Source organism: Hyphomicrobiales bacterium, assembly GCA_030688605.1.
Classification (GTDB): Bacteria; Pseudomonadota; Alphaproteobacteria; order Rhizobiales; family NORP267; genus JAUYJB01.
This window is the reverse complement of the sequence record JAUYJB010000016.1, coordinates 1-49,944: the sequence shown is the minus strand read 5'-3', so window position 1 is coordinate 49,944 and position 49,944 is coordinate 1. Positions and strand designations below refer to the sequence as shown.

Here is a 49,944-nt window from a genome sequence, read left to right as displayed (position 1 = left end):
CTGATCGAAAACTTCTTCTGCAAACTCAAGGAGTTCAAGCGCATCGCCATGCGCGCCGACAAAACCGACGAGAGCTTCAAAGCCATCATCCATCTCGCCGCCGCCGTCATCAACTCACGATGAATCTCAACAGGCCTTAGTCGGGCACCCGCGTCTGCAAGGCGAGCGCGTGCAGGGCGCCGCCCATACTGCCCTTCAAGGCGTCATAGACCATCTTGTGCTGCTGCACCCGGGTCTTGCCGCGGAAGGATTCCGAGATGACGGACGCCGCGTAATGATCGCCGTCGCCGGCAAGATCGCGGATCTCGACCTCGGCATCGGGAAGAGCCTTTTTGATCAGCCGCTTGATCTCGCCCGGGTCCATCGCCATTCGCCAAGCCCCTTCCCCAGTTTCCCGCCGCCTATAGGACCTCGGCGCCTCAGGCGCCCGCCATGAAGGCCGGAAGCCAATTTTCGTGCGCCTCGCGCAATTTTGCAATCGGCACGGCAAGGACGTCCACGACCGCGACCGTGTTGCCCCCGACACGACCGATTTCAGCAGCCGGCACGCCGGCCGCGCGCGCACGTTCCTGCACCTTAGATAGGTCGCCTGACCGCAATGTCACGAGGTAGCGGGCTTGATCCTCGCCGAAGAGGAACGCGTGCGGGCGGTCCGCGGCGCCGGTGGGCAGGTCGATCCGCGCGCCCTTGTCGCCGGCAAGCGCCATTTCGGCAAGCGCCAGCAAAAGCCCGCCATCGGAGATGTCGTGGACCGCATTCACCAGCCCCTCGCGGACGCAGGCGCGGACGAAATCGCCGTTGCGCCTTTCTTCGCCGAGATTGACGGGTGGGGGCGGGCCTTCCTCGCGGCCGAGAATCTCGCGTAAATAGATCGATTGGCCGAGATGCGCGCCGGGGCCGCCGACAAGAAGAAGGATATCGCCCTTGGACTTCAGCGCGATCGTCGCCGTGGCGCGCAGGTCGGGCACGACGCCGACACCGCCGATCGCCGGCGTCGGCAGGATCGCCTTGCCCTCGGTCTCGTTGTAGAGCGAGACATTGCCGGAGACGATGGGGAAATCGAGCGCCCGGCAGGCTTCGCCGACGCCTTTCACGCAAGCGACGAACTGGCCCATGATCTCGGCCCGCTCCGGGTTGCCGAAATTGAGACAGTCGGTGACCGCCACCGGATCGGCGCCGACGGCGGTCAGGTTGCGCCAGGCTTCCGCCACCGCCTGCTTGCCGCCCTCATAGGGGTCCGCCTCGCAATAGCGCGGGGTCACGTCGATGGTGGCGGCGATCGCCTTCATCGAGCCGTCAAGGCGCGTGACCGCCGCGTCGCCGCCCGGCCGCTGCACGGTGCCGGCGAGGATCAGATGGTCGTATTGCTCCCAGACCCAGCGCCGCGAGCACAGATCCGGCGCGCCGACAAGCTTTAGGAGCGCCTCGCCATAATCGTTGGGCTCGGAAACGTCCTCTGAGCTGAGCGGGGCAGGGGTCTTCGCCTTCTTCCAAGCGCGGTCATATTCCGGCGCCTCGTCGCCGAGCTCCTTGATCGGCAGGTCGGCGACGATCTCGCCCCGGTGCTTGACCAGGAAGCGCAGCGTGTCGGTGGTCCGGCCGATGACCGCGAAGTCGAGGCCCCATTTGCGAAAGATCGCCTCGGCGTCAGCCGCCTTTTCGGGGCGCAGCACCATCAGCATGCGCTCCTGGCTTTCGGACAGCATCATCTCATAGGCCGACATCTGCGCCTCGCGGCAGGGCACATGGTCGAGGTCAAGCTCGATGCCGAGATCGCCCTTGGCGCCCATCTCCACCGCCGAGCAGGTGAGCCCGGCCGCGCCCATGTCCTGGATGGCGATGACGGCGCCGGAGGCCATCAGCTCGAGGCAGGCTTCCAGCAGGCATTTCTCGGTGAACGGATCGCCGACCTGAACGGTCGGCCGCTTTTCCTCCGAATCGCCGGCAAACTCGGCCGACGCCATCGACGAGCCGTGGATGCCGTCGCGGCCGGTCTTGGCGCCGAGATAGACCACCGGCCGGCCAACTCCTTCGGCCTTGGAGTAGAAGATCTTGTTGGCGTCGGCGAGACCGATGGCGAAGGCGTTGACCAGGATGTTGCCATTGTAGCGGCGATGGAAATTGACCTCGCCGCCGACCGTCGGCACGCCGAAGGAATTGCCGTAACCGCCGATACCGGCGACGACGCCGGAGACGAGATGGCGGGTCTTGGGATGGTCGGGGGCGCCGAATCTGAGCGCGTTCAGGCAAGCGATCGGCCTCGCGCCCATGGTGAACACGTCGCGCAATATGCCGCCGACGCCGGTCGCCGCCCCCTGGTAGGGCTCGATGAAGGAGGGGTGGTTGTGGCTTTCCATCTTGAAGACGATCGCCTGGTTGTCGCCGATGTCGACGACGCCGGCATTCTCGCCTGGCCCCTGGATGACGCGGGGACCGGATGTCGGCAGGGTGCGCAGCCACTTCTTCGAGGACTTGTAGGAGCAGTGCTCGTTCCACATCGCCGAGAATATGCCGAGCTCGGTCAGGCTCGGCTCGCGGCCGATGAGGGCTACGATCTTTTCATACTCCTCGGGTTTGAGGCCGTGCTCGGCGACGAGCTCGGGGGTGATCTGCACTTCGTTCGGGATCACGCCGCGCTCTCCAGAACGCTTTCGAAAAAGGCGCGGCCGTCGGTGCCGCCGAGGAGCGGGTCGATCAGGTCTTCGGGATGCGGCATCATGCCGAGCACGTTGCCCGCCCCGTTGACGACACCGGCGATGTGGTCGATGGAGCCGTTGGGGTTCGCGGCGTCGGACAGGCCGCCGTCATCGGCGCAATATCGGAACAGGACCCGGCCTTCGCCCTCAAGCCGCTTGAGCGTCTCTTCATCGGCGAAATAGTTGCCGTCGCCGTGCGCGACTGGCACGCGGATCACCTGACCCGTGCGATAGCGGCGGGTGAAGCGGGTATCCGTACGCTCGACGCGCAGATGCACGTCCTTGCAGACGAATTTGAGGCCCGCATTGCGCATCAGGGCGCCGGGCAGAAGCCCCGCCTCGGTCAGCACCTGAAAGCCGTTGCAGATGCCGAGCACGGTCGCGCCGGCTTCGGCCTTCCTGGCCAGGTCCGCCATCACCGGCGCCCGCGCGGCGATGGCGCCCGAGCGCAGATAGTCGCCATAGGAAAATCCGCCGGCGATGATAAAGACGTCGGCGGCCGGCAGTTCGGTCTCCATGTACCAGACGATCCGCGGATCGCGGCCGGAGACCGCCTTCACCGCCAGCCCCATGTCGCGCTCGCGGTTGATGCCCGGAAACAGGATGATCGCGGCCTGAAGGCTCATTTTCGCAGAACCGCCCTTCACTCAAGCTCGATCGCGTAATTTTCGATCACCGCGTTGGCGAGCAGCTTCTCGCACATCTTCTCGGCCTCGGCCTCGGCCTTGGCCTTGTCGGTCTCGTCGAGCTTGACCTCGATATATTTGCCCTGGCGGACCTCTTTGACGCCGGAAAAACCAAGGGCTGCGAGCGCGTTCTGGATCGCCTTGCCCTGCGGGTCGAACACGCCCGGCTTGAGAGTGACGATGATGCGGGCCTTCAAGGCAGACCCCGCGGCGCTCAGTGCTTGACCAGGACCGGGCCGCTCGGACGCTCCTGGTCCTGCTCGACCAGGATGCCGAGCCGGCGCGCAACCTCCGTATAGGCCTCGATCAGCCCGCCCATGTCGCGGCGAAAGCGGTCCTTGTCCAGCTTGTCGGCGGTCTGCACGTCCCACAGCCGGCAGGAATCCGGGCTGATCTCGTCGGCGAGCACGATCCGCACCAGGTCGTTCTCGTAATGGCGGCCGAACTCCATCTTGAAGTCGATGAGGCGGATGCCGACGCCGAGAAGCAGGCCGGACAGAAAGTCGTTGACCCTCAGCGCCAGCGACATGATGTCGTCGATCTCCTGCGGGTTGGCCCAGCCGAAGGCGGTGATGTGCTCCTCGGCGACCATCGGGTCGTTGAGCTCGTCGTTCTTGTAATAGAACTCGACGATGGAGCGCGGCAGCGGCGTCCCCTCCGCGATCCCGAGCCGCTCGGAAATCGAGCCGGCGGCAATGTTGCGCACAACCACTTCGAGCGGGATAATCTCCACCTCGCGAATAAGTTGCTCGCGCATATTGAGCCGGCGGATGAAATGGGTCGGAACGCCGATCTCGTTTAGCCGTTGGAAGATATATTCCGAGATGCGGTTGTTGAGGACGCCCTTTCCGTCGACGATCGCATGCTTCTTCCTGTTGAAGGCGGTGGCGTCGTCCTTGAAATGCTGGACCAGGGTTCCCGGCTCCGGGCCTTCATAAAGGATCTTCGCCTTGCCCTCGTAAACTCGACGACGGCGGTTCATGGCCTAATCTCCTGGTGGGTTGAAAAGACGCCCCATCGTCCGAGGCCGCGCGGCATGTTGGCCTTGGGAATCGGGACGCTGCCGGCGCCGGAATCGGCGGCGGCCGGGCTGCAAGCTATCCGATTGCGGGCGGCTGCACAATGCATCGGACGCGCACTCGGTCCACAGTTGATTTAAGGCAGACTGCAGGCTATGCAAGGTCTGAGCACGGGCGACGGAACGCCGTGTTCCGCGGCCGGCGAGAGCTCTCAGGGACACGACAGGACTGCCAGATGACCACCTTCGACAAGCGCCAGGAAGGGTTTGAGGCCAAATTCGCTCACGACGAGGAGCTGAAATTCAGGGCTACGGCCCGGCGCAACAAGCTGCTCGGCCTGTGGGCGGCAGAAAAGCTCGGGCTTTCCGGCGAGCAAGCGGAGGCCTATGCGAAGAGCGTCGTCAAGGCCGATTTCGAGGAGCCGGGTGAGGAGGACGTGTTCCGCAAGTTGCGCAGCGACTTCGACGCCAGAGGTGTGGAACAGTCCGACCATCAGATCCGACGTACCATGGAAGAGCTGATGGCCAAGGCCGTGACCGAACTCGGCGGCAAGTGACCGGCCGCGCGAACCCGCCCCGATGGCGGCCATCGCCCTGAAATCCCGCTTCGCGAACGGCGACACGCTGTATGCGGCGTGGCACGCCTTCGCAGCGCCCGAGGTCGCGGTCGCGCTCGCCCGCGACGGCTGGGACGCCGTCGTCATCGACATGCAGCACGGCCAATCCCCCTATACCGACATGGCCGAGGCGGTGGCCGGCGTCGCCGCGGCGGGGGCAGCACCTGTGGTGCGGGTCGGCATCGGCGATGAGGCGCTCATCGGCCGGGCGCCAGACGCGGGTGCGGCGGGGGTCATCTGCCCGATGATCAATTCCGGCCAGGAGGCGGCCGCCTTCGCGCGCGCCTGCAAATATCCACCGCTCGGTCAGCGCAGCTTCGCCACCGTGCGTGCCATGGACGTCCACGGCATGACCGGGCCGGAGTATCTGAAGGCCGCAAACGACCTCGTCCTCACCTTTGCCATGGTCGAGACCGCGCAGGCGCTCAAGCATATCGATTCGATCGCGTCGACACCGGGCATCGACGCCATCTTCGTCGGCCCGAACGACCTGTCGGTGTCCCTCAGCGACGGCACTGCGGTCGATCCGACGCTGCCCAAGGTCGAGCAGGCGCTGAGGCTCATCGCGCGCAAGTGCGAAGCCCACCAGGTCGTTGCCGGCGCATTCGCCAATACGCCGGAGATCGCCCGCACCTATCGCGAGATGGGCTTCAGCTTCATTGCGGTGGCCAGCGACGCGGCCTATCTCAGTGCCGGGTCTCGGGCTATTCTTAAGGCGGCCAAGGACTTGGACTGAACGGAAGCGGACATGGATCAAATCGCAAGTCGCGAGGCGCGGCGCCAAGAGGCGCTCGACAAAATGGTCGAGCTGATGCTGGCGGCAGGGCCGGTCGACCAACTGACCGACAAATATTTCTCCCATACCCGGCGTATCGTCGAAGCCCATGGCGACCAGGAGGTGGTCTATGCGGTATTCATGCGCCGGCGGGTGATCGCGGCGCTGGAGCCGGCGGTGCGGCTGGTCTCCCGGCTGGTGCCGGAAGCCAAGATCAAGCGTTTTTTCAAGGACGGCGAGGTGGTGCCGTCGGAGCGCAAGCTCATGGAGGTGCGCGGTCCCTATTCCAAGCTCTCCGAGATCGAGACGCTGCTCTTGCAGAAGGTCGGCCTGCCCTGCGTCTGCGCCAACAACGCCTATGAGATCTGCCGGGCGATCCCCTATGCCGGCTTCATCGACATGCATGCGCGCCACGGCAGCGGGCCGGAGATGAACCTGCTCGTCTCCTATGGCGCCGCGGTCGGCTCCGACACCGCGCGCGGCGGCGACGGCAACGTCAAGGGTTTCATCGGCTCGTCCCAGGACCTGACCGCGCCCCTATACGGCGCCGAGCAGGGCACCGGCACAATGCCGCACGCGCTGGTCGGCTACACCAAGGGCGACGTGGTCGAGGCGCTGAAACTGTTCGCCAAGACGGTTCCGGAAAGCGACATATTGGTGGGCCTCGTCGACTATGCCGGGCTGGAGGTCACCGATTCGCTCAAATCCGCGCGTTGGTTCTACGAGGAGGCCAAGCTCGACCATGACGGCAAGGCCTTCGGGATCCGCGTCGACACCCATGGCGGACGCTTCGCCGAGGGGCTCGACTACGAGAAGTCGGTGGAGACGGTGGCCCAATGGCTCGGCGTCGAGGGCGAGTACAACATCGTCGAGCGGGTCATCGGCCTGCGCGCATTCCAGCTCGACCCGAGCAACATCTTGGTCGACAAGGTGCGCCGTTTCCTGTTCGGCAAGGGCGTATCGGTGGCCGCCATCATCCATGTGCGCCGGGCGCTGGATGCCGCAGGCTACAAGAATGTGCGCATGGTCGTCTCGTCCGGCTTCGACGTGCAGAAGTGCCAGGTTGCGGGCGGCACAGCAGCCCCCATCAACGTGGTCGGCACCGGCAGCTTCCTGCCGGCGACCTTTTCCGAAACCTACGCCACCGCCGACATCATCTCCTATGACGGCGTCAAGCGGGTGAAGATCGGCCGCGAGGAACTGTTCGACTGACGAGATTATTCGCCGAATACGCGGGCGAAGATCGTATCCACATGCTTCAGGTGATAGCCGAGGTCGAACAGGGACTTAAGCTCGGCTTCCGGAATCAGTTTCCGAACCTCCGGATCGTCCTTCAGAAATTGCAGGAACTTGCCCTCGCCGCGCCACACCTTCATGGCGTTGCGCTGGACGATGGCATAGGCGTCCTCGCGGCTCGCGCCCTTCTGCGTCAGCGCCAGCAGGACGCGCTGGGAATGAATGAGCCCGCCGAGAAGGTCGAGGTTCCTCAGCATGTTCTTCGGGTAGACGACGAGCTTGTCGATGACGCCGGCAAGGCGGGAAAGCGCAAAATCGAGCGTCACCGTTGCGTCGGGGCCGATCATCCGCTCGACGGAGGAATGCGAGATGTCGCGCTCGTGCCACAGCGCCACGTCCTCCATCGCTGGCAGCGCATAGGAACGGACCATGCGGGAAAGCCCGGTGAGGTTCTCGCTCAGGACGGGATTGCGCTTGTGCGGCATGGAAGACGAGCCCTTCTGGCCCTCGGAGAAGAATTCCTCCACCTCCAGCACCTCGGTGCGCTGCAAATGGCGGATCTCGGTGGCCAGCCGCTCGATCGACGAGGCGATGACGGCGAGCGTGGCGAAATACATGGCGTGGCGGTCGCGCGGCACGATCTGGGTCGAGATAGGCTCGATGGCGAGGCCCATCTTCTCGGCCACATGCGCCTCGACGCGCGGGTCGACATTGGCGAAGGTGCCGACGGCGCCCGAGATTTTGCAGGTCGCGACCTCGCCGCGCGCCGCTTCGAGCCGCGCGCGGGCGCGCGAAAACTCGGCATAGGTCTGCGCCAGCTTCAGCCCGAACGTGGTCGGTTCGGCGTGGATGCCGTGGCTGCGGCCGACGCAGACCGTTTCCTTATGCTCGTAGGCGCGGCGCTTGAGCGCGGCCAGCAACTCGTCGAAGTCGGCGAGCAATAGGCTGGCGGCGCGGGTAAGCTGGACGTTGAAACAGGTGTCGAGCACGTCCGACGAGGTGAGGCCGAGATGCACGAAGCGCGCCTCCGGCCCGACGATCTCGGCGAGATGGGTCAGAAAGGCGATGACGTCGTGCTTGACCTCGCGCTCGATCTCGTCGATGCGGGCAACGTCGAAGGTGGCCTTTTCGCCGCGTTCGCGGATCGCCTTGGCGGCCTCCTTCGGCACCAGGCCGAGCCCGGCCATGGCGTCGGCGGCGTGGGCCTCGATCTCGAACCAGATGCGGAACCTCGTTTTCGGTTCCCAGATGGCGGCCATCTCGGGGCGAGTGTAGCGCGGGATCATGTGCGTGAACCGAATCCGCGTGAAGAAAGGTGATCTCGTCTAGCAGACGGCGGGGGCCGGCTCAATGGAAGCTGTGGGGGGAAACTGTGGGGAGGCGGTGGGGCAGGCCGCAGACCTATGCCGCCAGCGCACCGGCGGCGGCTCGGCGGATCGCCGCGATATTGGAGGCGTAAGCCGATTTACCGCCGGAGAACACCGCCGAGCCCGCGACCAGCACGTTGGCGCCGGCGGCGGCGACCTGGGCGGCGGTCTCAGGGTTGATGCCGCCATCGACCTCGATGTCGATGTCACGGCCGGCGACCATCTTCTTGATGCGCGCAATCTTGTCGACGGCGGCCGGAATGAAACTCTGGCCGCCGAAGCCGGGATTGACCGACATGACCAGGATCAGGTCGAGCTTGTCGAGAACATAGTCGAGGACGCTCTCGGGCGTTGCCGGATTGAGCGAAACGCCGGCCTTTTTGCCGAGCGCGCGGATCGCCTGCAGGGAGCGGTCGAGATGGGGGCCCGCCTCCGCGTGCACGGTGATGATGTCGGCACCGGCCTCGGCGAAGGCTTCCAGATACGGATCGCAGGGGGCGATCATCAGATGCACGTCGAGCACTTTTTGGGTGACCGGCCTCAGCGCCTGCACCACCAGCGGGCCGATGGTGATGTTGGGCACGAAATGACCGTCCATGACATCGACGTGGATCCAGTCGCAGCCGGCCTTCTCGACCGCACGAACCTCACCGCCAAGCCGCGCGAAATCCGCGGACAGGATCGAAGGGGCGATGCGCAGGGCGCGCGACATGGACGAATCTCCCGGCTGTAGGCGGTTTTCCGCCTAGCACTTAGCGCAAGCAAGCGCAATCGGCGCTAAAGCTTCGCGAACCTGTCGCGCCAGGCGGGGTTGTCGCCGCTCTTGAGCGAGGTTGCCTCGTAGATGCCGCGGGCGACGGCGCGGGAAAGGCAGTTGGCGGCCACCGCGCCGATCTGGGCAAGGTCGCGGGGTACATCGGAAAGCCGCCTGTCGCCGGTGGCGAGGGCAAAGACCACATCGCCGTCAAACGGCGTGTGCACCGGATAAAGCGCGCGGGCAAGCCCATCATGGGCGGCAATCGCAAGTCGTTTCGCCATGGCGCAGGTCAGGCGCGCGTCGGTTGCGACAACGGCAAGCGTGGTGTTCTCGCGCAGGCTCGCCTTGTGGCGGATTTCGCGGGCTTCCGCCGGCCAGGGACGGGGCAGGCCGAGGCCGCCGAACTCATCGCCGAGCTCGAATGGGGCGGCGCGGAAATGCGGGCCATCGCCGATGGTGGCGCTGCCCACGGCGTTGACCGCGGCGAGGGCCGCGACCGTGAAACCGGAGGGCGCGATCTCGGACGCGCTGCCGAGCCCGCCCTTGAGATTGCAAGTGGTGGCGCCGGCGCCGGCGCCGGCGCTGCCGAGCGCGAAGTCGGCGGAGGCATCGGCCGTGGCGCGGTAACCGAGGGCGGGGTAGGGCGGCTCGCCTTCCCAGCCGATCCCGCCGCGCAGGTCGAACAGGATGGCGGCAGGCACGATCGGCACCCTGACGCCGGCGATGGCAAAGCCGCGGCCTTGTTCCCTGAGCCAGCGTTGCACGCCTGTGGCCGCGCTGAGGCCGAAGGCCGAGCCGCCGGAAAACGCCAGCGCGTCGATATGCTCGACCAGATTCTCCGGCGCCAACAGGTCGGTCTCGCGCGTGCCCGGCCCGCCGCCGCGCACGTCGACCGCGGCAACGACCGGCCGTTCGGCGCGCACGACAGTGACCCCGGTGCCGAGGCCGAGATCCTCCGCGTTGCCGACCAATAGGCCGGTAACATCGGTGATCAGATTGCGCGGACCGGTGCTGGACATGGGCACCCCTTTGTTTGGTGGCGCCATCATAGCGCGGCGGCGGGCAAAGATGACAGGCGATCACAATCGGGCGAGGCGAGGCAAGTGCTCCCTTGCGGTCATGGCGAATTAAGCTAAATCAGGGACTTGGCCGCGCGAGGCGGGTTGCTATGCCCGGCGCCGGCAACGAGAAAGAAGGCCTAATGGCTGCAGACGTAACCCTGCCGGCGGTGTTCTTGGGCGGCCTGATCAGCTTCGTCTCTCCCTGCGTGTTGCCGCTGGTGCCGCCCTATCTCACCTATCTGGCCGGCACCTCGCTCGACCAGTTGACCGGCGAGAGGGAGATGCCGCGCGGGCTCTATCTGCGCGTCGTCGCCGCTTCCATTGCCTTCGTTCTCGGCTTCACCACCATTTTCGTCCTGCTCGGCGCCTCGGCGTCGGCCATCGGCCGGCTCTTGGTGGGCAACCTTGACATGCTGGCCAAGATCGCCGGCATCGTGATCATTGCCATGGGGCTACACTTCATCGGCCTCATCCGCTTGCCCCTCCTCAACCGGGAGGCGCGCTATCAGGGCGAAATCCCGGCCGGCGGGATTGTCGGTGCCTATGTCATGGGCACCGCCTTTGCCTTCGGCTGGACGCCGTGCATCGGCCCGGTGCTGGCGGTGGTGCTGGCCGTCGCGGCAAGCCGGGAGACGGTGCTTCAGGGCATGGGCCTGCTCGCGGTCTATTCGCTCGGCCTCGGCGTGCCGTTCATCCTCGCCGCATTGGGGGCGAAGCCCTTCATGAGCTTCATGGCGCGCTTTCGCCGCCATCTCGGCACGGTTGAAAAGGTCATGGGCGGCCTCCTGGTGCTCGCGGGCGTGATGTTCATCACCGGCTCGGTGAGCCAATTTTCTTACTGGCTGCTGGAGACCTTTCCGGCGCTCGGCCTGATCGGCTGAGCCGGTCCCGCCAAAAGAGAAAGGGCCCGGCTGAGCGGGCCCTTACCAGTATGCGCCGTGGTCGCGGGCGGCTTACATGTTGTCTACATAGTCGTATTTGCCGTCCTTCCACTCGTAGAAGACGTAGCCGGGCAGGTCGACGTCGCCCGTGTCGTTGAAGGACAAATCGCCGATCACGGTCTTGAACGTGCCTTCGTTCAACGCCTTGACGACGGCGTCGAACTCGGTCGAACCGGCGGTCTCGACGGCCTGCGCCCAAGCCTGCATGGTGGCGTAGGTATAGAGCACATAGCCTTCCGGCTCGATGCCCTTGGCGCGGAACTTCTCGACCACGGGCGCCGCTTCCGGGTTCCTGCGCGGATCCGGCGAGAAGGTCATCAGCGTGCCTTCGCCGGCCGGGCCGGTGATCGACCAATATTCGTCGGTGACCAGCGCGTCGCCGGAGACCAGGATCGTGTTCATGCCCTGGTCGCGCATCTGGCGGGCCATGAGGCCGGCCTCGGTGTGGTAGCCGCCGACATAGAGGATGTCGATGCCTTCCTGCTTCAGCTTGGAGACCAGCGCGGTGTAGTCCTTCTCGCCCGCCGTATAGGCCTCGTACATGGCTTCCTTCTTGCCGGCCGCGTTCATGAACTTGCGGGTCTCGTCGGCGAGGCCTTTCCCGTAGGCGGTCTTGTCGTGAATGATGGCGATGTTCTTGTCGGCGAAATTCTTGGCGAGATATTCGCCGGCCACCTGGCCTTGCTGGTCGTCGCGGCCGCAGGTGCGGAAGACGCCGGGTCCGGGACGCTCGTCGGTGAACTTCGGGTTTGTCGAAGCCGGCGAGATCTGAATGACGCTTTCCTCCGCATAGACGGCGGACGCCGGAATCGATGAGCCGGAGCAGAAATGCCCGGCCACGAGGGCGATACCCTTGCCGGCCATCTGGTTGGCGACCGCAACGGCCTGCTTCGGGTCGCAGGCATCGTCGCCAATGCTCAGTGACAGCTTTTCGCCGAGAACGCCGCCGGCGGCGTTGATATCTTCAACCGCCTGCTCGGCGCCAGCCTTCATCTGCGCACCAAACGAGGCGTATTGGCCGGTCATCGGGCCGGCCGTGGCAACCTCAATGTCGGCCAGCGCCGGGCTCGCGGCAAAGCCGAGGGCGGCGGCGGCCACACCAGTCAAAATGAACTTTCTCATCGCTTACTCCTTTGCTCCTCAACCTCCCACTGGGGTGCTGCGTTGCCCGCGAGGGCAAAGCGGCTATGTGATTGTCCCGGCAAGCAGGCTTGCCGGATAGTTGCACGAAACCAGCCGAAATTCATCATTGTTCCGAAACCGGGTTGGATTGCGCGCGCCGGCGCCAGAAAAACAGTCCTTGACGCTCGTAGAGCCAGCCATATTGGCTGGTCATCTGCGTTGCGCGCATGATCCGGTAGCCGAGCGAGGCGCTGATAATCAGCACGGCGGCATCGACCAGATAATAGTGCAGCGACAGCAGAGTCCCGCCGAACAGCGCATAGTGGAAGAACCGCACAGCGCCCGCGAACAGCAGCATATAGCCCACCGCGTACCAGTAGGGCCGCCATTTGAGCGCCAGCGCCCGACCGGCCAGCCACGCCGCGCCGCCGCCGAGCGCCATCGTGACCAGCAGGAAGGCGCCGAGCGAAATTTCCCAGATCACACCCATGATCGACCTGCCTGGAGCGTTTTCCATTTCAGCAGAAACGGACGAACGCTCCATCCCGTTATTCTAGCGCATTTTCCACGGAAAACCGGTTCCCACTTTTCCTGAAAAATGCTTAGTGGCGCCCGCCTTCCAGATAGGCGGCGCGTACCTCCTCCTTAGCCAACAGCTCGCGGCCCGTCCCGGTCATGGTGATGCGGCCATTGACCATGACATAGCCGCGATGGGCGAGCCTGAGCGCGTGAAACGCATTCTGCTCGACCAGGAAAACGGTGAGCTTCTCCTCCTCATTGAGGTTGCGAATGACGCGGAAGATCTGCCGCACGATCATCGGCGCCAGGCCCAGCGACGGCTCGTCGAGCAGCAATAGCCGCGGCCGGCTCATCAGGGCGCGGGCGATGGCCAGCATCTGCTGCTCGCCGCCGGAAAGCGTCCCGCCGCGGGCCGAGCTGCGCTCGGCGAGCAGCGGAAACAGCTCGAAGATCCGTTTCAGGTCCTCTTCGAAATGCGCCATATGGTCGACGGCGGCGCCCATCTGCAGATTTTCCACCACCGTCATGCGCGGAAAGATGCGCCGGCCCTCGGGCGCCTGGGCGATCGCCATGCGCATGATCTGGTGGGTCGGGGTGCCGGTAATGTCGTGGCCGTCGAAGATGATGCGGCCGCTGCGCGCCTGCGGCGTGCCGCAGATGGTCATCATCAGCGTCGACTTGCCGGCGCCATTGGCGCCGATCAGGGTGACGATCTCGCCCGGATAGACCTCCAAGTCGACGCCCCTGAGGGCCTGGATGTTGCCGTAATAGGTCTCCACGCCCTGGACCGACAGCAACGGCGCGGCGCTCATCCCAACGCCTCGTTCTCGGCGATCTCGACCTCGTCGTCCTCGACACCGAGATAGGCGGCGATGACGCGCGGGTCGTTGCGCACGAAGTAGGGCGTGCCGTCGGAGATCTTGACGCCGTAGTCGAGCACGACGATGTGGTCGGAAATCCCCATGACCACGCTCATATCGTGCTCGATCAGGAGGATCGAGGTACCGTGGGTCTCGCCGATATATTCGAGCAACTGGTTCAGCGTCTCGGTCTCGCGCGGGTTGAGGCCGGCGGCCGGCTCGTCGAGGCACAGAAGGTGCGGGTCGGTGCACATGGCCCGGGCGATCTCGAGCCGCCGCTGCGCGCCATAGGGCAGGTCGGCGGCGGGATCGTCGGCGCGCTCGATCAGCATCACCTTGTCGAGCCAGTAGCGGGCCTTCTCCACCGCGTCCGCCTCCGCCAGGCGGTAGCCCGCCAAGCCGAAAATGCCGCCGACGGTGAAACCGGAGGCCAGCATGAGCCTGTTGTGCTGCGCCACCAACAGATTCTCGAGCACGGTCATGCCGGGGAACAGGCGGATGTTCTGGAAGGTGCGCGCAACCTTGGCCCGCCAGGTGATGCGGAAATCGTCGAGACGCTCCAACAGGAAGCTGTCGCCATTCTCGTGGCGCATGGTGATCATGCCCTCGGTGGGCTTGTAGAAGCCGGTGAGGCAGTTGAACACCGTTGTCTTTCCAGCACCGTTTGGTCCGATGACCGCGGTGATGTCGCCGCGTCCGGCGACGAACGACAGGTCGTCGACGGCGACCAGGCCGCCGAAGCGCATGGTCACGTGCTCGACCTCGAGGATCGGGTCGTCGTTCCAGGACCGGGCGGCCGCCGCGGGCGCATCGGAGGGCTGCGGGGCGGGCTTCGCCTCGACCTTGATCGCGGCCGCGGCCTTGGGCGTGCGCTTTGCCTTGGCCCCCTTGCCGCGCGCCGGCTCCTTGCCCTTGCCGCCGGGACTCATCCGCTGCCCTCCGAAACGGGTTCGCCGGAAATTGCTCGTCGCTTGGCCAGGAAGATCGAGGGAATGCGCCGCGAGATCAGCCCGCGCGGCCGCCAGATCATGATCAGCACCATCGCCATGCCGACAATCAGCATCCGGTATTCCTGCAGCTCGCGCAAAAGCTCGAAGGCGGAGTTGAGGAAGATGACGGCGATGACGATGCCGAGCTGACTGCCGAGCCCGCCGAGGACGACGACCGCGAGGATGATGAAGGACTCGATAGCGGTAAAGGATTCCGGGCTGACAAAGCCCTGGCGAGTGGCAAAGAAGGAACCGGCAAAGCCGCCGAACATGGCGCCGCAGGCAAAGGCGGTAAGCTTGGTATTGGTGGTGTTGATGCCGAGCGAGCGGCAGGCGATCTCGTCCTCGCGCAGCGCTTCCCAGGCGCGCCCCACCGGCAGGCGACGCAGGCGCAGGGTGACGAAGTTGGTGATCAGCGCCAGCAGCAGGATGATGTAGTAGAGATAGACGATGCGGTGGACCGATGAATATTCGAGCCCGAAGAAATCGGCGAAACCACCCTCCTCGCGGGTGAATTCGAGCCCGAACAGGGTCGGCCGGGGAATCTGCGAGATGCCGTCGGGCCCGTTTGTGAAGGTATACCAGTTGAGCAGGATGATGCGGATGATCTCGCCGAAGGCGAGGGTGACGATGGCCAGATAGTCGCCGCGCAGCCGCAGCACCGGAAAGCCCAGAATGAGCCCCCAGCAGGCCGCCAGAATGCCCGCGAGCGGCAGGCAGATCCAGAAGCCTAGATCGAAATTCGTGGCCAGCAGCGCGAAGGAATAGGCGCCGATGGCATAGAAGGCGACATAGCCGAGGTCCAAGAGCCCGGCCAGCCCGACGACGATGTTCAGCCCCCAGCCGAGCATGACATAGGTCAGGATCACGATCGACTGGTCCATCCAGTAACGCGTGACGAACGGCATGAACGGCATGACGATGGCAAAGGCCATCGCCGCCACGCCGAGATGGATCTTCCACTGGTCGAAATGATCGGCGAGCGGGCGTCCGCCGGGGCGCAGATACCATTTCACGCCGATCGGCGTGACCGAGGGATGGCGCTGCCAGAAAATCAGATTCAGCGCCAGCCGGCCGCAAAACACCACCAGGACGGCGATCGCCACCGGCATCGCACGCGGCGTCAGCTCGAGGCCGCCGACGCTGGTCGTCGTTTTCAGCCCGATGATCGGCGCGGCCAGCGCCAACGTAATCAGCGCAGCGATGAAGGCGTCCTTCAGAGCCGCGGCATAGCGCTCGCTGCTGGCCGCCGCCGGAGCCCCCCGAACCGCCTCGACGCTCATCGTTACACCTTTTCCACCTCGGGCCGGCCGAGCAGCCCCGAGGGCAGGAAGATGAGCGTTATGGCGAGGATCGAGAAGGCGGCCACGTCCTTGTATTCAATGGTGAAATAAGCCGACCAGAAGGTCTCGATCAGACCGATCACCATGCCGCCCAGCATGGCGCCCGGCAGCGAGCCGATGCCACCGAGAACGGCGGCGGTGAACGCCTTGATGCCGGCGACGAAGCCGATATAGAAGTCGATCACCCCATAATAGAGGACAAACATGAGGCCGGCGACCGCCGCCAGCGCCGCGCCCGTGACGAAGGTCAGGGAGATGGTCCGGTCGACGTCGACGCCGAGCAGAGCAGCCATGCGGCGGTCCTGCTCGCAGGCGCGCTGGGCGCGACCGAGCGGGGTTCTGGCGATGAGCAGCGAGAATGCGGTCATCAGGAGGATTGTGGTCGCCACGATGATGATCTGGATGTTGGAGAGCTGAACCACGAACTCTCCGGCTTCGATGGACACGCGCATGACTTCGTAGCCGCCGGTGATGATCGGCTGCAGCGGCTTGACGCGCGCCCCCTGGCTGACCTGTACATAGTTCTGCAACACAATCGACATGCCGATGGCGGTGATCAGCGGCGCCAGGCGGAACGAGGTCCTCAGCGGTCTGTAGGCGAGGCGCTCGACCGTCCAGCCATAGATCGAGGTCAGCGCCATGGCGACCAAGAGCACCAGAAACAGCGCCAGGATGATCACCAGGAAGCTGCTGCCGGCGACGAAACCGAGCGCGATGATGGCAATCAGCGCGATAAACGCGCCGACCATGAAGATATCGCCGTGGGCGAAATTGATCATGCCGATGATCCCGTAGACCATCGTGTAGCCGATGGCGATCAAGCCGTAGATGGAGCCCAATGTGACTCCATTGATGAGCTGCTGCACGAAATATTCCATCTGGAAGCGATCCCCCCTGCCGACACGCAGCCCTGCACGCGGGCGTGCGACACCCCGTAGCGAAGCCGCACCGGCTCTCTTAGCAATCTTTGCGAGTGCGGGCAATTACGCCCGTTTGCGGGCCTCGCGGCGCGCAGTTTACCCGTGAGCCGTGTCGGCATATTCTCAGCGCCTATGGATGTCATGCAGACCATTCCGCAGTTTCACCTCTATGGCGAGGCGACGGATGACCAGGTATTCGACTTTATTCATGCCGAGCCGATCCCCGCGCGTTCGGCCGCCCACGATTGGGTAATCGCGCCGCATTCGCACCGCTATCTGCATCAGATCATGTATGTCTCGACTGGCGGAGGCGCCTTCACCGTCGAAACAAAGACAATCAGCTTCGCCAGCGAAACGCTGATCGTCCTCGCTCCGAATGTGGTGCACAGCTTTTGTTTCGAGCCACACCCCGAGGGGATGGTGATCTCGTTCACCGAAGATGTCATCCGCGACATAACCGATCATCAGGGAGGGCTAAGCCAGCGGCTGGCGGAGGCCGAGCGCGCCATCGTCATCCCGCTCGAGAAGCGCAAGCGGATCGCACGGATTTCGGAACTTGCCCGCGATATCCTCGACGAACTCAAGCTCGGCCGCAGCGGCGCCCAAATCGCCATGCGCTGCTATCTGGCGCTGCTCATCGTCGAGATCGCGCGGCTCGGTTTTGCAGCAAGAGGCTGGCAGGGAGCCAAGCCCGGCGCGCTCGACGACACGGTGGCGCGGCTGCGAGAGCTGGTGGAGGACAATTTCCGCACCACGCGAAACCTGAGCGCCTATGCCGACTGGCTGGCGATGACGCCGGACCGGCTCAACGACCACTGCAAGAAGGTGACCGGGGTTACGGCCGGACATCTGGTGCGCCAGCGGCTGCTGGTCGAGGCCAAGCGGCAGCTCATCTTCACTAGCCTGTCGGTGAGCGAGATCGCCTATTCGCTCAATTTCTCCGATCCCAGCTATTTCTCCCGCTTCTTCCGCAAATATGCCGGCCAGACGCCGCAACAATTCCGCAACGGGCTGCGCTGAGACCTCGGCAGGACGGGCCGCAAGAGCCGGTTAACCACACCCTCAATCGCTGCCGGCACGAGCGGAATTTTAAGCGCCGTCGGCTAGGCTCGTGCCCATGGGACAGGTGCTGGACCTTCTGCCGCAGCCGCTCAAATCCGCGCTGAGAGCGCTTCTCTTCGACGGCGGCGAGGAGGCGCGGTCGCGTCGCGGCGCGCTGATGGCCTTTTCCATCCGCGTTGCCTCCGCGGCGATCGCCTTCGTCTCGCAGGTGCTGTTGGCGCGCTGGATCGGCGGCTACGATTTCGGCATCTTCACTTATGTCTGGGTGTGGTTGAACATCCTCGGCACCCTGTGCACGCTCGGTTTTGCCATCTCCGCGGTGCGCTTCCTGCCCGAATACCGGGCGACGGCGGCCGATGACCTTGCCCGCGGCTTCCTGCATGCCGGAAGGCGGGTCAGCTTCGGTGCCGGCCTCGTCTGCACGCTTGCGGGCCTGGCGGTCCTGTATCTGCTGGATGAGGCGGTTGCCGACTATTACCGGGTGCCGATGGCGCTCGCTCTCGTCTGCCTGCCGGCCTATGCGTTGATGGATTTCCAGGACGGGGTGGGTCGCGCGCATTCCTGGATCGATCTCGGATTGGCGCCGCCCTATATTGCGCGGCCGCTGTTGCTGCTGGCTTTCCTTGCCCTGGCAATCTCGCTCGGCTGGTCGCGCAGCGCCGAGACGGCGGTCATCGCCGGCATTGCCGCAAACTGGGTCGCCGTAGCGGGCCAATATGCGCTGCAGGAGCGCCGTCTTGACGCAGTGCTGCCGCGGGGCGCGCGTGGCTACCGGCTCGACCAGTGGCTGAAGGTGTCGATGCCGGCCCTGCTCCTCGAGGGCTTCGCGCTGTTGATGATCAATCTCGACATCCTGCTGCTCGACATCTTTGTCGCGCCGGGCGAGATCGCCACCTACTACGCCGCCGCGCGGACGATCTCGCTGGTCGGCTTCGTCCATTTCGCCGTCACCGCCGCCTGGATGCCGCGCTTTTCGGCCGCCCACGCCCGCGGCGAGGGCGCGGCGGTCGAAGCACTCTTTGCGGCCGCGCGCAAATGGACGTTCGTGCCGTCGCTCGCCGGCGGCGTGGCGCTGCTTGCCCTCGGCCGGCCGATCCTGTGGCTGTTCGGCCCGGAATTCACAGTCGGCTACCCGGTCATGTTCGTGCTTGTCCTCGGTCTTCTGGCGCGCGCCGCCGCAGGGCCGGCTCAGGGCCTTCTGGTGGTGACAGGCAAGCACAATATGACGGCCATCGTCATGGCCGTGACGGTCTGCCTCAACGCGGCGCTCAATCTCTACCTGATCCCGCGCTTTGGCCTGATCGGCGCCGCGGCGGCGACGTCGGCCGCCTTCGGCTATGAATCCCTGACGCTTTACGCGGTTGCCCGCCGCACGATCCGCGAGGCCCCGGCCGCGCTGCCGGCGGGCTGACCGGGAGTCGGTTTAGCTGCCCGCCAACGCCAGCACCAGCGGCATGGTGACGGCGGCCGCGACCGTCTGCACGGTGGCGATTGCCGCCAGCAGCGGCGCGTCGCCGCCCATCTGGCGGGCCAGCACATAGCCGCTCATGGCGGTGGGAACCGCGGCGCAGACAAGCGCGGTCGAAAGCGCCGTCCCGCTCAAGCCGAAGGCAAGCGCATAGACGGCGACGATCAGCGGCATGACGATGAGCTTGAGCGCCGCACTCGCCAGCACCGCCGGCGACGGCTTGAGAGCGTCGCGCAGGATGAGCCCGCCGCCGACCAGGAGCAGGCCGCCGGCGAGCGCCGCCCGGCCCAGCATGTCGGCGGCGGTCAGAATAGGACCGTAGATGGGCACGCCGGCAAGATTGATGGCGATACCGATCAGGCAGGACCAGACGAACGGGTTCCTGGCCACCGCCCAGAGCAGGGCGCGCGGCGGCATCCGCTCCTCGGTAGCGTAGGTCGCGACGACCGTGACATTGACGACGTTGAGGAACGGCATCATGACGGCCATGGCGACGGCGACGAGCGTCAGCCCCTCCTCGCCGAACAGCCGAGCGACGACGGCAAGCGCGATGAAGGCGTTCCAGCGCGTCGAGGCCTGGAACACCGAGGTGTAGCTGGTCGCGCTCAGGCCCAGGCCGCGGCGAAACAGCGGCATGGCGAGCCAGGCGATCAGGCACATCGTTGCCGCCGACAGGAACAGGGCGATCGCCACGCTGGTGACGGGAGCCGCGTTCAGGTCCGCATTGACCAGGGTTTCGATCAGCAGCGCCGGGAACAGCACCCAGTAGGCGATGCGCTCCAAGCCGTCCCACATGTCGGCGGGGACGAAGCCGGACTGCCTCAACCCGGCGCCCAGCGCGATGACCAGGAACACCGGCAACAGGCTTTCGAAGATCTCGATCATGGCCGATCAGCCCGTGCCGGCCTGCAGCCGGCGCAGCCGGTCGAGCGCGCCTTGGAGGATGTAGGCGGCGGCGAGCTTGTCGACAAGGCGGGCGCGCCGGGCGCGGCTGGCGTCGGCCTCCAGAAGCGTCCGCGTGACGGCCGCCGTCGACAGCCGCTCGTCCCACAAGGCGATCGGCAGGTCGATTTTCTCGGCGAGGTTGCGGGCAAAGGCGCGGGTCGATTGGGCCCGCGGGCCCTCGGTGCCGTCCATGTTGACCGGCAGGCCGATGACCAGGCCGCCGACACCGTGCTCTGTGCACAAAGCCAGCAGCCGGTTCGCGTCGTTCCGGAACTTGGTCCGTTGCAGGGTGACGAGCGGCGAGGCGATGGTGCGCTCGACGTCGGACAGCGCCAGGCCGATGGTCTTGGTGCCGAGGTCGATGCCGATCAGCCGCGCGCCGGGCTTCAGCGAAGCGGCGATATCCTCAAGCGAAGGGGCAAGCGCGGCGGCCATGTGCCCGCGCTTAGCATGGGCCGTGTCGGCGAGCCAGCCTGGCTGTCAGTCACATTCAGTTGCTGCAGGCAACCTTGCAGGCCTTGGCTTCTTTCAAGCAAGCTTTTTTTGCCGGGTCAGCGCCCACTGTCTGGTCTTTCTTGCACCGAAACTTGTCAGCACACGCCTGCTTGCACGCGTTGATATCGGCCTCCGTCGCGGCCAACACGATTGGATTTCCCGCCTCTATCGAGGGGGGATTTGTTATGTCGTTTGGCGGCAGCAGCCGCGAGACCGCGATTGCCGCCGGGCCGTCGGTCGCCATGCCGCGGAGCGCGGCTGGCGATGCGATCAGGACAGCCGAGACAAGCAAGAAGAAAGCCGCAAATCGAAACGTCATGTTCCCCTCCCAAACCGCGGCCGACAGGCTCGGTCCACCTGCGCGGCGATCGCCAACGAAGTTTGGCGAGCTGCTGCATGGAGAGTTTGGCTAATCGATCGGCCATACGCAATACATTAGAATCGCTAAATTCCGGCCGTGGTTGTGCGCTGCGGCAAGGGGGCTATACTCGCCCGCAAATCAACCTCAGCGTCATTTCAGGGGAGGCATAAGGCGATGAAGGTTACCTGGTTCGGACATTCCGCCTTTCGCGTCGAGACGGGATCGGCGGTGATCATGATCGATCCCTTCCTGAGCGGCAATCCGAGCTTCGGCGGCGATGCCGCGGCGGCCGCCAAGGGCGCGACCCACGTCATTCTCACCCACGGCCATGACGACCATACCGGCGACACGGTCGACATCTGCAAGGCGACCGGCGCGCTTCTGACCGCAAATTTCGAGATCTGCATGTTTCTCAATGGAAAAGGCGTCGAGAACATCAACCCGTGCAATCACGGCGGCAGTCTCGACCTCGGCGATTTTACCGTCGCCTACGTGCCGGCCTGGCATTCCTCCTCGACCATCGTCGACGGCAAGCCGGTCTATCTCGGCAATCCGGCGGGCATCGTCTTGCAGCCGAAGAAGGAGCCGCGCAAGACCCTCTACCATATGGGCGACACCGACATCTTCTCCGGCATGGAGCTGATCAACGAGATCTACCAGCCGGTCATCGGCATCGTGCCCATCGGCGACCGCTTCACGATGGGCGCAAGGCTCGCGGCGATGGCCTGCAAGCGCTATTTCAAGTTCAAGACCGTGCTGCCGTGCCATTACGGCACGTTCCCGATCATCGACCAGACGGCCGACAAGTTCATCGCCGAAATGAAGGGGCAGAACGTGGTGGTGCCGAAGGTCGGCGAGCCGTTCGACGTGTAGGAAAGGCGGCAACATGTCTGTCGATTCCGCGACGGTCCGACGCATCGCGCGGCTTGCCCGCATCGCGGTGAGCGAGGAGGAGGTTGAGCGGCTCAAGGACGAGTTGTCGGCGCTCCTCGCCTGGGTCGAGGAGCTGAACCAGGTCGACACCGACGGCGTCGCGCCGATGGTCAGCGTCATCCCGATGGAAATGAAAAAGCGCGCGGACGTGGTCACCGACGGCAACTGCGCCGACGACATCGTCGCCAACGCGCCGGCGACGGAGGATCATTTCTTCGTCGTTCCGAAGGTTGTGGAGTAGCCATGGACAAGCTGACCGGGTTGACCATCGCCGAGGCCCGCGCCGGCCTCAAGGCGCGCGACTTCTCCGCAATCGAGCTGACCGACGCCTATCTGTGCGCCATTCCCGCGGCCAATAGAGCGCTCAATGCCTATATCGCGGTGACCGACGACCATGCGCGCGGCATGGCCTTGGCCGCCGACGCCCGCATCGCCAAGGGAGAGGCGCGGGCGCTCGACGGCATCCCGCTCGGGATCAAGGATCTGTTCTGCACCAAAGGTGTGCACAGCCAAGCCTGCAGCCACGTGCTCGACGGCTTCAGGCCGACCTATGAATCGACCGTCACCGCCAATCTGTGGGCCGCCGGCGCCGTCATGCTCGGCAAGCTCAACATGGACGAGTTCGCCATGGGCTCGTCGACCGAGACCTCCTATTACGGGCCGGTGGTCAATCCCTGGCAGGCCAAAGGCAGCAACGAAAGGCTGGTGCCGGGCGGCTCGTCGGGCGGCTCGGCGGCGGCGGTCGCGGCGCGGCTTTGCGCAGGGGCGACGGCGACCGACACCGGCGGATCAATCCGTCAGCCGGCGGCGCTGACCGGCACCGTGGGCTTGAAGCCCACCTATGGGCGCTGCTCGCGCTGGGGCATCGTGGCGTTCGCCTCCTCGCTCGACCAGGCTGGCCCGATCACCCGCTCGGTGCGCGATGCGGCGATCATGCTCTCTGTCATGGCGAGCCACGACGAAAAGGACACCACCTCGGCCGATCAGCCGGTGCCGGACTATGAGGCGGCGCTCGGCGGCGATCTGAAGGGCATGACCATCGGCATTCCCAAGGAGTACCGGATTGACGGCATGCCGGTGGAGATCGACAGGCTGTGGTCTGAGGGCGTGGAATGGCTGAAGGCGGCGGGCGCCGACATCATCGAGGTCTCGTTGCCGCATACCAGATACGCGCTGCCCGCCTATTACATCGTCGCGCCCGCGGAGGCCTCCTCGAACCTCGCCCGTTATGACGGAGTGCGCTACGGCCTGCGGGTCCCCGGCGACGACATCATCGCCATGTACGAGAACAGCCGGGCCGCGGGCTTCGGCGACGAGGTCAAGCGGCGCGTCATGATCGGCACCTATGTGCTGTCGGCCGGCTATTACGACGCCTATTACCTGAAGGCGCAAAAGGTGCGCACACTGATCAAGCGCGACTTCGAGCAGGCCTTCGAAAAGGTCGACGCGCTGCTGACGCCGGCAACCCCCAACGCCGCCTTTCCGCTCGGCGCGATGAGCGCCGACCCCATCCAAATGTATCTCAACGACGTGTTCACGGTGACCGTCAACATGGCCGGCCTGCCGGGCATCTCGGTGCCGGCCGGCTTCGACGAGAAGGGCCTGCCGCTCGGCCTGCAGGTGATCGGCAAGCCGTTCGACGAGGCGACGGTGCTCAAGGTGGCGGGCGCGCTGGAGGAGGCCGCAGGCCCGGCGCCCGCGCCGGAGCGCTGGTGGTAGATGTCGATGACGCGCCAAAACGTCTCCTCGGGAAGCCGCTACGAGCCCATCATCGGCTTTTCCCGCGCGGTGAGGATCGGCAACATGATCGCCGTCGGCGGCACGGCGCCGATCGGTCCGGACGGCCAGACGGTGGGGGTGGGCGATCCGGTTCAGCAGGCGCGGCGCTGCTTCGAAATCATCCTTGTCGCGTTGGAGCAGGCGGGCGCCAGCCTGAACGACGTCATCCGCACGCGGTCTTTCCTGATCCGTATCGAGGACTGGGAGGCGGTCGGCCAGGTGCATGGCGAGATTTTCGGCGACTTCCGCCCCGCCAGCACCATGGTCCAGGTGACGCGCTTCATCGACCCCGACTGGCTGGTCGAGATCGAGGCCGACGCGGTCATCGAAGGCTGAGGGGGCACCAGGCGCCACGCGGCACCACTCCGGCAGGGCGAGCGGCCCCGCCGGAGGGGGCAGCCGCCCTACCGCCGATAGAGCCCCATCAAGGTGTCGCTGTCGATCGTGTGGGCGCGGATGTTGAACCCGGCAAGAGCGGCCGTTGCGCCCTCCGGAAGCTCGATCTTATCCGTGTCGAGAGCATGCACGGTGAAGATGTAACGGTGCGGGTGGTCGCCGGCCGGCGGGCACGGTCCGCCATAGCCGGGCGCGCCGAAATCGGTCTTGACCTGCGTTGCGCCGTGCAGCGCCGCTTCGTCGGCGCCCTGCGGCAGCGAGGCAATGTCGGCCGGCAGATTCACCACCACCCAGTGCCACCAGCCGCTGCCGGTCGGCGCGTCGGGGTCGTAGACGGTGAGCGCGAAGCTCTTGGTGCCGTCCGGCGCGCCGCTCCAGGAGAGCGCCGGCGACTTGTTCTCGCCGGAGCAGCCGAAGCCGTTGAATACGTGCTTGTTGACGAGATAGTCGCCGTCGGAAAAGTCGGAGCTGGTCAGCTCCAGCGCCGCCGCGCCGCCGATCGACGCGCCGAGGAACAGAATGGCGGAAAAACTCCTCACGATGAAATGTCTCATTGGCTTCCCCTCCCTGCGAAGGCCCGATAGGGCGTTCGTTCGCGCCCGATGGTTGCGCGGAAGAGGGCGCGACGCAAGCCCCGCTCAGCGCCTCAATTGGCATATAATCCGGGCATGTGATCTGGTCGAAGCGCAGGCTTGACGATTTTCGTCAAACCGGGCAAGCCCAGGGCAAATAACGCGAGGCGAGAGAGAACATGAACGAGGTGGTTCGCGCGGCCCCCGCCGACAAGCGCATCAAGGGCGCGACGGGCGAATGGGAGATGGTGATCGGGCTTGAAGTGCATGCCCAGGTCACCTCGAAGGCGAAGCTGTTCTCCGGCGCCTCGGCCGAATTCGGCGGCGCGCCCAATGCCCATGTCTCGCCGGTCGACGCGGCGATGCCCGGCATGCTGCCGGTGATCAACGAGGAATGCGTCAAGCAGGCGATCCGCACCGGCCTCGGCCTCAAGGCGAGGATCAATCTCAAGTCGGTCTTCGCGCGCAAGAACTACTATTACCCGGACCTGCCGCCGGGCTATCAGATCTCGCAATACGAGCAACCGCTGGTCGGCGAGGGCGAGGTGGTGCTCGACATGCCCGACGGCGAGGCTGTGCATGTCGGTATCGAACGGCTGCATATCGAGCAGGACGCCGGCAAGTCGATCCACGACCTGCATCCGACCCACTCCTATGTCGACCTCAATCGCGCCGGCGTCGCGCTGATGGAAATCGTGTCGAAGCCCGACATGCGCTCGTCCGAGGAGGCGCGCGCCTATGTCGCCAAGCTGCGCGCCATCATGCGCTATCTCGGTACCTGCGACGGCAATATGGAGGAGGGCTCGCTGCGCGCCGACGCCAACGTTTCGGTGCGCCGGCCGGGAGAGCCGTTGGGCACCCGCTGCGAGATCAAGAACATCAACTCGATCCGCTTTCTCGGCCAGGCGATCGACTATGAGGCGCGCCGCCAGGTCGACATCATCGAGGACGGCGGCAGCATCGCCCAGGAGACCCGCCTGTTCGATCCCAAGACCGGCCGGACGCGCTCGATGCGCAGCAAGGAGGAGGCGCACGACTACCGCTATTTCCCCGACCCCGACCTGCTGCCACTGGAGTTCGACCAGGCCTATGTCGATGCGCTCAAGGCCGGCCTGCCGGAACTGCCGGACGAGAGGAAGGCCCGCTTGATCGCCGAATACGGCCTGTCGGCCTACGATGCCGGCGTTCTGACCGCCGAAAAGGCCGCGGCCGACTATTTCGAGGATGTCGCCAAGGGCCGCGACGCGAAAACGGCGGCGAACTGGGTCGTCAACGAGCTTGCCGGCCGACTCAACAAGGAGGGCAAGGACATTGCCGACAGCCCGATACCAGCCGCTGCCCTCGGCGAGATTCTCGACCTAATCGCCAAAGGCACTATTTCCGGCAAAATCGCCAAGGACTTGTTCAATATCCTATGGACGGAGAGTGTTTGGACGGGCGTCGGCGATACCGGGGCAATCGTGAGCGAGCGCGGGCTGACGCAGGTCACCGACACGGGTGCCATCGAAAAGGTAATCGACGAGGTCCTCGCCGCCAACCCGGACAAGGTCGAACAGGCCAAGGCCAAGCCGAGCCTTGCCGGCTGGTTCGTCGGTCAGGTGATGAAGAAGACGGGAGGGAAGGCCAACCCGAAAGCCGTCAACGAGATTCTGAAGACCAAGCTCGGCCTCGATTAGGCGGCAGTGGGAATTCGGCGATGAGCCCCGCCACAAGCACTTCTCCCCGCTGGGGGGACCCATGCGTCAGCCTCCTGCGCACTTTTTCTGCGGTCTGACGGAGGTTCGGCGCCGCCTATTCCTGCGGCCAGCTTGGTCGCGCGCCTTGCCACCAGGCCTTCCAGGCATCCAGATCGTGGCCGAAATGCTTGTCCGTGATCGCGGTCAACGCGGCGACCACGTCGCCCTTGAGCCAATCCGGGTCGCCCGCCTGGTCGAACCTGCCGATCAGAGCGTCCATCGTCCCCGCCGAACTCTGGCCGAGCCGTCCCGCCGTCCAAATTGCCATCAACTGGATGTCTAAATATTTTTCCGAAGGGCGCGGCTCCGCATTCCACGGGGCGCTCAGCCAAACCGGTTCCACCCAGCCGTGGCCGTTGATCGCGGCAGCGTAGAGGAGCAGCCAGCGGCCCAGAGCCCCACTCGAGTAGGGGTGGTCGTCGAAGCTGATCATGTAGTCGTCCGCCAGCGGCGGCTTGCGGGCGCGCTTGGCGAGCAGGACGCCGGCGATCGGCGCTTGGGTGCGGGCCACCGGCACGGCGATGCCGAGAAGCGCGGCCCGGAACGTCATGTAGTCGGACTTGGAACCCAGCACCGTTTCGAGCGGACGCAGGGTGGTCTGCGCCGCTTCCTCTTCCAACTGGGTCTCCGGCGGCGGGGCAAGCGCGACACGTCCCGGTCCCGGCGCGGCGACGGTTGGCGCCGCCGGGCCCCAAAGGGCGCCGCGGCCGTCGTCGCGATAGGTGCCGACATAGGCATCGGTTGAAACGGCTTCCAGGTCGATGGGGCGCTCGCCGTCGAAGAGCTGCGTTTGGGACCAGCTCGCGCCGTCCTCGCTGCGCCACAGGGCGCCGCCAGCGGCATCGCTGGAAATGGCCAGCAAGTGGCTCTCGGTGGCGGCGAGGTCGCGCGGCAGGCTATCTACGGGAAACGGTATCCGCTCGACAGTGTCGCCGTCATAGCGCCATAGGCTGCGCCCGCCGGGCGCGTCGTTGAGGGCGTAGAGGGCGCCTTTAAATACGGTAATTGCACTGACCCGCTCGCCGTCCGGCCAGCCGGGAACCGGGGCAGCGCCCTCGGCGTTCCATTCGAACAGCTTGGGGCCGGTCGTGTCCCAGGCGGTGACGCCGAAAAAACAGCGCTGGCCCAGATTGCCGAGCGCGGTGATATGGCCGAGCCCGTCCTTGTTGTCGGGCAGGCGAAAGACCACGCGCCAGTCCTCGGCGCCGTCGCGGGAGAACTGCAGCGCGCCCTCCCATCCGCCGGTGCCGGCGACAAGCGCGTCGCCGCACGTGCCCATGGCATGGACGTTGAGCGTGATCACGTCGGCCATGGTCTGCCACTGCCAGGCATGGCCGTCGGTGAGCGCATATTCGCCCAGCGCCGCGTTGGAGCGCGGGTCCTCGAACGGCCAATAAAGCCAACCGCCATAGACCACGGGCGTTCCGGCATGCTGGCTGAACAGGCCACGCTCATAGCGCGTGGTGCGCGTCTCGGGATCGTAGCGGTAGATGTCGGCGGCGTTGAAACGCGTAAGAGGTTCCGAATTGACGAACCAAATTCCGCCGTCGAAGGCGATGATGCGTGAGATGCCGGGCCACGGCCCGGGCTCTGCGAGCCGGGTCAGCGGCGTCTGCGCCCCGACGGTGTCGGGCGAGAAAAGGAAAAGCGCGGAAAGCAGCCCCGTGGCCAGTGTGGCCGCGGCGACCCAACGGCGAGACTTTGTCGGCCCGTATACCCACATTTGCCGGGCTCCACTATGGACATTGATCTACGGATCGGAACAATGCAAAGGTCTGCACCAAAATAACCAATAGAAACAGGAGTGTCACATGATCTCGGGGCAGGGGCGGACGTTCGCAAGGCACAGACAGGCGAAAAAGGACAAGCCGATCGAGCTCTACTACTGGCCGACGCCGAACGGCTGGAAGATCGCCATCATGCTGGAGGAATGCAAGCTTGCCTACACGGTCCACTATGTCGACATCACCGGCGGCGAGCAGTTCGAGCCGGCATTCCTGGAGATCGCACCCAACAACCGGATGCCGGCCATCGTCGACCCCGACGGACCCGGCGGCAAGCCGCTCTCGGTGTTCGAATCCGGCGCCATCCTGCAATATCTCGGCAATAAGACCGGCCGGTTCTACCCCAGGCGGCCGCGCGAGCGGGTCGAGGTCGACCAGTGGCTGTTCTGGCAGGTCGGCAATCTTGGCCCGATGTGCGGGGAAGCGCATCATTTCCGCCTCTATGTGCGCGAGCCCGACCCATATGCGGTGACCCGGTTCACCAACCACGCCAAGCGCCTCTATGGGGTCATGAACGAGAGGCTTGAAGACCGCGCGTTCCTGGCCGGCCGCTATTCCATCGCCGACATGGCATGCATCGGCTGGATCAAGCCTTATCGCCGGCAGGGCCAGGACCTGGACGAGTTTCCCAACGTCAAGCGGTGGTTCGAAACGATGATGGCCCGGCCGGCGGTGCAACGCGGGATCGCGCTGGGCAAGGAGCGCCGGCGTCGGGTCGAGGACGTGCTCAAGGACGAGGCTGCGCTCAAGCTGCTGTTCCAGCAGCGGGCCAGATGAAGTTTGCGGGCTGGTTATCAAACTCTTTCCATAAAGATTCCCGATCTCTACCGTCTTTTCTTAAAATTCCAGGCAATCTCGCTTTTTCCGTGACTAATGAGACGTGAACTTTATGTCTCATTACGCACTTAGTGAGCTAAAATTAAGCCTTTTATTTAACTCCCGATTCAACCGGCGTCGGCAACACTTTACACGCTCGATCTGCATTGTCAGAGCGAGCGAAAGGGATGGCCCTGGAAACAGTCAGAGGCAAGTACCTACCGGGGCCGAGGCGTTGAATAGAGGGGGGCAAGCAGATGGCCCTATTTGATCCGATGGCCTACGATGCGGCAAGCCTCGAGGCGCGCCCCGCGTTGTCCGGTGAGGCTTTCCTGCAACTCGGCATGGCCAATGCGACCGGCCGCGACGGGGCGGCCGACCTGATCAGCGCGCATAAATGGTTCAATCTCGCTGCTCTGAAGGGCAACCGCGAGGCGCTGCGCTATCGCCAAGAGGTCGCCCGCGAGATGAGCGAGACCGAAATCGCGGAAGCTCAGCGGGCCGCGCGCGAATGGCTTTGCACCCGTTGACCGGCCAATAGCGTCTCTGCGGTTGCTGCAGCGTTGGAAAACCGAGAGAAGGCGCGAGACGTCGCGTCGGTGCACGCGGCGTCGCCGCGCCCGGGGCCTTGCGCCGTCCGGGTTTTTTGATTAACTCGCCCGCAGGAGACGTGGCCGAGTGGCTGAAGGCGGCGGTTTGCTAAACCGTTATACGGTTAACAGCCGTATCGAGGGTTCGAATCCCTCCGTCTCCGCCAGACATTAAGTTATTGATATATAAGGTTTTTCATCTATTTTAGGCAACCCAAATACTCGCGATCTTTCCGCCGGTTACGGCGTCGTTGCGCTTCGTGGCGGCCCGGTGAGACCGTCCTGGTGCGGCAATCGGAGCACTGATATCGCAAAAGGGCATTGTCACATAAACCATAGCGGCTCGAAATCTGGGCGACTTGGTACCCGGGTCAGGCGGCCACGCTCGCAGCTTTCCAGGCGTCGAACGATTCGGTGCGAATTTCCTTCAACATCGGTCGATTGAGGAGATGACGCTGGTGGTGGAAAGTATTTTCGTAGGAGATGTCCAGCCCCCGCTTGGCGAGCATCTCCTCAACATCGCGGCAACTCAGAATGAACCCGGCGTACAGCCAGACCGAATGCCGGATGATATCGACCGGGAAGCGGTGACGCTTGAAGGAGAGCTGGCGCATCAAGCCAGCTCACCATCCATCCCACTTTCCAGCCCACCCAATTTATGTGACTACGCCCCGTATCGTATTTGCTTTCTAAGCACAGATTCTCGCTGTCCAGGCTGACATAGAAGCGCGTGCCGTCCGTGCGGGTGAATCAGATATTGCCCTTCGCCATCTCCCCAGCGATGTAGTCGGCCTGCCTGATGGCCAGCGTCACGATGGTGAGCGTCGGGTTCTCCGCCCCGCCGGTCGTGAACTGGCTGCCGTCGGACACGAACAGGTTCCTGATGTCGTGTGCCTGGCCGTGCTTGTTTACCACCCCGTCGCGCGCATTCTCGCTCATCCGGTTGGTGCCGAGATTGTGGGTCGAGGGATAGGGCGGGGTGTGGAAGGTCTTGACCGCGCCAACCGCCTCGTAGACCGCCGAGCCCTGCTTGTAGGCGTGCTCGCGCATCTTCTTGTCGTTGTCGTGATCGTCGAAATGTACATTCGGCACCGGCAGACCGTACTGGTCCTTCTCGGTGGGATGGAGGGTGACCGCATTGCTCTCCTGCGGCATGTCCTCCCCGACGATCCACATGCCGGCCATGTGGTCGTAGTTGTCGAGGGCAGAGGCGAACTCCCGCCCCCAGGCCCCGGGCTCTAGAAACGCGGACATGAAGGGGAGCCCGAGCGACAAGGTCTCCAACTCGTAGCCGCCCATGAAACCGCGGCCCGGATCGTGCTTCGACTCATCCGTTATGATCCCCGCCATGGTGGTGCCGCGATACATGCGCACCGGCTTCTCGAAGATGGCGTAGACCGAGCCGGTGGTGTGCCGCATGTAGTTCCTGCCCACCTGGCCCGAGGAGTTGGCGAGCCCGTTCGGGAACATGCTGGAGGCCGAGTTGAGGAGCAGCCGCGGGCTTTCGATGGAGTTGCCCGCCACGCACACGATGCGCGCCTTCTGGCGCTGCTGGTTGCCGTCCTTGTCGGCATAGACGACGCCGGTCACCTTGCCAGAGGCATCGTGCTCGATCTTCAGCACCTGACTGTTCGGCCGCACTTCGAGGTGGCCGGTTTTCTCCCCCTTTGGGATCTCCACATAGAGGGTTGACCACTTGGCGCCCACCTTGCAGCCCTGGAAGCAGAAGCCGATCTGCTGGCAGGAGCCGCGGCCGTCGCGCGGCTCAGAGTTGATCGCCATCCGCCCGGTGTGGACATTCTGGTAGCCCAACTTTTTGGCCCCGGCCTCGAACACCTTGAAGTTGTTGTTGCCGGGGAGCCCCGGGATGCCGTGGGTGCGGGTCACGCCCATATTGTCCTCGGCCCGCTCATAATAGGGCTCGAGCTCGGCCAGGGTGAGCGGCCAGTCGAGCAGATTGGCGCCGGGGATGTCGCCATAGGTCGATTTGATCTTGAACTCGTGCTCCTGGAGCCTGAGGCTGGCGCCGGCCCAATGGACGGTCGAGCCGCCGACCGCCTTGACGATCCAGGCCGGAAGTCCAGAGAAGTCCTTGGCCACCCGCCAGGTTCCCGAGGTGGCGCGCTTGTCGAGCCACGAAATCCTGCCGAACATCAGCCATTCGTCGTTCTCGAAATCGGGGATCTCATGGCGCCCGCCCGCCTCGAGGATCACCGTCTTGACGCCCTTTTGGGCGAGCTCGTTGCCGAGCGTGCCGCCGCCGGCGCCTGAGCCCACGACGACGACGACGGTATCGTCATTGAGATCGAAAATTGCCATCGGTCGTCCTCCTCTCAGAGCCAGTCGAGGTCGTTGAAGCCACGGTTGATGTAGCCGCCTTTCGAGGCGCTCTCGCCCTCGTAGCCGAGGATCGGCCACACCTCCTTGTTGTTGTAGATGCCAGTGATCAGATTGCCGCGCACCTTCTGGAAGAAGGCGCTGCCCTGCGTCTCCTTGAGCAGCGCGAGCCGATCCATTTCGTTGCCGAGCGACCGGTAGTTCTCGCCCTTGAGGCCCATCGCCGCCTTGTTGAGGGCGGCGACGCCCTCCTCAAGCATGGTTTTGGCCGCCGCATCGGATTTGGCGCTGGAGTCAAGACCAGAGACGGCCGCTGCATAGAAATCGTCCGCGAGCTGGTCATGCGGATAGATGTCGCGCGACATCTGCACGAGCGTGGCGAAGCTCTCCGGCTGCAGCGCCTCCGCCGCTGCCGACCAGGCGTTGTCGTACCCGAGGATGACGCCCGCCGGTGTGACCGCGGCGACGATGAGCGTGGCGCCCGCCGCCTTGATCAGCGAGCGCCTGGAGACTGGGTAGTCCTGTGTGGCCCTTCGCATTGGTTTCCTCCCTTCAGGGTCAGGCCCGGCCGTCTTGTCTAGACATAGCGGCCGTGGCGCTGCAGGACCTCGATCTTGTAGCCGTCGGGGTCCTGCACGAAGAAGAACTTGGCCATGAGCTTGCCGTCACGGTGAAACTCCTTGACGGGATTGGGACCGAGGCCGAGCCGCACCAACCGTGCGTGCTCCGCCTCGAGGTCGTCTACCGACACTGCCAGATGGCCATAGGCGGTGCCGTGGCTGTAGGGCTCGCTGCACCCGTGATTGATGGTGAGCTCGAGCTCGAACTCGGCTTGCGGATGGCGCAGGTAGACGAGCGTGAAGTCGTCGAAGGCGTACCGGTCGGCGACCTCGAGGCCGAATGCCTGGCGGTAGAAGTCCAAAGACCGCTGCTCATCCAAGACCCGGATCATCATGTGGATGGGCTTCGCCATTCCGCGTCCTTTCATGGTGCCTTGAGCGCTGCGAGATAGGCGATGACCTTGGCGCGCATCTCGGGATCGTCCTGGCGGTAGGCCATGTAGCTGTCGGGAATCATGGCCTGCGGATCGGTGAGCCAGGCATCGAGCCGTTCCGGCGTCGAGTCGAAGTCTGGCTGGTTGAGACCATTCGAATAGGGGAAACCCTGCTGCGAGCCAGCCGGCCGGCCGATAATGCCGGCGAGATTGGGTCCCTGGCGGGGCGGCGCGCTCGCCTCGGTGGCATGGCAGACCTGGCACTGTTTGGCGAGAACGACCGAGCCCTCCTCGGCATGCGCGGCCGGCACGGCGGCGCAGACGGCCGCGAGCGCCAGAGATAGTCCTCCCGGGCGACGGGCCCGCCCCAAGATCAATCTCGCCGACATCGCCTCCCATCCCCGCGAGTATCTCTGATCCGACATTCCCCATATTGGCCCCAGTTCCGAGCGTCAGAGTAGCCATTTGGGCTCCCTGCGGCAATCTGGATTACGATAGGAGACGCCGATGTTGCCGCGACTGTCAACCATGGCTATGCCCGGCCACTGACGGCTCTATTTTCCGTTAACAAGACGCACCTCTCGCGTCGTTTCTCTGCGTAGGAATGGCCGTCGAACGCCTCGCGCTGGTGCCGGCGTAGGCAGCGGCTGCAATTCCGCGATGAGCCGCAGGAGTTCGCTGAACAGATCCCTTGGCACCGCGACCTCGGCCATCCGGAACGTAAGGTACCGGGCACGCGTGACGATCTTGGCGCCGATCTTCACGAGCGTCTCCCGGAGGCTGGTCAGCGACCAGTGCGCGATTGCCTCGGGCAAAGTCGGAGTCCGCATGAAGTCGGCGAGATTGTGGGCCAGCGCATGAAGCTGAAGCCGGACGGCATTGGCGGCGAACGAGCAGCATGACAGCCGCGTCCACTTCATCGCGTTCTTGCCTTCCTTGATTCATTGCTCCGCCGTGCCACGATGAATGTGGAAGGCGACAACCCGCTCCGCCGGGCGCGACAGGTTGGTAACGATGAAACCGACGCGAGGATAAAGCTCTCCGGGGTGCCGCTCGACCGTGGCGACCGCCCGGCGCGGCGTCTTCCCGCTTTGCGCCTAGTAGCAGAAGCTGGCGTAGTACCGCCGGACTTCGATGGGAGGGCGACCGACGGGGCGGTTCAAGATTGAAGATTGCGGCGAGCTACCCGAAGTCAACCTTGGGAGTGAACAAGCCGCCGCACTTGGTGGCACCGAGATATTTGTCTTATTTTCTCAGAATTGGGCGGCCGTAAAAAAGAAGCGTAAGCACTTCAAAAATAATGCCACCAACGATATGCATCGTTACAGCCACGAAAGCGAGTGCAAACAGATTAGCCTGCGGGTCCTTCATCAAGACCGCTAGAGATAAACTCGGCACGACCGTTAATCCCATAGCACCCCAGATAAAGAACCAGACGCAAGAACGCGAATGGCCGAACCTATCCCCCGCCTCATCGAGAGCGAGAAGGGGCCAGCATAGTATTCTCAGTACTCTTTCCATACGGCGCTCCTGTAGCCTGGTTGATCTGGCGCGCGCGTCGCTGCTTGTTGTCGTTCGGCGGGCTCGCGTGGCCCAAACCGACCGCAAGCCTCTGCCGCCGCGCGTAGCCCGTCCGGTCACCGTGCCATGTCGGGCGCGACATCAGGCCCGGCGCGCATTGAGCGACGAGGGCCTGCGCCGTTGCTTATGACACCTTCTCGCCGAGGAGCTCCGCCACGAACTCCCAATTGATGAGGTGATCGGGAAATGCGGCGAGATATACACCGCGGTCATTCCGGTGGTCGAGGTAGTAGGAATGCTCCCAGACATCGCATCCGAGGACGGGCCTGGCATAATGAACGAGCGGGTTCTCGCCGTTCGGCGACTTCATCACCTCCAGGCCGCTATCGCCAATGGCGAGCCAGACCCAGCCCGAACCGAACTGGGAGGTGCCCTTTTCGATAGATTGCTTCCTGAAGTCGTCGACCGACCCGAACGCCTCGAAAATAAGCCGCTTGAGTTCGCCCGGAACCGCGCCGCCGCCATTCGGCGTCATCCATTTCCAAAATAGCTCATGGTCGCAATGCTGCGCGGCGCTGTTGAAAAGATTGTCGTCCTCGCCAAGAGCGGCCTCGACAATCTCCTCCAGCGAATCGCCGGTGACTGAAGAGTCCTTCAGCTGCGCGTTGGTCTTGTCCACATATGTTCGGTGATGCTTGTCGCGGTGAAATTCCAGTGCCTCGCCCGACATATGGGGATCGAGGGCGTCATGGGCATACGGAAGATCGGGCAAACGAAACGTCGTCATTCGGAAATACCTCTGGTTTGATACCTGTAATGAACGGGTGGCTGCGGGCTCGGTGCTCCGTGCAAGACCGCTGTTGCGGTATCAACACCTCTGCCTCCGCTTAGTTCCCTCTGGTCTGTGGCACCAGATTGGAGGCGGTACTGGTCCTCTCGCGCCTGACAACGCCAGGAACGGATCGGTTCCATCCTTTATTTGTCGGACTGGATCTCTTGGCGCACCTGGGCATAGCTGAGAACCGCGAACGGCACCGTGCCCCCGATCACATTGCCGGCCAGCGTGGGCACCAGAAAGATGGAGACCGCCACGAAGATTGAACTCACGCCGGTCAACCAGCCGTAGAATGCTTCCGCCGAGCCGGCGATCACATGGGTGAAGCCGCCGAGCGCAATCAGATAGGTCAGGAAGGTGATCACCAGAAACTCCGCCTCCTTGGTGGAAGGCAGCATCCAGACCAGCGCGGCAATGAGCCAGCCGGCGGCGACGTCCGACCACCACAGCGCTTGCGCCTTGCGGGCAAGCTCGCCCTCGCCCTCGACGCGGATGATCTCGTAGATGACGGCGGCGCGCATCGGCAGCGTCTCTTCGACGGTGCGCTCCTCCTTATCGGTGAGGCCCTTCTGCGGCCGAGGGACGTCGTCCTTGTCGATGTCGCTGACCTTCCGTTTCTTCGCGACCTGTTTCATTCTCGCCATGGTGCACTTCTTTCTCTCCCCTATCGGTCTTGCCGACCCCGGTTCACTAAACCTCCTCGTGCCCCTGCGCCGATACCGCCGCGGCGAGGCACATGGCGGCGACGGCGAGGAGCACCGCGCCGATGCCGAAGGACCGCGCCAGACGGCTGAACAGGCCGCCGCCAATAAGCACCACGCCGATGATGGTGTTGCTCGGCGCGGAATAGGAAGCGCGCCTGGTTTCGTCCGTCATGTCGACGATGTGCGTCGCGTGGCCGAGGCGCCCGCCCCGGTCGCCGGAGCTTTCCTCAGGCAATCAGATAGCGCCGGCCAGGAGCGCAATGATGAGAACGATAAGCAGCACACCGACGATACCGGATGGCCGATATCCTCAGGCGCGGCTGTACGGCCAGGCGGGAATCGCCCCGACAAGGATCAGGATCAAGATGACGAGAAGAATTGTGCCGACACTCAAGCTTCAGCTCCCTCGCGGACAGGGGATCGGAAAGAATGCGCGGGGCGGATCGGCCGCCCCGCGGTGCCGCATCACAACCGTGCGTGCCATTCGTCGACGCGCCTTTCGGCCTCCTCGCGCGCCAGGCCGTAGCGCTCTTCGACTTTGCCGACGAGTTCGTCGCGATGGCCTTCAATGACCTCAAGTTCGTTGTCGGTGAGCCTGCCCCATTCCTGCTTGGCCTTGCCCTTGAGCTGTTTCCAGTTGCCTTTGATTTGGTCCCAATTCATGTCCTTACCTCCGAGTTGGGTGGATTATGTGGATCAGCAACGCCGCAAAACCTGCCTTGGTTCCAGTCCTACCCGCCGCGGCGAACGGTGAGTGAAAGGTTCCGCAAGAACGGCGCACGCCCATTCCGCCGAGAAGAGCAAACCAAAGGGCGCCGAAGGCATCAGACCGTTGCCGTCGATGGAACTATCTGCCGCAACGCGGGTTAGAACCGTAAGAAATCCTGCTCATGAAGACCGAGGATAATGACGAAGAAACGGAGGCGATCATGAAAAAACTAGCTATCGCGGGTGTTGCCAGTCTCGGATTGTTACTGGCCGCATGTAACCATACGCCGGGCGCTCGGATCACCAGCGGCGCACTGGTGGGCGGCGCTGCCGGAGCCGGTATCGGCCAGGCGATCGGCGGCAACACCGAATCAACGGTGGCGGGTGCCGCCATCGGCGCAGGTACCGGCGCAGCCATCGCTGCGGCGAACGAACCCCGTTACTGCACTACTTACGATCGGTACGGCCAGCGCTACGACTATCGCTGCTGAACATGGGTGAGTCGTGGAGACAAGCGGCGAGCCGCCGGTTCGAAGCTTCGCCAAGAAGCGGTGTTGGTCTGGCGTATCGGTGCCCTGTCATTCTCGAGAACTAGGACCAGCTGATGTTTCGAGCATGAGGGCAGCAACCCGCGCATGCCGGACGTCATCCGACCGCGACATCGCTGCAACCACTGGCCGGTTGTTTCATCGCCGTCAGAGCGACGCGGCGGAGGAGGTGCCCCAACCGGCGCAGGGGGGATACGCCGGTCGGGGCAGTGGTTCACCGAGCGGCGCGTTGCATGAGGTGCAGAACCGCCGACACGATGAGCGCAATGAGGAAAATCACGAATAGGAGCTGTGCGATCCAGGCTGAAGCCCCGGCAATTCCGGTAAAGCCGAGTGCGGCCGCGATGATGGCTATGATGAGGAATGTTAAGGCCCAACCCAGCATATCGCTTTCCTGACGTTGTCCGAGCTTCTAACGCGCGTCGCGCCGTTTGGTTCCCGCGCCGGCAGAAAGCCTGGTCAGCTCTGTCGGCCTGTTTCACCAGGGTTGTGCCATAATTGGCGGGCGGCAAGTGATGCTGCCGGCGCCAATTTTTGCAGAATTTCACTGAATTCTCCCGTAGATTTGGCAAATGACGCATGAGATTGACTGGCACCAGACTGGCTGCTCCGCCGCCCTACGCCTTCGGCTTCGGGCTGCGGGCCACACCGTCGACTGACAAGCGACCGTTTCCCAATCAGCCGCCACCCGGTTGAACGCGCGTCATGCCGCCTTGCCTGATTACGGCGGCAGTTGCCCCAGCATAGAGGCACAACGATGTTCACACGGCTTGGCCCCAGCGATGCCATCGGTGAGGAGGGGGTGGAAGCCGGCCTGCGGGCCATGCTCCGGGACGGGCTTTGCAGTCAGGCCATGGGCACGCTGACGAGCGGCGTGTTCCTGGTCGGCTTCGCGCTCGCGCTCGGCGCGAACAATGCGGTGATCGGTCTCCTCGCGGCCATGCCCTTCCTGGTCAACCTGGTGCAGATTCCGACCCTGCTGTGGGTCGAACATGCAAGAACGCGCAAGGCCATTGTTGTCGCCATCAACTTGTTCGGCCGCACGGTGCTGCTGGCGACCGCGCTGGCGCCGCTGTTGCCGACGCCCGAAGTGCGGCTTGGTGCCTTGATCGGAGGCGTTCTGATCCACGTCGTCTGCAACGGCATAGCCGGCACCGCCTGGAACTCCTGGATGCGCGACCTCGTGCCCAACGACCGGTTCGGGACCTATTTCGGCAACCGGCTCTTCTATGCGACGGCCTTGGCGGCGATCCTCGGCTTTGCCGGAGCATTCGTGGTGGACGCCGGACCGGAAGTGGTCGCCGGCGGCGCGCTACAAGTCTATTCCATGCTTTTTGCCCTCGGCGCCGTCGCTGGCCTGTTCGGCCTCTACTATCTTTCGATTACGCCCGAACCGCGCATGGCCGTGCCCGAAGATCGGCGCCGGCTCGCCGAGCTTCTGGCACGGCCATTCCGGGACCTCAATTTCCGCCGCCTGATCCTGTTCCTCGGCTCGTGGAACTTTGCGGTCAACCTCGCAGCACCCTTCTTCACCGTCTACATGCTCACCCGGCTCGGATTCGGGATGTTTTTCGTCGTCGGGATGACGGTCGTCAGCCAGGCCGCGAACCTGGTCGTGATACGGACCTTCGGGCGGCTCGCGGACCGGTTCAGCAACAAGTCTGTGCTGGCGGTGTGCGGGCCTGCCTTCATCCTCGCGATATTCGCCTGGACCTTCACCACGCTTCCCGAAAGGCACGCCGGAACCGTGCCGCTCCTGATCGCGATCCATCTGCTTATGGGGTTCGCCACAGCCGGCGTGACGCTCGCCTCGTCGAACATCTCGCTCGAACTTGCCCCGCGCGGCGACGCCACCGCCTATCTGGCCTCGGTCAGCGTGGTCAACAGCCTGGCTGCGGGCATCGCACCCATCATCGGCGGGCTGTTCGCGGATTTCTTCGCAGCCCAGGAGTTGTCGGTGGTGGTGCGCTGGTCGAGCCCGGAGGCGGAGGTCGCCTTGGACGCGTTCAGCCTCCGCTATTGGGACTTCTTTTTCCTGCTCGCCACCGTGCTCGGCCTTTATTCGATCCACCGATTGACGTTGGTCAGGGAGGAAGGCGAGGTCAAGGAGCGGGTCGTTCTCAACGAATTGATGCTGGAGGCGCGCCGCACCATACGCAACCTGAGCCCGGTCGCGGGACTGCGCGGGCTGGCCGTGTTTCCCTTTGTCATTCTGCGCCGCCGCCGGTCGCGCCGCCGGCGCCATGCTCCGTCGTGACCGCTGCCTCTGATGCCGCTGGATCTGCGGTAGTCTAGCCGTCCTGATCGATATGCACGTCGATCAGGTGGCATTCGCCCCCTTCGACCGCAGTCAAGGCGCGCTCGAACGCCTCTCCCAGTTCGCTCACATCCGTCAAGGGCCCCTCGGCGGTCCATCCCATGCCCGCGACGATGGCCGCCAGGTCGGGGGCGGGACCGTCGATCCGCTGGCCGATCCAGCGGTTCTCCGCCGGCCGGCCCCTCTCTTTTGCGACATGATCCTGGTGGCGCACATCATTGAAGTAGCCGCGATTGTTGGCGACAACGACCAACAGCGGGATGGCGTATTTGCGCGCGGTCCATAGCGCCGTGAGCCCCATCAGGCAGTCGCCGTCGCCGATGATCGCAACCGGAATGCGCCCGCTCCCCTTAAGCGCCAGTGCGGCGCCGACCGCAAGGCCGGGACCTGCGCCGACGCCGCCGCCCCCATCGGCACCGAGATAGTCAAGGGGCCCGCGGAAGGTCAGCGCGTCTCCGGGCCAGCGCAGCGGCAGCTTGGCGATGGTGGCCGGCCGGCCGGCAAGCGCCCGGGAGAGGGCCGCGCCGATGGCATGAAAGGTCGGCTTGTTCGAGCCGCCGGCGCCGGATGCCGCCGTTTTTGCCGCGGCTTCAGGCCAATCGGACTTCTTCTTGCCGCCTGACTTGAGGCGGCGTTCGACTTCCGGCAGCAGCGCCTTCACCGCCATGTCCGGCTCGACGTTAAGCGACAGGTCCGCGGCCGGCAGCGCGAAATAGTCCATCGACCAGCCATTATGCAGGCCCTGATCCACCGTGCAGTTGATGAAGGTCGCTGGCGCAGACGAGATGCCGAACACCCCTTCGAAGGTGCCGCCCGGATCGACCCAGTCGAGGCCGAGGATCACGTCGGCCTGCCGGACACATTCCTGCGCCGGCTCGGGGAGGCGGATATCGGCGGGTGCGATGTGGAGCGGGTGATCGGTGGGAAAGGCGCTTGCAACCTTCAAATCCGTCAGCACCCGGGCGTCGATGAGCTCGACAAGCCGCACCCGGCGCTGCCAATCCTCCGGGTCGCGGGAGACGCGGCCGGCCAGAATCAAGGGCCGGCGCGCCTCGATGAGCAGATCGGCCGCCCGGTCGAGGCTCTCCGCCGAGGGGACCGGCGCCTCGCCGGGGCCGAACCGATCCAGATCGGGGCTCTGGAACTCGGCCCCGACCGGGTCCTCCTGGAGCCCGACATCGAGGCACAGATAGACCGGGGCGCGCGGTGGCCTATGGGTGATCTGCCACGCCCGCAAGATGGACTCGACCGCCGCTTGCGGCGAGCGCGGCTCGTCGTCCCACTTGATGAAGGAACGGATCATCGCCGCCTGGTCCTTGGCCGTGTGGATCCAATCGATCCATGGCCGGCGGCGGACCGAATCAACCGGCCCCGTGGCGCCGAGGATGAGCATGGGCACGCGGTCGCACCAGGCGTTGAAGATGGCCATGGAGCCGTGCATCAGCCCGACATTGGAGTGCAGCGCCACGGCCATCGCGCGTCCGGTCACCTTGGCGTAGCCATGGGCGATCGCCACCGCGTTTTCCTCGTGCAGGGCGACCAGGATTTCCGGGTCGTGATTGCCGAGGAAGTTGACCAGGCTGTCATGCAGCCCGCGATAGCTGGCCCCCGGATTGAGCGCGATATAGTCGATGCCGAGGCGGCGCAGCATGGCGGCAATGACGTCGCTGCCCCATCCCAGCTCGAATTGCTCCGCGCCAATGGGCCGTTCGGCCTCGCTTGCACCTTGCGCCATGCGGTTCTCCGTTTGCCGTCGGCAGGGGTCTTGATTGGCGTCCCCTTATGCGCCAACGAGGAACGGAAAACCATCTTCCAGCGTTTGATTCAATGCCATCACGGGGGGGCGTTGCGACATTTCCCCGCGGATTGGGCCGGGCCCAGGCCCTGCTGCCCGCCTATTGCAGCACGATGGAGGTCCTGACGATGAAGGGGTCGGCGGGGTCGGGCGCTTGGCTGAAGCCGAGGCTCTCGCACAGATGCAGCATGCGCCGGTTCTCCTTGAGCACGTCGCCGTAAACCTCGCTTATGCCGCGCACCTTGGCGTAGGCCAGCACCTTCTTCAACAGCAGCGTGCCGAGGCCCATCCCGGTCATGTCGCCGCGCACGATCACCGCATATTCCGCCCGCACATTGTCGGGGTCGGCCGAGACGCGGGCGACGGCGTAGATCTCCGTCGTCCCGGGCAAGCCCGGCTCGGTCAGGATCAGCGCCATCTCGCGGTCGTAATTGATCTGGCTCAAGCGCGCGGCCATCAGATGGTCGAGGGTCTTCATCGGCACGAAGAAGCGCAGGCGGACCTCCTCCGGCGAAAGCTTGTCGAAGCCGGCGCGCAGAGACGGCTCGTCCTCGGCCTGGATCGCCCTCAGCAGCAGCTTGCGCCCGTCGGGGAGCGCGACCTCTTCCTCCAGCTCCTTCGGATAGGGCTTGATGGCGAGCCTGCGGTGCGCCAGCCCCTCATAGCGGGCAACGCGGATGCGAGCGTCGAGCGCCATGACGCCGGCCTCGCTGGCGAGCAGCGGGTTGATGTCCACCTCCTTGATCTCGCCGATATCGACCACGAGCTGGGAGAGCTTGATCAGGGTCAGCGCCACGGTGTCCATGTCGACGGCCGGCCGGTCGCGGAAGCCCTGGAGCAGCCGGTAGATGCGCGTCTGCTCCATCATCTCCTCGGCAAGCCGCATGTTGAGCGGCGGCAGCCCCAGCGTCGTGTCGGCGATCAGCTCGACGGCGGTGCCGCCCTGGCCGAACAGGATGACCGGGCCGAACTGGGCATCTTCCTTCATGCCCAGGATCAGCTCGTAGGCATGCGGCCGGCTGATCATCTCTTGGACTACGATGCCGTCGATCGCGGCGTCCGGCCGCGCCTTTGCGACCCTGCGGAGCAAGTCCTTGGCCGCTGCCTCGGCCTCTTCCGGCGTCTTGAGGCCGAGCACCACGCCCCCCACGTCCGACTTGTGAATGATGTCGGGCGACAGGATTTTCAGCACCACCGGGCCTCCGAATTTCCCTGCGAGCTTGCGCACCTCCTTGGCGGTTCGCGCCACCTCCTGGCGGGTCGTCGGGATCGCGTAAGCCGCAAGAACCTCCTTCGCCTCCACTTCGTTGAGCATCTCGCGGCCCTGTTCCAGCGCCTCGGCAACGATGGCCCGCGCCTTTTCGGTGTCGGGCGCGAACGCCTCGGGGATGGAGGAGGGGGTCTCCAAGAGGGCGATCTGGTTGTGGCGGTAGCGGACGAGATAGGAGAAGGCGCGCACCGCGTCGTTCGGCGTGTCGTAGGTGGGCACGCCGTGCCGGGCGAACAGGCGCCGCGGCTCCTGGACCGAGACGCCGCCGAGCCAGCTCGTCAGCACCGGGATCGTGGGATGCGGGCCCGCCGCGTCGATCACAGATTGCGCCGTTTCCGTCGCCGGCGAGACGGCGGTCGGGCAGTTGAGCACGAGAACCGCATGGACCTCCTCGTCGTGAAGCAGAATGTCGAGGCTCTGTCGGTAGCGCTCGGCGCCGGCGTCGCCGATGATGTCGACCGGATTGCCGTGCGACCAGGTCGCCGGCAGCACGTTGTCGAGGGCTTTCATGGTCTTACGCGAAAGCTCCGAGAGGCGGCCGCCCTGCTCGATGAGGGAATCGGTGGCGAGCACGCCGGCGCCGCCGCCATTGGTCAGGATCGCCAGTGCTTCGCCCTTGGGGATGTCGATCTTGCTCAAGGTCTCCGCCGCGCCGAACAGCTCGTCGAGGACAAACACCCTGAGCACGCCGGCGCGGCGGAAGGCTGCGTCATAGACCTCGTCGGATCCGGCGAGCGCGCCGGTGTGCGAGGCGGCGGCCTTGGCGCCGGCGGGGAAGCGCCCCGCCTTGATGACGATCACCGGCTTGGCGCGGGCGGCCGCGCGCGCCGCCGACATGAACTTCCGTGCGTCGGTCACCGCCTCGATATAGAGCAGGATGGCGTGCGCCTTGGTGTCCCTCGCCAGATAGTCGAGCATGTCGCCGAAATCGACGTCCGACATGTCGCCGAGCGCCACGACGTGGGAAAAGCCGATGCCCCGCTCCGTGGCCCAGTCGACGACGGCGGTCACCACGGCGCCCGACTAGGTGGCGAAGGCGAGCCGGCCGGGCAGCGGCGCGGTCTGGGCGAAGCTTGCGTTAAGGCCTGCATGGGGCATCATAATGCCGAGGCAGTTGGGGCCGATGACGCGCAGCCCATGGGCGCCCGCCGCCTTGAGAAATTCGCGCTGCAGTGCGCGGCCGCGCTTCTCGCCCCCTTCCGAGAAGCCCGCGGTGATGATGACGGCGGCCTTGGCGCCCGTCTCTGCGAGGTCGGCGATAATGCCCGGCACCGTCTCCGGCGGGGTCGCGACGATGGCGAGGTCCGGCATCGCCGGCAGGCTCTTGACATTTCGATAGGCGGGCAGCGTGAAGACGTGGCTTCTGTGCGGATTGACGGCGTAGACCGGCGCGTCGAGCGCGCCGCGGATCAGGTTCTGCACCAGCACCGCGCCGACCGAGCCGGGGCGGCTGGTAGCGCCGATCACCGCCACGGAGCGCGGCGTGAAGGCATATTCCAAATTCCGGGTCGTCATGGGCTGCGGCCTCTTGCGGGTGCTGTCGCCGATTCCGCGGCGCACAATAGCACGCTGCGGCGCCGGGATCATTGCCGGCCCGGCCACGCGGAAGGTAAGGACCAATAACCCGGGCAGGGCCTCCGCCGAACGCCTCGGTCAGCCGGCCTCTCGAGGAGCGACTTGCTTCACCATCCCTTCTGGAATATTCGACTGGAATGTCCCTTATCTCGCGGCAAATCGACCATTATTATCGCTCCCGCATCGCGCGCCGGCTGGAATGCCGCCCCGGTGAAATCCTTCTTCGGACCGTTTTTCTCAAGCGGCTCAAGGGGATATACTACTGCAACCCGAAGGCGGCCGGATCGACAATTATTGCAACTCTGATCCGCGCCGACGCAGGGTTCGATAGCCAAGTGTCCGAAAATCACAATACCACTGAAGCGCGTAACCAAATCAGCGCTGAACAAGACTTAAGAATGTTTCTGAAAGCAATGGATGACCAGCATTTTTTCCGTTTTACCTTTGTGCGCAACCCCTATGTTCGTGTTCTGTCATGCTTCATCGATAAGTTTGCCGACGGACCACAGCGGCAAAGGTTCCGAAGGGAGATCGGCCTGCCCGAGGACGGCGACGTGATGCTTGCCGATTTTCTGAGCCGACTTGAAGGACAGGAACCCTGCCATATGAACCGGCACTGGCGGCCGCAATCGGCGCTCATTCCGTCGAAGTCATTGATTGACTATGTCGGCCGCGTGGAGCGGTTTGACGAGGATTTCGGGATCGTCAGGGATCGTCTCGGCATCGCCGATGCGACCCAGCATGTCGTCACGGAGCACGCCACCCATGCACGCCACCGCATGGGTATGATTGGTCGTAAGGAAAAGGCTTTGATCGACCGTATCTATGGCGAAGACTTCGCGCGGTTCGGTTATGAAATGACATTGCCGGTCGGTGCTGATGCAAGCTGAGATTTGGCGGCGGCGGGCCCGAATTCGTCAATTCCGTGCGAAATAGGCCGACTTTCGGTTCTGCGACCGGCGCGTGAAATCAAGCGATTCCAGCCGCCGCTCGACCGCCTCAACCCGATCCTGTCCGATGATATGGGGATGCAGCTCGACGACGATCTTTGCAACCCCGGGCAGGTCGGAGCTGGCGAACAGTTCGTCTTCGGCGCCTTCCACATCCATCGCGATCAGGGTCGGGTGAAATTCGTCGATGACGGCATCGAATCGATCACTCTGGATCGAGATCGGCTTGCTGGAAGCACGATTGAAGAGGCTCGACGAAAACAGCCTTTCGTGAATATAGAAAGCAATGTCCCGGCCATCGGATGTGATGGCCTTCGCACGTAGGTTGGGGACCAGCCGGTTGAGCGCGAAATTGTCGCGGATCAGGAACTCCAAAGCCGGGTTGGCCTCGTAACTGAGCACATTTTCCGCGCCGACGATCTTGGCGCAAAGGATGCTCAGCAGTCCCGTGCAGGCGCCAACATCAAGAACGCGGTCCCCAGGCTTCAGGGCCGCCCGCAGCAGGCTCCGTTCTGAACCCTCATAGGTCCGATGGAACAAACCACGGCGAATGTCGTAGGGGACCGTCCTCGGGTCGGCGCAGAGCCGCACCCCGTCAAGGCGCGTGCATTTCAAGCACAGCCATCGCGCGGCTATCCACCGCAATCTGCCGATCTGCGAGACCATGCCACTTACGACCAATTGCTGAAAAAGCCGCGCTGAATGAGATCGTCGGCGCCGATGAACGGCGCCGAGACGTCGCTCTCGAGCACGAGCCGATCCGGGTCGTCGATCTGCTGGAGAATATCACCATAGAAGGCGCCGTTGAGAAAGTGCTGGCCGTTGGCGACGGTGCTTTTGAACTGGGTCCAGTAGTCGCCGAAAAACTTGAAATGCAGGAGCGTGCCCAGCAGGGGCGCATAATTCCGCCAATAGGGGGCCGGCGTGTGGACATTCTTGTTCAAGTTGGTCATCGCTCCCCAATAGACGAGCGGATATTTTATGAGCTGCACGCGGCTGCCGAAGACACGATGGCGGACGCCGCCTTCGATCTTCCAGGAGCGCTCGTCGCCGCGCAACGTGTAACCTGTCGCGTCGAACAGATCGGCGACGGTCCATGGCGGCTCGTCGCCGCCGCCATCATAGTCGGCCTCACCCACGCGTCCTGGCGGATACATATCGAGCATCGGGGCTGGAAAATGAAGAACGCCGCGCTGCGCCAGAGCCTCGATGAGGCTCGGCAAGGCAACCGTCTCATAGCCCGAGTAGACGAGAAACTCGTCGGGATCGACGAACATATACCAACGATTGCCGCCATAGCGGGCGACCAGCATCTGACGCCAAAGGCGGCCCCGCCAGGCGGTCTTGTAGCGGACGTTCGATGTGTAGAGATCAACGTCGGCTTGCCCGGACAAGAATTCCCGCGTTCCGTCGTCGGACACATCGTCGACGCACAAGAACCGCGTGACGCCGAGGTGCCGGTAATGGGCGATAAATGACCGGATCAGCTTTATGTCGTTGTGGGTGATGACGATCAAGGGCAGGTCGTCATGCGAGAGGGGCTCGACTTTGCGGGGGTCGAAGGAATGGAGCCAGACGTCCTTGGAACTCATCCCTGGGACGAGATCGCGAAAACTTCTGGCAAGCGGCCTGTAAAGGCTTGCCTTCGGCAGCGACGGAAAGCCGCCGGGATTGGGATAAGGGGCGCTTACCAGGACCCGCATCTCAGCAACCCGTCCGCAATACGCCGCGCCGCCGGCCAGCGTTCCTGCAACCGGTCCTGGGCTTTCCTTCTGCCCGCCGGGTCAACAAAGCCCGCTGCCGTCCCGCCGTGTACGAAGATAGCGAACTTGCAGGGCGCAAACGAACCGGCGTAGCAATCGTCTTGACCATGCGGTGTGCGATGGCCTCCTCGCTTTGCTTGAGCAGCGCCGAACAGCGAATCCTTGCTGTCGCAACAGACCTGGACCGTGCCCTTATTCGGGCCTGCGTCCTCCGCCGATCGATCCGCAGAGGTCTGCTCAAGACCTGTATGAACAAACAAGCGCAACACCGCGTGCGGTGGTGCTTCTACGCTGCTTTCCAGTTACGCCTGTTTGGTATTTCTCGCCGCTGTCGCGGCTTGCACCACGACATACTGAGCGATCAGTTTGTTGGAGTTTTGTCGCCGTTGCAAGTCACATTGCGCGAGCGCATCAGGGCCGGATCGGAGCACCGCTCGTTGGCTTGCGCGCGGCGCTGCGCAGGGAGCGTGCCGGAGCGTAAAAGCGCATGATATGGCCGGCCAAGCCCCAGATGGCGCCGACCAGCAGATAGAAATGGCGCCAATGGTCGATGTCGATCACGAGGCCCAGGGCGATCAGCCCTAGAAAAGTCGAGACCAGGATGATCGCCGGGCCCCTGAGCGGTGACGGCCGAACGGCGGCCGCCAGGCCGACGACGGCGGTGAGAACCACGAGCTGGACAAACGCGAGGCCGCCGATCCAGCCGCCGATCAGGAAGGCGTAGAGGTAGACATTGTGCGGCGCCCCGCCGGGCCACAGGCTGGCGAACCCGTAGGCGCCGAGCCCCAACGGGTTGTGCAGGATCCGCTTGAGCGCGAAAACCTGGCCTTCGAAGCGCCCCGCTCCACCGGCCACGTCGTAGTCCTGGACCAGCTGGAAGCGGACGCTGAGCAGGTCCGCGACCGGCTGAAGGGAGATGATGCCGGCAAGCGCGACTCCGCCGAGCAGGACGAGGATGACGGTTAGGGCGGTAACGCGCAGCCTGAGCCTGGCGGACGTCCCGGTGGCGAACAGCAGAAACAGGCAGACGGCGAAGGAGACGACATAGTGCCCCCAGGCGCCGCGCGAGAAGCTGAGCAGGATGCCGACCGTAGTCAGAAGGAAGACCATTGCCCAATAGGGCGCGGCTTTTCCGGCCCCCTCGACCAGACGGTGGAAGGCATAGAGCGCCGGCGCGATCACGAATGGACCGAAGACGTTGGGATCCTTGAAGGTGCCGCGCGCGCGGCTGTTCTCGGTGAACAGGTCAAAGGCCCCCGGGAGCAGCGAGAAATAACCGATTATGCCGGCAATGACGGCGATGACCGCGGCGATGGCGTAGCCGGAGAACATCACCTTCAGAGCCCGTTCCGGGTTGCGATAGACGAAACAGCTGAAGAACAGGGTGGCGACCGCCAGATAGGCGGTGATCGCCACGTGGCGCAGCGAATCGGCGAGCTCCGGCGTTTGCGTCGCCGCGATGGCGCCGAAGCCCAGAAACAGGATGAGCAGGGCGGTTGGCGTGACGCACCAGGCCGGAATCCGCAGTCCAGCCAGGAACATCAGCGCCGCGACGAGAATCAGGGTCAGATCGAACGGCGCCGGCTCGATCATGACGATGCCGGAGATGGCGAGTAGGGCCCAGACCGCCGCGTAACCAAGCCGTGTGCCGGCACGGCGGCCTGCGTGGCTGGGCATTGCGTACACGGCTAATAGGCGCTCTCGTGCTTCAGCAGCGAGAGGGGTGTGCGCAGCAGAATGTAGAGGTCGAACAGCACCGACCAGTTCTCGATATTACCGCCGCCATCGACGGAATAGCTGTTGGTCAGGGTTTCCTGGCCGAAAACAACGATCCGCAGCTTGTCGCCGCTGTCGAGCCGATAAGGCTCGTTGCCGCCGTCGGCGAAAGCCAGAGCTTGTCGCCGCTGTCGAGCCGATAAGGCTCGTTGCCGCCGTCGGCGAAAGCCAGCTTCTGGGTTGCCTCGCCGGCGCAGCCGGCGAGCGCAAGTCCGAAGATCAGAAGCGCGAAAAGCGTTCGAACACACATGGCAAGCCGACGCATTGATGCTTGCATCATAGGTTTTTCTTACGCGGCCATGGTTAACAATCCCTCTCCGCAACATTCTTGCTCGACACGGGCCGGCGGCGGGAAACGTTAACCACTTGGTTACCCTAGTGCGGCTCTACTGCGACCAGCGAACCACCCCTAGATTCGCCGTGGATGAGGTCTCGTATGGATGAACCGCACGCCGACGCGGAGGATGGCGTCGAATTCGCGGACGGCGACGGCGTGACGATCGTCGATCTGGCCAAATCCATTTGGCGTCGCAAGCAATGGGTCATCGGGCCGTCGGTGTTGTTGCTGACGCTCGCTTACGGCTATCTCAACGTGGTCACGCCGCGCTACACGTCGGGAGCCGACATTCTGATCGAGGATACCCAGTCGGTTTTCGCGCGCCCCCAAGGCGAGCCGGCGGAGCGGGCCCTGCCGGACACACAGGACATCGAGAGCCATGTCCAGTTGCTCAATGCGCGCGATCTTGCCGCCACCGTCATTCGCGAGCTCAAGCTCACGGGGCTTGCGGAGTTCGATTTCCTGAACAACGGCATGTCGCTGCCCAAGCGGCTCCTGGTGCTGACCGGCGTGGTCCGCGATCCGAGGCTGCTGTCGCCCGAGGAGCGGGCGATGAAGGTCTTCTACAATCGGCTTTCCATCGTCAAGCTGAGCAATTCCCGCGTCATCGCGGTGCGTTTCACGTCCGCCGATCCGGCCGTCGCCGCCAAGGTCGCCAACTCCGTCGCCG

Annotated in this window: 52 protein-coding genes, 1 tRNA gene and 4 pseudogenes; 19 read left to right on the top strand and 38 right to left on the bottom strand. The window is 64.4% G+C overall.

Annotation, left to right across the window (positions count from 1 at the left end; translation table 11 throughout):
* Nucleotides 1-123, top strand: a 123-nt coding sequence (locus Q8P46_02490) for a transposase (GenBank protein ID MDP2619037.1), incomplete at its 5' end; no start/stop codon positions are given.
* 13 nt (nt 124-136) lie between these two features.
* Here the strand turns inward: Q8P46_02490 and Q8P46_02485 are convergent.
* From Q8P46_02485 to Q8P46_02465, 5 genes are read right to left on the bottom strand one after another with little or no spacing between them, the layout of a single operon-like run.
* On the bottom strand, nt 137-370 hold the full coding sequence (locus Q8P46_02485; protein MDP2619036.1) for a BolA family transcriptional regulator: 234 nt from the start codon (nt 368-370) through the stop codon (nt 137-139).
* A gap of 49 nt (nt 371-419) precedes the next feature.
* The gene (purL, locus tag Q8P46_02480; protein ID MDP2619035.1) at nt 420-2,630 is read right to left on the bottom strand and encodes a phosphoribosylformylglycinamidine synthase subunit PurL; all 2,211 of its coding nucleotides are present in this window, start codon (nt 2,628-2,630) and stop codon (nt 420-422) included.
* Nucleotides 2,627-3,322 (bottom strand): phosphoribosylformylglycinamidine synthase subunit PurQ, encoded by a 696-nt coding sequence (gene purQ / locus Q8P46_02475; GenBank protein ID MDP2619034.1) that lies wholly within the window; start codon nt 3,320-3,322, stop codon nt 2,627-2,629. Before purQ ends, purL begins: the two co-directional genes overlap by 4 nt.
* Nucleotides 3,323-3,339: 17 nt before the next feature.
* The gene (gene purS / locus Q8P46_02470) at nt 3,340-3,579 is read right to left on the bottom strand and encodes a phosphoribosylformylglycinamidine synthase subunit PurS (protein MDP2619033.1); all 240 of its coding nucleotides are present in this window, start codon (nt 3,577-3,579) and stop codon (nt 3,340-3,342) included.
* Between the two features lie 17 nt (nt 3,580-3,596).
* The gene (locus Q8P46_02465; protein ID MDP2619032.1) at nt 3,597-4,364 is read right to left on the bottom strand and encodes a phosphoribosylaminoimidazolesuccinocarboxamide synthase; all 768 of its coding nucleotides are present in this window, start codon (nt 4,362-4,364) and stop codon (nt 3,597-3,599) included.
* A gap of 272 nt (nt 4,365-4,636) precedes the next feature.
* Between Q8P46_02465 and Q8P46_02460 the strand changes: the two genes are divergently transcribed.
* From Q8P46_02460 to Q8P46_02450, 3 genes are read left to right on the top strand one after another with little or no spacing between them, the layout of a single operon-like run.
* Entirely contained in the window at nt 4,637-4,957 is a 321-nt protein-coding gene (locus Q8P46_02460; GenBank protein MDP2619031.1) for a DUF1476 domain-containing protein, read from the top strand.
* Nucleotides 4,958-4,979: 22 nt separating this feature from the next.
* On the top strand, nt 4,980-5,753 hold the full coding sequence (locus tag Q8P46_02455) for an aldolase/citrate lyase family protein (GenBank protein MDP2619030.1): 774 nt from the start codon (nt 4,980-4,982) through the stop codon (nt 5,751-5,753).
* A gap of 12 nt (nt 5,754-5,765) precedes the next feature.
* Nucleotides 5,766-7,004 (top strand): hypothetical protein, encoded by a 1,239-nt coding sequence (locus tag Q8P46_02450; protein MDP2619029.1) that lies wholly within the window; start codon nt 5,766-5,768, stop codon nt 7,002-7,004.
* Between the two features lie 5 nt (nt 7,005-7,009).
* On the opposite strand, the gene purB is transcribed toward Q8P46_02450, so the two are convergent.
* The 3 genes from purB to Q8P46_02435 all read right to left on the bottom strand — a co-directional run bounded on the left by purB (nt 7,010) and on the right by Q8P46_02435 (nt 10,171).
* Nucleotides 7,010-8,314 (bottom strand): adenylosuccinate lyase, encoded by a 1,305-nt coding sequence (purB, locus tag Q8P46_02445; GenBank protein ID MDP2619028.1) that lies wholly within the window; start codon nt 8,312-8,314, stop codon nt 7,010-7,012.
* Nucleotides 8,315-8,429: 115 nt separating this feature from the next.
* Nucleotides 8,430-9,107 carry a ribulose-phosphate 3-epimerase gene (gene rpe / locus Q8P46_02440; protein MDP2619027.1) on the bottom strand — a complete coding sequence of 226 codons (678 nt, stop codon included), beginning with the start codon at nt 9,105-9,107 and terminating at the stop codon, nt 8,430-8,432.
* A 65-nt stretch (nt 9,108-9,172) separates the two neighbouring features.
* Complete coding sequence (locus Q8P46_02435) at nt 9,173-10,171, bottom strand: P1 family peptidase (protein MDP2619026.1); 999 nt, start codon at nt 10,169-10,171, stop codon at nt 9,173-9,175.
* 182 nt (nt 10,172-10,353) lie between these two features.
* Here Q8P46_02435 and Q8P46_02430 point away from each other — a divergent pair, with 182 nt between their 5' ends.
* Complete coding sequence (locus tag Q8P46_02430) at nt 10,354-11,094, top strand: cytochrome c biogenesis protein CcdA (GenBank protein MDP2619025.1); 741 nt, start codon at nt 10,354-10,356, stop codon at nt 11,092-11,094.
* A gap of 72 nt (nt 11,095-11,166) precedes the next feature.
* Here the strand turns inward: Q8P46_02430 and Q8P46_02425 are convergent, their stop codons facing one another.
* The 6 genes from Q8P46_02425 to Q8P46_02400 all read right to left on the bottom strand — a co-directional run bounded on the left by Q8P46_02425 (nt 11,167) and on the right by Q8P46_02400 (nt 16,865).
* Entirely contained in the window at nt 11,167-12,276 is a 1,110-nt protein-coding gene (locus tag Q8P46_02425; protein ID MDP2619024.1) for a branched-chain amino acid ABC transporter substrate-binding protein, read from the bottom strand.
* A gap of 124 nt (nt 12,277-12,400) precedes the next feature.
* Entirely contained in the window at nt 12,401-12,820 is a 420-nt protein-coding gene (locus tag Q8P46_02420; GenBank protein MDP2619023.1) for a hypothetical protein, read from the bottom strand.
* Nucleotides 12,821-12,878: 58 nt separating this feature from the next.
* On the bottom strand, nt 12,879-13,607 hold the full coding sequence (locus Q8P46_02415) for an ABC transporter ATP-binding protein (GenBank protein ID MDP2619022.1): 729 nt from the start codon (nt 13,605-13,607) through the stop codon (nt 12,879-12,881).
* Nucleotides 13,604-14,401: an ABC transporter ATP-binding protein gene (locus Q8P46_02410; GenBank protein MDP2619021.1), complete on the bottom strand. Its 798-nt coding sequence runs from the start codon at nt 14,399-14,401 to the stop codon at nt 13,604-13,606. The genes Q8P46_02415 and Q8P46_02410 overlap by 4 nt, the downstream gene beginning before the upstream one ends.
* 179 nt (nt 14,402-14,580) lie before the next feature.
* Entirely contained in the window at nt 14,581-15,927 is a 1,347-nt protein-coding gene (gene livM / locus Q8P46_02405) for a high-affinity branched-chain amino acid ABC transporter permease LivM (GenBank protein MDP2619020.1), read from the bottom strand.
* Between the two features lie 2 nt (nt 15,928-15,929).
* Nucleotides 15,930-16,865: a branched-chain amino acid ABC transporter permease LivH gene (locus tag Q8P46_02400; protein ID MDP2619019.1), complete on the bottom strand. Its 936-nt coding sequence runs from the start codon at nt 16,863-16,865 to the stop codon at nt 15,930-15,932.
* Between the two features lie 183 nt (nt 16,866-17,048).
* Here Q8P46_02400 and Q8P46_02395 point away from each other — a divergent pair, with 183 nt between their 5' ends.
* Together Q8P46_02395 and Q8P46_02390 are read left to right on the top strand one after the other, a co-directional pair.
* A complete protein-coding gene (locus Q8P46_02395; GenBank protein MDP2619018.1) occupies nt 17,049-17,927 on the top strand; it encodes a helix-turn-helix domain-containing protein in 879 nt (292 codons plus the stop codon).
* A 97-nt stretch (nt 17,928-18,024) separates the two neighbouring features.
* A complete protein-coding gene (locus Q8P46_02390) occupies nt 18,025-19,380 on the top strand; it encodes a lipopolysaccharide biosynthesis protein (GenBank protein MDP2619017.1) in 1,356 nt (451 codons plus the stop codon).
* A 12-nt stretch (nt 19,381-19,392) separates the two neighbouring features.
* Here the strand turns inward: Q8P46_02390 and Q8P46_02385 are convergent, their stop codons facing one another.
* Genes Q8P46_02385 through Q8P46_02375 form a run of 3 tightly spaced genes read right to left on the bottom strand, consistent with a single transcriptional unit; the run spans nt 19,393 to nt 21,196 of the window.
* A complete protein-coding gene (locus Q8P46_02385; protein MDP2619016.1) occupies nt 19,393-20,322 on the bottom strand; it encodes an AEC family transporter in 930 nt (309 codons plus the stop codon).
* 6 nt (nt 20,323-20,328) lie between these two features.
* Nucleotides 20,329-20,817: a Holliday junction resolvase RuvX gene (gene ruvX, locus Q8P46_02380; protein MDP2619015.1), complete on the bottom strand. Its 489-nt coding sequence runs from the start codon at nt 20,815-20,817 to the stop codon at nt 20,329-20,331.
* Nucleotides 20,818-20,872: 55 nt separating this feature from the next.
* Nucleotides 20,873-21,196, bottom strand: a complete 324-nt coding sequence (locus Q8P46_02375; protein ID MDP2619014.1) for a hypothetical protein — start codon at nt 21,194-21,196, stop codon at nt 20,873-20,875.
* A gap of 216 nt (nt 21,197-21,412) precedes the next feature.
* Here Q8P46_02375 and Q8P46_02370 point away from each other — a divergent pair, with 216 nt between their 5' ends.
* Genes Q8P46_02370 through Q8P46_02355 form a run of 4 tightly spaced genes read left to right on the top strand, consistent with a single transcriptional unit; the run spans nt 21,413 to nt 24,286 of the window.
* Nucleotides 21,413-22,111 carry a metal-dependent hydrolase gene (locus tag Q8P46_02370; GenBank protein ID MDP2619013.1) on the top strand — a complete coding sequence of 233 codons (699 nt, stop codon included), beginning with the start codon at nt 21,413-21,415 and terminating at the stop codon, nt 22,109-22,111.
* Nucleotides 22,112-22,124: 13 nt separating this feature from the next.
* A complete protein-coding gene (gene gatC / locus Q8P46_02365) occupies nt 22,125-22,412 on the top strand; it encodes an Asp-tRNA(Asn)/Glu-tRNA(Gln) amidotransferase subunit GatC (GenBank protein MDP2619012.1) in 288 nt (95 codons plus the stop codon).
* Nucleotides 22,413-22,414: 2 nt separating this feature from the next.
* Entirely contained in the window at nt 22,415-23,890 is a 1,476-nt protein-coding gene (gene gatA, locus Q8P46_02360) for an Asp-tRNA(Asn)/Glu-tRNA(Gln) amidotransferase subunit GatA (GenBank protein ID MDP2619011.1), read from the top strand.
* 6 nt (nt 23,891-23,896) lie between these two features.
* Entirely contained in the window at nt 23,897-24,286 is a 390-nt protein-coding gene (locus tag Q8P46_02355; GenBank protein ID MDP2619010.1) for a RidA family protein, read from the top strand.
* Between the two features lie 68 nt (nt 24,287-24,354).
* Here Q8P46_02355 and Q8P46_02350 read toward each other — a convergent pair whose 3' ends face one another.
* Nucleotides 24,355-24,885 (bottom strand): YbhB/YbcL family Raf kinase inhibitor-like protein, encoded by a 531-nt coding sequence (locus tag Q8P46_02350; protein MDP2619009.1) that lies wholly within the window; start codon nt 24,883-24,885, stop codon nt 24,355-24,357.
* Between the two features lie 212 nt (nt 24,886-25,097).
* Here Q8P46_02350 and gatB point away from each other — a divergent pair, with 212 nt between their 5' ends.
* On the top strand, nt 25,098-26,594 hold the full coding sequence (gene gatB, locus Q8P46_02345) for an Asp-tRNA(Asn)/Glu-tRNA(Gln) amidotransferase subunit GatB (GenBank protein MDP2619008.1): 1,497 nt from the start codon (nt 25,098-25,100) through the stop codon (nt 26,592-26,594).
* A 115-nt stretch (nt 26,595-26,709) separates the two neighbouring features.
* On the opposite strand, the gene Q8P46_02340 is transcribed toward gatB, so the two are convergent.
* On the bottom strand, nt 26,710-28,377 hold the full coding sequence (locus Q8P46_02340) for a hypothetical protein (GenBank protein ID MDP2619007.1): 1,668 nt from the start codon (nt 28,375-28,377) through the stop codon (nt 26,710-26,712).
* An 88-nt stretch (nt 28,378-28,465) separates the two neighbouring features.
* Here Q8P46_02340 and Q8P46_02335 point away from each other — a divergent pair, with 88 nt between their 5' ends.
* The 3 genes from Q8P46_02335 to Q8P46_02325 all read left to right on the top strand — a co-directional run bounded on the left by Q8P46_02335 (nt 28,466) and on the right by Q8P46_02325 (nt 30,011).
* The gene (locus tag Q8P46_02335; protein ID MDP2619006.1) at nt 28,466-29,215 is read left to right on the top strand and encodes a glutathione S-transferase N-terminal domain-containing protein; all 750 of its coding nucleotides are present in this window, start codon (nt 28,466-28,468) and stop codon (nt 29,213-29,215) included.
* A 314-nt stretch (nt 29,216-29,529) separates the two neighbouring features.
* Nucleotides 29,530-29,784, top strand: a complete 255-nt coding sequence (locus Q8P46_02330) for a hypothetical protein (GenBank protein MDP2619005.1) — start codon at nt 29,530-29,532, stop codon at nt 29,782-29,784.
* 134 nt (nt 29,785-29,918) lie between these two features.
* Nucleotides 29,919-30,011, top strand: a tRNA-Ser gene (locus tag Q8P46_02325).
* 306 nt (nt 30,012-30,317) lie between these two features.
* Here Q8P46_02325 and Q8P46_02320 read toward each other — a convergent pair.
* The 11 genes and pseudogenes from Q8P46_02320 to Q8P46_02270 form a co-directional block, all read right to left on the bottom strand.
* Nucleotides 30,318-30,458 (bottom strand): annotated as a pseudogene (locus Q8P46_02320) (IS6 family transposase).
* Between the two features lie 136 nt (nt 30,459-30,594).
* Complete coding sequence (locus Q8P46_02315; protein MDP2619004.1) at nt 30,595-32,163, bottom strand: GMC family oxidoreductase; 1,569 nt, start codon at nt 32,161-32,163, stop codon at nt 30,595-30,597.
* Between the two features lie 14 nt (nt 32,164-32,177).
* Entirely contained in the window at nt 32,178-32,720 is a 543-nt protein-coding gene (locus Q8P46_02310) for a Twin-arginine translocation pathway signal (protein ID MDP2619003.1), read from the bottom strand.
* Between the two features lie 38 nt (nt 32,721-32,758).
* A complete protein-coding gene (locus tag Q8P46_02305; GenBank protein MDP2619002.1) occupies nt 32,759-33,154 on the bottom strand; it encodes a glyoxalase superfamily protein in 396 nt (131 codons plus the stop codon).
* A gap of 11 nt (nt 33,155-33,165) precedes the next feature.
* Nucleotides 33,166-33,564, bottom strand: coding sequence for a c-type cytochrome (locus tag Q8P46_02300; protein MDP2619001.1), 399 nt, complete (start codon nt 33,562-33,564; stop codon nt 33,166-33,168).
* A 258-nt stretch (nt 33,565-33,822) separates the two neighbouring features.
* Nucleotides 33,823-34,338: pseudogene (locus Q8P46_02295) on the bottom strand (transposase).
* A gap of 542 nt (nt 34,339-34,880) precedes the next feature.
* The gene (locus Q8P46_02290; GenBank protein ID MDP2619000.1) at nt 34,881-35,483 is read right to left on the bottom strand and encodes a superoxide dismutase; all 603 of its coding nucleotides are present in this window, start codon (nt 35,481-35,483) and stop codon (nt 34,881-34,883) included.
* Nucleotides 35,484-35,671: 188 nt separating this feature from the next.
* Nucleotides 35,672-36,175, bottom strand: coding sequence for a formate/nitrite transporter family protein (locus Q8P46_02285; protein ID MDP2618999.1), 504 nt, complete (start codon nt 36,173-36,175; stop codon nt 35,672-35,674).
* Between the two features lie 46 nt (nt 36,176-36,221).
* Complete coding sequence (locus Q8P46_02280; protein ID MDP2618998.1) at nt 36,222-36,470, bottom strand: hypothetical protein; 249 nt, start codon at nt 36,468-36,470, stop codon at nt 36,222-36,224.
* Nucleotides 36,471-36,629 (bottom strand): annotated as a pseudogene (locus tag Q8P46_02275) (DUF3309 family protein).
* A gap of 71 nt (nt 36,630-36,700) precedes the next feature.
* Complete coding sequence (locus tag Q8P46_02270) at nt 36,701-36,898, bottom strand: CsbD family protein (GenBank protein MDP2618997.1); 198 nt, start codon at nt 36,896-36,898, stop codon at nt 36,701-36,703.
* Between the two features lie 266 nt (nt 36,899-37,164).
* On the opposite strand from Q8P46_02270, the gene Q8P46_02265 reads away from it, so the two are divergent.
* Nucleotides 37,165-37,434 carry a hypothetical protein gene (locus Q8P46_02265; GenBank protein MDP2618996.1) on the top strand — a complete coding sequence of 90 codons (270 nt, stop codon included), beginning with the start codon at nt 37,165-37,167 and terminating at the stop codon, nt 37,432-37,434.
* A gap of 271 nt (nt 37,435-37,705) precedes the next feature.
* On the opposite strand, the gene Q8P46_02260 is transcribed toward Q8P46_02265, so the two are convergent.
* On the bottom strand, nt 37,706-37,876 hold the full coding sequence (locus Q8P46_02260) for a DUF1328 domain-containing protein (GenBank protein ID MDP2618995.1): 171 nt from the start codon (nt 37,874-37,876) through the stop codon (nt 37,706-37,708).
* A 372-nt stretch (nt 37,877-38,248) separates the two neighbouring features.
* On the opposite strand from Q8P46_02260, the gene Q8P46_02255 reads away from it, so the two are divergent.
* Nucleotides 38,249-39,748, top strand: coding sequence for an MFS transporter (locus Q8P46_02255; protein MDP2618994.1), 1,500 nt, complete (start codon nt 38,249-38,251; stop codon nt 39,746-39,748).
* Between the two features lie 34 nt (nt 39,749-39,782).
* On the opposite strand, the gene Q8P46_02250 is transcribed toward Q8P46_02255, so the two are convergent.
* From Q8P46_02250 to Q8P46_02240, 3 genes are all read right to left on the bottom strand, one after another.
* Nucleotides 39,783-41,543, bottom strand: a complete 1,761-nt coding sequence (locus Q8P46_02250; GenBank protein MDP2618993.1) for a thiamine pyrophosphate-binding protein — start codon at nt 41,541-41,543, stop codon at nt 39,783-39,785.
* Nucleotides 41,544-41,703: 160 nt separating this feature from the next.
* Nucleotides 41,704-43,884, bottom strand: coding sequence for a bifunctional acetate--CoA ligase family protein/GNAT family N-acetyltransferase (locus Q8P46_02245; protein MDP2618992.1), 2,181 nt, complete (start codon nt 43,882-43,884; stop codon nt 41,704-41,706).
* Between the two features lie 12 nt (nt 43,885-43,896).
* Nucleotides 43,897-44,388 carry a CoA-binding protein gene (locus Q8P46_02240; protein ID MDP2618991.1) on the bottom strand — a complete coding sequence of 164 codons (492 nt, stop codon included), beginning with the start codon at nt 44,386-44,388 and terminating at the stop codon, nt 43,897-43,899.
* A 197-nt stretch (nt 44,389-44,585) separates the two neighbouring features.
* Here Q8P46_02240 and Q8P46_02235 point away from each other — a divergent pair, with 197 nt between their 5' ends.
* On the top strand, nt 44,586-45,338 hold the full coding sequence (locus tag Q8P46_02235; protein ID MDP2618990.1) for a sulfotransferase family 2 domain-containing protein: 753 nt from the start codon (nt 44,586-44,588) through the stop codon (nt 45,336-45,338).
* A gap of 27 nt (nt 45,339-45,365) precedes the next feature.
* Here the strand turns inward: Q8P46_02235 and Q8P46_02230 are convergent, their stop codons facing one another.
* From Q8P46_02230 to Q8P46_02215, 4 genes and pseudogenes are all read right to left on the bottom strand, one after another.
* On the bottom strand, nt 45,366-46,013 hold the full coding sequence (locus Q8P46_02230; GenBank protein ID MDP2618989.1) for an FkbM family methyltransferase: 648 nt from the start codon (nt 46,011-46,013) through the stop codon (nt 45,366-45,368).
* A gap of 56 nt (nt 46,014-46,069) precedes the next feature.
* On the bottom strand, nt 46,070-47,101 hold the full coding sequence (locus Q8P46_02225) for a glycosyltransferase family 2 protein (protein ID MDP2618988.1): 1,032 nt from the start codon (nt 47,099-47,101) through the stop codon (nt 46,070-46,072).
* Between the two features lie 471 nt (nt 47,102-47,572).
* Entirely contained in the window at nt 47,573-48,838 is a 1,266-nt protein-coding gene (locus Q8P46_02220) for a hypothetical protein (protein ID MDP2618987.1), read from the bottom strand.
* 72 nt (nt 48,839-48,910) lie between these two features.
* Nucleotides 48,911-49,032: pseudogene (locus Q8P46_02215) on the bottom strand (polysaccharide biosynthesis/export family protein).
* A 341-nt stretch (nt 49,033-49,373) separates the two neighbouring features.
* Here Q8P46_02215 and Q8P46_02210 point away from each other — a divergent pair.
* On the top strand, nt 49,374-49,944 hold a 571-nt coding region (locus Q8P46_02210; GenBank protein ID MDP2618986.1), incomplete at its 3' end, for a Wzz/FepE/Etk N-terminal domain-containing protein.

Coding starts and splice junctions, on each gene's coding strand:
- Q8P46_02485 (MDP2619036.1), bottom strand. CDS start 370: ATGGCGATGGACCCGGGCGAGATCAAGCGGCTGATCAAAAAGGCTCTT.
- purQ (MDP2619034.1), bottom strand. CDS start 3,322: ATGAGCCTTCAGGCCGCGATCATCCTGTTTCCGGGCATCAACCGCGAG.
- Q8P46_02465 (MDP2619032.1), bottom strand. CDS start 4,364: ATGAACCGCCGTCGTCGAGTTTACGAGGGCAAGGCGAAGATCCTTTAT.
- Q8P46_02460 (MDP2619031.1), top strand. CDS start 4,637: ATGACCACCTTCGACAAGCGCCAGGAAGGGTTTGAGGCCAAATTCGCT.
- Q8P46_02455 (MDP2619030.1), top strand. CDS start 4,980: ATGGCGGCCATCGCCCTGAAATCCCGCTTCGCGAACGGCGACACGCTG.
- Q8P46_02450 (MDP2619029.1), top strand. CDS start 5,766: ATGGATCAAATCGCAAGTCGCGAGGCGCGGCGCCAAGAGGCGCTCGAC.
- purB (MDP2619028.1), bottom strand. CDS start 8,314: ATGATCCCGCGCTACACTCGCCCCGAGATGGCCGCCATCTGGGAACCG.
- rpe (MDP2619027.1), bottom strand. CDS start 9,107: ATGTCGCGCGCCCTGCGCATCGCCCCTTCGATCCTGTCCGCGGATTTC.
- Q8P46_02435 (MDP2619026.1), bottom strand. CDS start 10,171: ATGTCCAGCACCGGTCCGCGCAATCTGATCACCGATGTTACCGGCCTA.
- Q8P46_02430 (MDP2619025.1), top strand. CDS start 10,354: ATGGCTGCAGACGTAACCCTGCCGGCGGTGTTCTTGGGCGGCCTGATC.
- Q8P46_02425 (MDP2619024.1), bottom strand. CDS start 12,276: ATGAGAAAGTTCATTTTGACTGGTGTGGCCGCCGCCGCCCTCGGCTTT.
- Q8P46_02420 (MDP2619023.1), bottom strand. CDS start 12,820: ATGGAGCGTTCGTCCGTTTCTGCTGAAATGGAAAACGCTCCAGGCAGG.
- Q8P46_02415 (MDP2619022.1), bottom strand. CDS start 13,607: ATGAGCGCCGCGCCGTTGCTGTCGGTCCAGGGCGTGGAGACCTATTAC.
- Q8P46_02410 (MDP2619021.1), bottom strand. CDS start 14,401: ATGCGCTTCGGCGGCCTGGTCGCCGTCGACGACCTGTCGTTCGTCGCC.
- livM (MDP2619020.1), bottom strand. CDS start 15,927: ATGAGCGTCGAGGCGGTTCGGGGGGCTCCGGCGGCGGCCAGCAGCGAG.
- Q8P46_02400 (MDP2619019.1), bottom strand. CDS start 16,865: ATGGAATATTTCGTGCAGCAGCTCATCAATGGAGTCACATTGGGCTCC.
- Q8P46_02395 (MDP2619018.1), top strand. CDS start 17,049: ATGCAGACCATTCCGCAGTTTCACCTCTATGGCGAGGCGACGGATGAC.
- Q8P46_02390 (MDP2619017.1), top strand. CDS start 18,025: ATGGGACAGGTGCTGGACCTTCTGCCGCAGCCGCTCAAATCCGCGCTG.
- Q8P46_02385 (MDP2619016.1), bottom strand. CDS start 20,322: ATGATCGAGATCTTCGAAAGCCTGTTGCCGGTGTTCCTGGTCATCGCG.
- ruvX (MDP2619015.1), bottom strand. CDS start 20,817: ATGGCCGCCGCGCTTGCCCCTTCGCTTGAGGATATCGCCGCTTCGCTG.
- Q8P46_02375 (MDP2619014.1), bottom strand. CDS start 21,196: ATGACGTTTCGATTTGCGGCTTTCTTCTTGCTTGTCTCGGCTGTCCTG.
- Q8P46_02370 (MDP2619013.1), top strand. CDS start 21,413: ATGAAGGTTACCTGGTTCGGACATTCCGCCTTTCGCGTCGAGACGGGA.
- gatC (MDP2619012.1), top strand. CDS start 22,125: ATGTCTGTCGATTCCGCGACGGTCCGACGCATCGCGCGGCTTGCCCGC.
- gatA (MDP2619011.1), top strand. CDS start 22,415: ATGGACAAGCTGACCGGGTTGACCATCGCCGAGGCCCGCGCCGGCCTC.
- Q8P46_02355 (MDP2619010.1), top strand. CDS start 23,897: ATGACGCGCCAAAACGTCTCCTCGGGAAGCCGCTACGAGCCCATCATC.
- gatB (MDP2619008.1), top strand. CDS start 25,098: ATGAACGAGGTGGTTCGCGCGGCCCCCGCCGACAAGCGCATCAAGGGC.
- Q8P46_02340 (MDP2619007.1), bottom strand. CDS start 28,377: ATGTGGGTATACGGGCCGACAAAGTCTCGCCGTTGGGTCGCCGCGGCC.
- Q8P46_02335 (MDP2619006.1), top strand. CDS start 28,466: ATGATCTCGGGGCAGGGGCGGACGTTCGCAAGGCACAGACAGGCGAAA.
- Q8P46_02330 (MDP2619005.1), top strand. CDS start 29,530: ATGGCCTACGATGCGGCAAGCCTCGAGGCGCGCCCCGCGTTGTCCGGT.
- Q8P46_02315 (MDP2619004.1), bottom strand. CDS start 32,163: ATGGCAATTTTCGATCTCAATGACGATACCGTCGTCGTCGTCGTGGGC.
- Q8P46_02310 (MDP2619003.1), bottom strand. CDS start 32,720: ATGCGAAGGGCCACACAGGACTACCCAGTCTCCAGGCGCTCGCTGATC.
- Q8P46_02305 (MDP2619002.1), bottom strand. CDS start 33,154: ATGGCGAAGCCCATCCACATGATGATCCGGGTCTTGGATGAGCAGCGG.
- Q8P46_02300 (MDP2619001.1), bottom strand. CDS start 33,564: ATGTCGGCGAGATTGATCTTGGGGCGGGCCCGTCGCCCGGGAGGACTA.
- Q8P46_02290 (MDP2619000.1), bottom strand. CDS start 35,483: ATGACGACGTTTCGTTTGCCCGATCTTCCGTATGCCCATGACGCCCTC.
- Q8P46_02285 (MDP2618999.1), bottom strand. CDS start 36,175: ATGGCGAGAATGAAACAGGTCGCGAAGAAACGGAAGGTCAGCGACATC.
- Q8P46_02270 (MDP2618997.1), bottom strand. CDS start 36,898: ATGAATTGGGACCAAATCAAAGGCAACTGGAAACAGCTCAAGGGCAAG.
- Q8P46_02265 (MDP2618996.1), top strand. CDS start 37,165: ATGAAAAAACTAGCTATCGCGGGTGTTGCCAGTCTCGGATTGTTACTG.
- Q8P46_02260 (MDP2618995.1), bottom strand. CDS start 37,876: ATGCTGGGTTGGGCCTTAACATTCCTCATCATAGCCATCATCGCGGCC.
- Q8P46_02255 (MDP2618994.1), top strand. CDS start 38,249: ATGTTCACACGGCTTGGCCCCAGCGATGCCATCGGTGAGGAGGGGGTG.
- Q8P46_02250 (MDP2618993.1), bottom strand. CDS start 41,543: ATGGCGCAAGGTGCAAGCGAGGCCGAACGGCCCATTGGCGCGGAGCAA.
- Q8P46_02240 (MDP2618991.1), bottom strand. CDS start 44,388: ATGACGACCCGGAATTTGGAATATGCCTTCACGCCGCGCTCCGTGGCG.
- Q8P46_02235 (MDP2618990.1), top strand. CDS start 44,586: ATGTCCCTTATCTCGCGGCAAATCGACCATTATTATCGCTCCCGCATC.
- Q8P46_02225 (MDP2618988.1), bottom strand. CDS start 47,101: ATGCGGGTCCTGGTAAGCGCCCCTTATCCCAATCCCGGCGGCTTTCCG.
- Q8P46_02220 (MDP2618987.1), bottom strand. CDS start 48,838: ATGCCCAGCCACGCAGGCCGCCGTGCCGGCACACGGCTTGGTTACGCG.